Source organism: Bradyrhizobium sp. Kon56 (assembly GCF_055807635.1).
In genome coordinates, this window is the sequence record NZ_JBVVOU010000036.1 from 1 (window position 1) to 55,263 (window position 55,263).

General features: G+C 58.4%; 40 protein-coding genes, 5 pseudogenes and 2 riboswitches. Of the genes and pseudogenes, 13 read left to right on the forward strand and 32 right to left on the reverse strand.

The genetic code is table 11. The features are described 5' to 3' along the window. Positions 1 to 686: 686 nt before the first annotated feature. The 6 genes and pseudogenes from AC0L3B_RS33645 to bioB form a co-directional block, all read right to left on the reverse strand. Entirely contained in the window at positions 687 to 1,655 is a 969-nt protein-coding gene (locus AC0L3B_RS33645; protein ID WP_473381814.1) for a TauD/TfdA dioxygenase family protein, read from the reverse strand. A gap of 1,075 nt (positions 1,656 to 2,730) precedes the next feature. Continuing rightward, positions 2,731 to 3,993: pseudogene (locus AC0L3B_RS33650) on the reverse strand (adenosylmethionine--8-amino-7-oxononanoate transaminase). Then, positions 3,993 to 4,628 (reverse strand): dethiobiotin synthase, encoded by a 636-nt coding sequence (bioD, locus tag AC0L3B_RS33655; RefSeq protein WP_473381779.1) that lies wholly within the window; start codon positions 4,626 to 4,628, stop codon positions 3,993 to 3,995. Before bioD ends, AC0L3B_RS33650 begins: the two are co-directional and overlap by 1 nt. Beyond that, on the reverse strand, positions 4,625 to 5,791 hold the full coding sequence (locus tag AC0L3B_RS33660) for an 8-amino-7-oxononanoate synthase (protein WP_473381780.1): 1,167 nt from the start codon (positions 5,789 to 5,791) through the stop codon (positions 4,625 to 4,627). The genes bioD and AC0L3B_RS33660 overlap by 4 nt, the downstream gene beginning before the upstream one ends. A 65-nt stretch (positions 5,792 to 5,856) precedes the next feature. Then, positions 5,857 to 6,225, reverse strand: coding sequence for an aspartate 1-decarboxylase (panD, locus tag AC0L3B_RS33665; protein ID WP_473381781.1), 369 nt, complete (start codon positions 6,223 to 6,225; stop codon positions 5,857 to 5,859). A gap of 52 nt (positions 6,226 to 6,277) precedes the next feature. Continuing rightward, positions 6,278 to 7,260, reverse strand: a pseudogene (gene bioB, locus AC0L3B_RS33670) (biotin synthase BioB). Positions 7,261 to 7,551: 291 nt separating this feature from the next. On the opposite strand from bioB, the gene AC0L3B_RS33675 reads away from it, so the two are divergent. Together AC0L3B_RS33675 and AC0L3B_RS33680 are read left to right on the forward strand one after the other, a co-directional pair. Next, positions 7,552 to 7,857: a Dabb family protein gene (locus AC0L3B_RS33675; RefSeq protein ID WP_473381782.1), complete on the forward strand. Its 306-nt coding sequence runs from the start codon at positions 7,552 to 7,554 to the stop codon at positions 7,855 to 7,857. Positions 7,858 to 8,162: 305 nt separating this feature from the next. After that, positions 8,163 to 8,597: pseudogene (locus AC0L3B_RS33680) on the forward strand (hypothetical protein). Between the two features lie 23 nt (positions 8,598 to 8,620). Here the strand turns inward: AC0L3B_RS33680 and AC0L3B_RS33685 are convergent. Next, positions 8,621 to 8,992, reverse strand: a complete 372-nt coding sequence (locus AC0L3B_RS33685; RefSeq protein WP_473381783.1) for a penicillin acylase family protein — start codon at positions 8,990 to 8,992, stop codon at positions 8,621 to 8,623. Between AC0L3B_RS33685 and AC0L3B_RS33690 the strand changes: the two genes are divergently transcribed. Further along, positions 8,991 to 9,215: a hypothetical protein gene (locus tag AC0L3B_RS33690; protein WP_473381784.1), complete on the forward strand. Its 225-nt coding sequence runs from the start codon at positions 8,991 to 8,993 to the stop codon at positions 9,213 to 9,215. The two genes, AC0L3B_RS33685 and AC0L3B_RS33690, sit on opposite strands and share 2 nt — an antisense overlap. Positions 9,216 to 9,608: 393 nt before the next feature. On the opposite strand, the gene AC0L3B_RS33695 is transcribed toward AC0L3B_RS33690, so the two are convergent. From AC0L3B_RS33695 to AC0L3B_RS33705, 3 genes are all read right to left on the reverse strand, one after another. Further along, entirely contained in the window at positions 9,609 to 10,382 is a 774-nt protein-coding gene (locus AC0L3B_RS33695) for a GntR family transcriptional regulator (protein WP_473381785.1), read from the reverse strand. A gap of 1,207 nt (positions 10,383 to 11,589) precedes the next feature. Next, on the reverse strand, positions 11,590 to 12,900 hold the full coding sequence (locus AC0L3B_RS33700) for an amidohydrolase family protein (protein WP_473381786.1): 1,311 nt from the start codon (positions 12,898 to 12,900) through the stop codon (positions 11,590 to 11,592). Positions 12,901 to 13,467: 567 nt separating this feature from the next. After that, positions 13,468 to 14,778, reverse strand: a complete 1,311-nt coding sequence (locus tag AC0L3B_RS33705) for an aspartate aminotransferase family protein (protein WP_473381787.1) — start codon at positions 14,776 to 14,778, stop codon at positions 13,468 to 13,470. 543 nt (positions 14,779 to 15,321) lie between these two features. Between AC0L3B_RS33705 and AC0L3B_RS33710 the strand changes: the two genes are divergently transcribed. From AC0L3B_RS33710 to AC0L3B_RS33720, 3 genes are all read left to right on the forward strand, one after another. Then, positions 15,322 to 15,576: a hypothetical protein gene (locus AC0L3B_RS33710; protein ID WP_473381788.1), complete on the forward strand. Its 255-nt coding sequence runs from the start codon at positions 15,322 to 15,324 to the stop codon at positions 15,574 to 15,576. Between the two features lie 186 nt (positions 15,577 to 15,762). Further along, positions 15,763 to 16,710: an aminotransferase class IV gene (locus AC0L3B_RS33715; protein ID WP_473381789.1), complete on the forward strand. Its 948-nt coding sequence runs from the start codon at positions 15,763 to 15,765 to the stop codon at positions 16,708 to 16,710. 13 nt (positions 16,711 to 16,723) lie between these two features. Next, positions 16,724 to 17,917 (forward strand): glycine C-acetyltransferase, encoded by a 1,194-nt coding sequence (locus tag AC0L3B_RS33720; protein WP_473381790.1) that lies wholly within the window; start codon positions 16,724 to 16,726, stop codon positions 17,915 to 17,917. A 1,125-nt stretch (positions 17,918 to 19,042) separates the two neighbouring features. Here AC0L3B_RS33720 and AC0L3B_RS33725 read toward each other — a convergent pair. The 4 genes and pseudogenes from AC0L3B_RS33725 to AC0L3B_RS33740 all read right to left on the reverse strand — a co-directional run bounded on the left by AC0L3B_RS33725 (position 19,043) and on the right by AC0L3B_RS33740 (position 25,426). Further along, positions 19,043 to 21,114 (reverse strand): annotated as a pseudogene (locus AC0L3B_RS33725) (acetate--CoA ligase family protein). Between the two features lie 515 nt (positions 21,115 to 21,629). Beyond that, positions 21,630 to 22,799 (reverse strand): M20 aminoacylase family protein, encoded by a 1,170-nt coding sequence (locus AC0L3B_RS33730; RefSeq protein ID WP_473381791.1) that lies wholly within the window; start codon positions 22,797 to 22,799, stop codon positions 21,630 to 21,632. 382 nt (positions 22,800 to 23,181) lie between these two features. Then, on the reverse strand, positions 23,182 to 24,405 hold the full coding sequence (locus AC0L3B_RS33735; protein WP_473381792.1) for a M24 family metallopeptidase: 1,224 nt from the start codon (positions 24,403 to 24,405) through the stop codon (positions 23,182 to 23,184). 85 nt (positions 24,406 to 24,490) lie between these two features. Further along, positions 24,491 to 25,426, reverse strand: coding sequence for a D-aminoacyl-tRNA deacylase (locus tag AC0L3B_RS33740; protein WP_473381793.1), 936 nt, complete (start codon positions 25,424 to 25,426; stop codon positions 24,491 to 24,493). Positions 25,427 to 26,186: 760 nt separating this feature from the next. Then, positions 26,187 to 26,284, forward strand: a riboswitch (glycine riboswitch). A 3-nt stretch (positions 26,285 to 26,287) separates the two neighbouring features. Then, positions 26,288 to 26,375, forward strand: a riboswitch (glycine riboswitch). Positions 26,376 to 26,438: 63 nt separating this feature from the next. Between AC0L3B_RS33740 and AC0L3B_RS33745 the strand changes: the two genes are divergently transcribed. The 3 genes from AC0L3B_RS33745 (at position 26,439) to AC0L3B_RS33755 (ending at position 31,291) form a co-directional block, all read left to right on the forward strand. Beyond that, positions 26,439 to 27,689, forward strand: coding sequence for a D-amino acid dehydrogenase (locus tag AC0L3B_RS33745; RefSeq protein WP_473381794.1), 1,251 nt, complete (start codon positions 26,439 to 26,441; stop codon positions 27,687 to 27,689). Positions 27,690 to 28,314: 625 nt separating this feature from the next. Then, entirely contained in the window at positions 28,315 to 28,791 is a 477-nt protein-coding gene (locus AC0L3B_RS33750) for an Lrp/AsnC family transcriptional regulator (protein ID WP_279691997.1), read from the forward strand. Positions 28,792 to 29,608: 817 nt separating this feature from the next. Continuing rightward, a complete protein-coding gene (locus tag AC0L3B_RS33755) occupies positions 29,609 to 31,291 on the forward strand; it encodes an MFS transporter (protein WP_473381795.1) in 1,683 nt (560 codons plus the stop codon). 353 nt (positions 31,292 to 31,644) lie between these two features. Here AC0L3B_RS33755 and ald read toward each other — a convergent pair whose 3' ends face one another. Beyond that, positions 31,645 to 32,757, reverse strand: a complete 1,113-nt coding sequence (gene ald, locus AC0L3B_RS33760; RefSeq protein ID WP_473381796.1) for an alanine dehydrogenase — start codon at positions 32,755 to 32,757, stop codon at positions 31,645 to 31,647. 316 nt (positions 32,758 to 33,073) lie between these two features. Between ald and AC0L3B_RS33765 the strand changes: the two genes are divergently transcribed. The 3 genes from AC0L3B_RS33765 to AC0L3B_RS33775 all read left to right on the forward strand — a co-directional run bounded on the left by AC0L3B_RS33765 (position 33,074) and on the right by AC0L3B_RS33775 (position 35,547). Then, on the forward strand, positions 33,074 to 33,796 hold the full coding sequence (locus AC0L3B_RS33765) for a helix-turn-helix transcriptional regulator (RefSeq protein ID WP_473381815.1): 723 nt from the start codon (positions 33,074 to 33,076) through the stop codon (positions 33,794 to 33,796). 93 nt (positions 33,797 to 33,889) lie between these two features. Then, complete coding sequence (locus AC0L3B_RS33770; protein WP_473367891.1) at positions 33,890 to 34,522, forward strand: acyl-homoserine-lactone synthase; 633 nt, start codon at positions 33,890 to 33,892, stop codon at positions 34,520 to 34,522. A 71-nt stretch (positions 34,523 to 34,593) separates the two neighbouring features. Then, positions 34,594 to 35,547, forward strand: coding sequence for a LysR family transcriptional regulator (locus tag AC0L3B_RS33775; RefSeq protein WP_473381797.1), 954 nt, complete (start codon positions 34,594 to 34,596; stop codon positions 35,545 to 35,547). Here the strand turns inward: AC0L3B_RS33775 and AC0L3B_RS33780 are convergent. From AC0L3B_RS33780 to AC0L3B_RS33850, 15 genes are all read right to left on the reverse strand, one after another. Next, on the reverse strand, positions 35,520 to 35,762 hold the full coding sequence (locus AC0L3B_RS33780) for a DUF2274 domain-containing protein (protein WP_085348649.1): 243 nt from the start codon (positions 35,760 to 35,762) through the stop codon (positions 35,520 to 35,522). The two genes, AC0L3B_RS33775 and AC0L3B_RS33780, sit on opposite strands and share 28 nt — an antisense overlap. 5 nt (positions 35,763 to 35,767) lie before the next feature. Beyond that, positions 35,768 to 36,973: a TraB/TrbI/VirB10 family type IV secretion system protein gene (locus tag AC0L3B_RS33785; RefSeq protein ID WP_473381798.1), complete on the reverse strand. Its 1,206-nt coding sequence runs from the start codon at positions 36,971 to 36,973 to the stop codon at positions 35,768 to 35,770. Then, positions 36,970 to 37,944 carry a P-type conjugative transfer protein TrbG gene (gene trbG, locus AC0L3B_RS33790; protein WP_473381799.1) on the reverse strand — a complete coding sequence of 325 codons (975 nt, stop codon included), beginning with the start codon at positions 37,942 to 37,944 and terminating at the stop codon, positions 36,970 to 36,972. Before trbG ends, AC0L3B_RS33785 begins: the two co-directional genes overlap by 4 nt. Positions 37,945 to 37,946: 2 nt before the next feature. Next, positions 37,947 to 38,627, reverse strand: a complete 681-nt coding sequence (gene trbF / locus AC0L3B_RS33795) for a conjugal transfer protein TrbF (protein ID WP_473381800.1) — start codon at positions 38,625 to 38,627, stop codon at positions 37,947 to 37,949. 51 nt (positions 38,628 to 38,678) lie between these two features. Then, positions 38,679 to 39,914: a P-type conjugative transfer protein TrbL gene (gene trbL / locus AC0L3B_RS33800; protein WP_473381801.1), complete on the reverse strand. Its 1,236-nt coding sequence runs from the start codon at positions 39,912 to 39,914 to the stop codon at positions 38,679 to 38,681. Positions 39,915 to 39,917: 3 nt separating this feature from the next. Next, positions 39,918 to 40,292 (reverse strand): putative entry exclusion protein TrbK-alt, encoded by a 375-nt coding sequence (trbK-alt, locus tag AC0L3B_RS33805; RefSeq protein ID WP_473381802.1) that lies wholly within the window; start codon positions 40,290 to 40,292, stop codon positions 39,918 to 39,920. Continuing rightward, on the reverse strand, positions 40,292 to 41,026 hold the full coding sequence (trbJ, locus tag AC0L3B_RS33810; protein ID WP_473381803.1) for a P-type conjugative transfer protein TrbJ: 735 nt from the start codon (positions 41,024 to 41,026) through the stop codon (positions 40,292 to 40,294). The genes trbK-alt and trbJ overlap by 1 nt, the downstream gene beginning before the upstream one ends. Continuing rightward, positions 41,023 to 43,464 (reverse strand): conjugal transfer protein TrbE, encoded by a 2,442-nt coding sequence (trbE, locus tag AC0L3B_RS33815; RefSeq protein WP_473381804.1) that lies wholly within the window; start codon positions 43,462 to 43,464, stop codon positions 41,023 to 41,025. Before trbE ends, trbJ begins: the two co-directional genes overlap by 4 nt. Positions 43,465 to 43,474: 10 nt before the next feature. Beyond that, positions 43,475 to 43,738, reverse strand: coding sequence for a VirB3 family type IV secretion system protein (locus tag AC0L3B_RS33820; protein ID WP_473381805.1), 264 nt, complete (start codon positions 43,736 to 43,738; stop codon positions 43,475 to 43,477). Further along, positions 43,738 to 44,064, reverse strand: coding sequence for a TrbC/VirB2 family type IV secretion system protein (locus AC0L3B_RS33825; protein WP_473381806.1), 327 nt, complete (start codon positions 44,062 to 44,064; stop codon positions 43,738 to 43,740). The genes AC0L3B_RS33820 and AC0L3B_RS33825 overlap by 1 nt, the downstream gene beginning before the upstream one ends. After that, entirely contained in the window at positions 44,061 to 45,026 is a 966-nt protein-coding gene (trbB, locus tag AC0L3B_RS33830) for a P-type conjugative transfer ATPase TrbB (RefSeq protein ID WP_473381807.1), read from the reverse strand. The genes AC0L3B_RS33825 and trbB overlap by 4 nt, the downstream gene beginning before the upstream one ends. Before the next feature lie 198 nt (positions 45,027 to 45,224). Continuing rightward, positions 45,225 to 46,589, reverse strand: a complete 1,365-nt coding sequence (locus AC0L3B_RS33835; protein WP_473381808.1) for an MFS transporter — start codon at positions 46,587 to 46,589, stop codon at positions 45,225 to 45,227. A gap of 37 nt (positions 46,590 to 46,626) precedes the next feature. Continuing rightward, the gene (locus AC0L3B_RS33840; protein ID WP_473381809.1) at positions 46,627 to 47,289 is read right to left on the reverse strand and encodes a ribbon-helix-helix domain-containing protein; all 663 of its coding nucleotides are present in this window, start codon (positions 47,287 to 47,289) and stop codon (positions 46,627 to 46,629) included. Between the two features lie 395 nt (positions 47,290 to 47,684). After that, positions 47,685 to 48,107, reverse strand: coding sequence for a CopG family transcriptional regulator (locus AC0L3B_RS33845; RefSeq protein ID WP_473381810.1), 423 nt, complete (start codon positions 48,105 to 48,107; stop codon positions 47,685 to 47,687). 10 nt (positions 48,108 to 48,117) lie between these two features. Next, complete coding sequence (locus tag AC0L3B_RS33850; protein WP_473381811.1) at positions 48,118 to 50,094, reverse strand: conjugal transfer protein TraG; 1,977 nt, start codon at positions 50,092 to 50,094, stop codon at positions 48,118 to 48,120. Between the two features lie 549 nt (positions 50,095 to 50,643). On the opposite strand from AC0L3B_RS33850, the pseudogene AC0L3B_RS33855 reads away from it, so the two are divergent. Further along, positions 50,644 to 51,454, forward strand: a pseudogene (locus tag AC0L3B_RS33855) (polysaccharide deacetylase family protein). 498 nt (positions 51,455 to 51,952) lie between these two features. Here the strand turns inward: AC0L3B_RS33855 and AC0L3B_RS33860 are convergent. Continuing rightward, positions 51,953 to 53,137, reverse strand: a complete 1,185-nt coding sequence (locus AC0L3B_RS33860; protein WP_473381812.1) for a KamA family radical SAM protein — start codon at positions 53,135 to 53,137, stop codon at positions 51,953 to 51,955. 141 nt (positions 53,138 to 53,278) lie between these two features. Beyond that, positions 53,279 to 54,307, reverse strand: a complete 1,029-nt coding sequence (locus AC0L3B_RS33865) for a D-alanine--D-alanine ligase family protein (RefSeq protein ID WP_473381813.1) — start codon at positions 54,305 to 54,307, stop codon at positions 53,279 to 53,281. Positions 54,308 to 55,263: the final 956 nt, after the last annotated feature.

Sequence of the window (55,263 nt, forward strand, 5' to 3'; positions counted from 1 at the left end):
CCTTCACGCAACGCCATCGTAGAACTCGCCGCGCTCGCGCGCATGTGTCAATCAGGCGGCCTTCGTCGTATGCGTACAGATTGAGGAGGAAGTCGGCCAGCTGTTGGGCTCTGGTGCGGCGCATTTTCTTCTTTAGTGCAGGAGTTCATCAGGGGACCTCAAGGCGCGCGAATTGACACGCTATCTAATCGCCAGCCGGCGGCGCAGTGAGGCGACGTCGCATTTAGCTGCGCGCACGCCTTCCATATTTTCCGCGCCAGGCAGATTGACAACGTTGAGCAGGGTCGTGATGACGATCTCGTCCAGACTCCGATGAAGGCGGGCGCGCTGCCGACGATAATATCTAATCGACTAGCGGCAACCTCAGTTAACAAGCCTGCAGGTCACAGGCCCGTACTGCTTGTACTTCGGTGGTCACGCGAGAATTCACCGCAGTCGCCGAGGCTCTCCTCCTTGGACTTGTTTCCAGTCATCGAACTAGCCGCGGTGCCCCGCTTGGTGCATCTAAGACGCGACGGCTAGATGCGTCGGGGCACAAACACTGCTGCCGTTACAAACGACGCTATTCTTCCGAGAGAGCGTGCAATTTGCCGCGATCCGGCGGAAACCGGTTAAAGAGCATGATTGAATGCCGTGCATTCGCGTGCCAGTGCAGCCATAAGCAGCTTGGCAAAGAAGGTTCCATATCACCGAGGCGAGCTGCGACTTCGGATGTCGCCGTAAGCTTCATGAGCCTTGCGTACCCGCGGCTTTGACGTGTTGACGCGTTTGGCACGGCGACGCGCGTCGATGCTGAGCGACACATCGCAATTGGTAGTACCGCGGCCTTGCAAGTGATGGTCATCGCCATGGTCCTTCATCTCGTGACACTGCGTCGCGCGACGATCCCAGATCGCAACGTCACCCGGCATCCAACTCCATCGCACCGTGTTTTCCGGCGCGGTGATGTACGATTGGAAGAGACCGAAGAGTTTTTGCCCGGTATCTTTCTGCAAGCCAACAAAGCGGTGCACGAAGCCTCCGACCGAGAGCATGCGCTCACCTGTCTCGGGGTGCACTAGAATGACTGGATACTCTGTCTCTGAGTTCGTTCCGGCAAACACCTCATCCAACTCTTGTTTCTCTGCCCCGGTGGCTTGCGCTTTGATGGCATAGTCGTCGTCATTGCTGTGAACCGCCCAGAGCTGATCGGCGAGCATGCGCAATGATAGGGGAAGCGCTTGATATGCACCCGCCATATCCGACCAAACGGTATCGCCGCGATAGGGCGGACTTATCACGCTGCCCAGGAGGGACATCTTCGGATACCCCTCAACAATGATCAGCGTATGCTGCCGCTGGTCGGCGCGACCACCGCTCAGGCCGGAATCTGGCTTCAGAATCGACAGCATCGCCTTAGCGATACCGATTTGATGATCCGGAACCAGATCGCCTAGCCGGTGAACAAAGCGCTCATGCTGGGGGTCGTTAAGGGGCTGCTGGTCGCGGAAGAAGATGACCTTATGCTCGAGCATCAACTGGTTGATCGCGTGGATAACCTCGTCTGGCAGATCATCCGACAGCCTGAGGTTCCTAATCTCGGCACCAAGTCGAACTCCGAGCTTGTTGATGTCCGCTCTCGGAATAAGCTCGTGAATGGTTGTTGCGTTGCTCATGATCACCTTCATTGTCGCGATCCCCTGAACAAATGCTCCGCTATGCGCTGATCGCGGACGCGACAGCGGAGATATTCGAGATCGTCTCGGACACCGGCGACTTACCCGGCTTCAAACGCACAATAGACGGTCTCGCCTTGTCGCTCTAAATCCTAGGAGCGTTTGATGTATAGTCAATGAAACGAAACCAACTTTGTTTTTGGTAGCGAGCAACGATCACTTCGCGGAAGGTGCAAGCGATGAAATACGCGCGTTGACTCTGCCGGATCGAACAATTCGCGTGCCACCGCAGACACACTCCTGAGATCAACGCACGAGACGTCTTTGAATCGTCGTATTCTTTGATCGAGGCGAGCGCGTAGTTTTGGCGGGCGATTATTGTGTAAGGTCAAGCGAACTTTCCGCTCGGCAGTCTCGTTTCATACTATTGTCACCAACGTCGGCGGGAGACATCTGCAGACGTTGGCGCCCAATGCCGTTGGCCGTGAAAGGAAGTGAGGGACGCGCGTCTGTCATTGTGGACGCTGGAAGGTTGTCGATCAAGCCTGGCGCGGGCACGGATCCTCGAGTCTTCGATTGGGAACGAAAAGCTCAAGTGACCAAGGCGTGATCTCCGGAAATAGTCAGCTGTCCTCGTCGGCACTGCAAACCTTCGATCGTATGTGACCAAGTCGACGCTCGCGCGTTGCTCAATAACTAGAAAGTCGCGTTGATTTGATTTCGGAGTGTCCAAGGCCCGGCAATATGGCCTGGGCAAGCCAATTCTGAGCTGCACCGCGAGTTGAGAGCTCATCAAGCCGAACCGGTACTCGCATTTGGGCTCGGACGGCCTGTCGCAAATCCGCCGAAGCGAACAACGTTTTCCGCTCCTCCATCAATTCAACGTTATGCCGCAGTTTGAACAGCGACAGCACATTTCCAATTATTGCGGGAGACGTAAGCGTTTAGCCCGGCAACTATCGGCTCGGAACTATTCCACTGCATCAATCATCACGAACCGATCGACTTCCCCCGATTAGAGGTGCCGGGTGGGATCACACTGGTCTTTGCGGCCTGCGCGAAAGAAAGCGCCTCTTCAGGTCAGCGCATCGGCAGCATCTGTGATTCCGGTATAGACCGCATCCAAGTCTGCCGCCGTGACGCAATAGGGCGGCATGACGTCGATTGTGTTACCGAGGGGTCTGAGCAGCAGATGTCGGTCCTTAAAGAACGCTTGAAGCTTCGGACCAATGTCTGCGAGATAGCCTGGATTTCTCGTCTTCAAATCGAGTGCCGTGACGGTCCCGGTCCGACGAACGTTTGCAAAGCACGGATCGGCGCGAAATGGTTCGATTGCCTGCTCTTGCATCTTGGCGATAGAGGCGACCTTCTTGGGAGTTTTCGGATCTTGCCAGAGCTCCAGATTGGCCTTCGCGGCGGCGCAGGCAATTGGATTGGCTGTATATGAACTCGAATGAAAGAACGTTCGCGTCCGGTCTGCCGAATAATGCGCGTCAAAAATTCTCGCACCACAGAGTGTAACCGCGAGCGGGACCGCCCCTCCCGTGAGGCCCTTTGAGTAACATGCAATATCTGGGATAACTTCGGCCTGCTCGCAGGCGAACAATGTACCGGTGCGCCCCCAGCCCGTCATCACCTCATCCGCAATGAACAGAACGTCCGAAACCTCGCAGATCCGCGTTATCTCTCTCAATACCCAGGATGGATACATCAGCATCCCACCCGCTCCGAGTACGAGAGGCTCCACGATAAAGGCGGCTGGCGCTTCGGTTCTACATACCGATGCGAGCGCATTAAGTGTTTCCCGTTCACGACCTTTGGCGGGGAATGGGATTGAAGTGACATCGAACAGCAGGGGACGGTAGGCTGCGTTGAACACGCCTCGAGCACCGACCGACATCGCTCCAACGGTATCGCCGTGATAGGAATGTTGCATTACCACAATGCGCGTGCGTGGCTTGCCTATGTTTTTCCAGTAGCCGAGGGCCATTTTTAGCGCAACTTCCACACTGGTCGACCCGCTATCGGAGAAGAATACGTGATCGAGACCGCGCGGTGTGATTTTCAAGAGCAGCGCTGGAAGCTCCTCAGCCGGTTCATGCGTATGTCAGGCAAAGATAATCTGGTTGAGCTTGCCTGCTTGCTCCCGGATCGCGCCCACAATATGTGGATGACAATGACCATGGGTCACGATCCACCACGATGAGATTGCATCGATGACCCGACGACCATCATCCGTGTGGAGATAAGCACCGTCAGCACGCACAATCTTGGTCATCTCGCCTTGAAGCGCGTGCTGCGTGAACGGATGCCAAATCGGCGACTTCTCCTTTGGCATTATGGATTCAAGAAATCATTACGCACAAACGAGTTTTTGAATACGGCCTGTAGCGACTCTGTCGAAAGAGGTGAAATCCATGGCAGTCGCCCCAGCCAACGCACCCGCCCCATATCGCAAATTGCGCTCTCAGTTTCCGGGTTCCTTTTCCCAATGAATGCGATCCCAAGAATATGCATATGCCGCCTCCGCAAAGCCTCAATCGAGAGCAGGGCGTGGTTGATCGTACCGAGCTCCGTACTTGCGCAAAGCACCACCGGAAGGCGCCATCGCTCGAATACGTCAATGTAGAGAGTGCCGCGATCCAGGGGCACCATCAGACCGCCCGCGCCCTCGATGACGAGTCGTCGCTCTCCCGTTTCCGGCACATGGAGCGAATCGACGTCAATACGAACTTCGTCAATCTCCGCGGAATGATGGGGTGATGCAGGTGTTCGCAGGCGGTAGAGCTCAGGCACGATGCGATCGGCCGAGAGACAGCCAAGACGTGCAACGGTCTCAGTATCGGTCTCGCTTTCCAGCCCGGCCTGGATCGGTTTCCAGTAATTGGCTTCGAGTAGATGGGCGAGGCCCGCGGAAAATACAGTTTTTCCGACCCCGGTATCTGTACCGGCCACCACGATCCGCGGACTCATCGAGACCAGCCCCTCTTCTCCAACTCCCTCGTTTCCTCAGACAGCGCATCGAGCATTGCGCAGATGTCATCTCTCCCGATGTTGAGCGTCAGTGAGATGCGCAAACGGGCCGTGCCGGGTGGCACGGTCGGTGGCCGGATACCTCTGACATCGAAGCCGCGGGTCTGCAGTGAGGAGGCGAGCAGCATTGCGCGAGCATTTTCGCCAACGATATAGGGCACGATCTGCGAGCTCGAATCGCTGCGAACACCACGCGTTCGAATCTCGCCATGCGTAAACGCGACCAGCTCAGTCAAGCGTCGCTGTAGATCGGGTTCCTGTTGCAGGATCAGGAGTGCCTCCCGCACGGCGACGGCCATCAGTGGTGACGGCGCGGTGGCGAAGATAAACGGGCGGCACCGATTGACCATAAAATCGCGGAGGACGCGGGGACTGGTGACGAGCGCGCCTGCTGCACCTAGCGCTTTACCGCAGGTATGCATAACCAAAAGGTTTTCGCGTCGCTCATAGGGCGCCGTGAGTCCCCGGCCCTGCTGGCCGTAGACACCAGTGGCATGGGCCTCGTCTACCATCAAGAATGACTCATGCCGATCCGAAATCGCGATCAGTTCTTCAAGCGGGGCGAAGTCTCCATCCATGCTGTAGAGACTCTCCACCACGATCCAGATCCGGCCCACTCCACCATTGGCCCGCCACTCACGAATTGTACTTTCGACCGACTGAGGATCGTTATGGGCGGATATCCGAAAGTCGGCCCGCCCAGCTCGCGCACCTTCGTGAATACTTGCATGAACGAGAGAATCGAGAATCAGCAAATCGCCGCGCTGCGGTAGCGTTGTCAGGACGGCAAAATTCGCCACATAACCGCCGCCGAAAAAAAGTGCGGTCTCTGCGCCGAAGAACTTGGCAGCTTCTTCTTCGAGTCGTTCATGCTCCTCGCAGTTACCGCGCAGAAGCCGCGAGCCGCCCGCTCCGATCGCTGTGCCGGACTCAAGAGCCGCCAAGACAGCCTTTTTCATCCGCGGAGCGCTCGCGAGCGCCAGATAATCATTCGATACGAAGTCGATTCCCGTGCTCCGCTTGAGAAAGCGCAACCGGTCGTCTTTCTTCAAGCCACGCAAGGCCGCGACATACTCGGAATCGGCTGGACGGCTCAAATCCATTTTTCGTCCCCGGCTCTCTACGTAGAAACAATTGAATCGCCTGCAAGGACAACAGCTCCCAGCTGTCAGTCGCTCGGATTTGAACGTGGCAAGATGCGATTCTGCTTGTCGACCAGCACAACGCGTGGCTTGAATATCTTTGCCTCCGACTCCTCGAACGAGGCGTATGCGACGATAATCACTTTGTCCCCGGGCATTGCCAGCCGCGCGGCCGCACCATTCAATCCTATAATGGCTGAATCTCGGGGCGCCTCGATTAGATAGGTGGCGAAGCGTGCTCCAGTCTCAATGTTGTAGATTTCTACGCGTTCGTTGATCACGAACCCGGCTGCCTCCAATAGCGTACGATCAATTGAAATCGAGCCCTCGTAGTGCAGCTCGGCGTCGGTCACCGACGCGCGGTGAATTTTGCCTTTCATCAAGGTAATTTGCATTTTTCTAGCCTAAACTGAGATTGTACACAGCCTGCTCGTCGAGCTGCTTGACTCAGGCAAGCCCGGACGTGATACCGAGCCGGCCCAACAAATTTGCGTCCCGATCGCGCTGTAGGTTTTTGGTCGTCAACAGGACGTCACCGATAAAGATCGAATTTGCGCCGGCCAAGAGCATAGAGCCTGCAGCTCGTCCGTCATGTACTGCCGTCCGGCGGACAGCCGCACCACACTGATTGGCATCATGATCCGGGCTGTTGCCACGACTCGCACCACAGCAATGGGATCTGGACGCTCGGCGGTTTCGCTGACCGGCACGCCCTTGACCTCGTTCCAAAGGTTAATGGGCACGCTTTCCGGTTGGCTGGGAAGATTGGCGAGCAGCACGAGCATGGCGAGCCGGTCATCGACGCTCTCACCCATCCCGACAATGCCTCCGGAGCAGACCTTGATGCCCGCATCGCGCACATGTGCGAGTGTGTCGATGCGATCCTGGATGGTATGTGTGGTGATGATTTTTCCGTAGAACTCCGGCGCGGTGTCCACATTGTGATTGTAGAAGTCGAGCCCGGCGTCGAACAGCCGAGCGGCTTGTTTCGGCGTCAACATGCCGAGAGTGACGCACGTTTCCATGCCGAGACCTTTGACCGCGCCGATCATATGACAGACCTGATCGAGATCGCGATCTTTTGGACTGCGCCAGGCCGCGGCCCTGCAGAAGCGGGTCGCGCCGGCGTCTTTGGCGTGCTGAGCGGCGGCAACCACATTGGCGCGATCCATCACGCGGGTCGCCTTCAGTCCGATGTCGTAATGCGCACTCTGCGAACAGTAGCCGCAGTCTTCCGGGCAGCCGCCGGTCTTAATGCTGAGCAGGCTCGCGGTTTCGACATGGTTCGGATCGAAGTTCTCGCGATGAACGCTCTGGGCCTGAAAAATCAGGTCAGCAAAGGGCAGTCGATAGAGTGCCTCGGCTTCGGCGCGCTCCCAGTCACCGCGAACTGGCGCATTGTTGTGACTGGCATTTCTGTCCACTGCCACGGCGGCCCTTTCCCAGCGTCGAACGATTTTAGCCCAGAGGCAGCATCTTACCGTCGTCTTCAAGTAGAAAAGCGGCGGCTTTCGAAAGAATTTGCACCCATCAAGCGAGCTCTCCCCGATTCGCGCAGATTTCCATCGGCGAAGTGGAGGATTTATGCACGCCGACGCGTGCTCTTATCGAGAGCTGTGCTTATGTTGCCGCGATGGAGGCTCAGCAATCGTTACACCCGTTGCGGTACGCTCAAGCTCAAGTTAGTTGGGCCAGGTCACGTCATCGCGTTAAGGCCAGCCATGATCCGCCACATTGTCTTGTTCACCGCAAAGGATACGGCTTGTATCGAGCAAATGATCGAGGGCCTGTCGGTTCTTACCACAATCCCACATGCACGCCGGCTCGAGGTCGCTCGCAATTGCAAGTCCGACCAGCTCGGCAACGATATCGACGTCATCGTTTATGGAGAGTTCGACAACGAAATGGAACTTGCAGCTTACAAGGCGCATGATCTTTACCAGGAATCGATCAGGCGAGTGCGCCCACTTCGGGACCTCCGGTTCGCTGCTGACTACAATGTATCGCCGGATGCGGGCTTCGCATAAAGACAATGTAGACCTTGTTTTTGGCGCACAATTTTGAGCGGCGGTGCATCGCTAGGATCTCAAGCGCTTTCGACGTTCAGCGAGCATCGCTTTCATTGAAGTGAACCACCATACAGGCCCTTTTCGAAAGACAAATCGACGGTGATTGATAGCCCGACTCACCTCCGCGAACTGCAGTGGATTGAGCCTGTCACAGCGGCCCGCTGTCTCACGCATCGAGGGCAGCTTACATTTCTCGATAGCGCCATGAGTTACTTGGGCGCTACTCATATCTTGCCTGCGATCCGTTTAGTACCTACACGATCGTGGGCGGACGGGCGAGTTGCAATGGCGTAGCTCTTCAGGGGGATCCATGGGACGTTCTTCGCACTCTTCTCGCCGCGTATCGGCAAGAACATCGCCCGGATCTTCCTCCCTTCTAGGGAGGCGCCGCGGGCTTTTTGTCTTACGATCTCAACAGAACGTTGGAGAAGTTGCACGTGCCGGCGCTTTCCTGCCTGGGTCTGCCCCAGTCCATCTTACATTTCTATGACGTGGTCGTCAGCTTCGATCACCGTGACGGTAGATGCTGGATCGTGTCCACTGGATGGCCGGAGCAGCATCCTGCGCGTCGGAGCGAGCGTGCACACGCAGAGCCGATGACTTCACAGCGCCGCTTGACGGCCCAAGGTCGACGCCGAATTGTTCGGTCGGCATCGCCGGCGCATGGCGTTCTAACTTCAGCCGCGCGGGTTACATAGCGGCGGTACAGCGAGTCATTGGGTTAATTTTGTCTGGAGACGTCTTCGATCCAGGCATTGATACCTGCCGTGAAGGCGTTGCAGATTTCCTCCATATCTTCGGCGTATGAATCGTACTCCGCCTGCATATCGCCCCTGTAGAGGACAGAACGCGCGGCGATATCCTGCTCCAGAAATCCGGGGCCAAAGGAGGCGGAAAGCCGACCGAGACCCCGTTTGCGCCACAAGTCCATCTGCCACAACCTATCGCGCGCAGCATTAAAGCCTTGGAGGTAAAAGCCATCCATGGCGGATTGTGCGCGCAGGTGCGGAATGCCCCACCTGTCAATCAAGATTTCGGCATCAGCTTGGAGGCCGCGGACGCGTAGCGTTTCGTGAGTTGGAGCATCATTCATGGTGTCGATCCTGGCGAGCTTGCGCGAAACCGCTCCAGGCGATTCCAAGTCGGCAGTTCTTGGTTGGAGCCTGCATGCGACTTCTCCCCGCTCACTTCCTCGCCAGCTTGCTGAAGTCAGCTCTCCTGCGCTGACCATCAAGATGAAGATATACTTTGTATATTTAGGTGGTCAACGATCTGGGACGCGTCAAAGCAACCACGTCCTGGTGCACTTCGAGTAGATTGGCGCTGGGGCTATTTGTCAGCTTTGTGCAGATGAAGATTTCGGCGCGATGAACAGATGAACTGGTCACGCACATGGGCGCCCATTCCACCGCGTGCAAAATGAGGCCATCTACGCATGTGCGTGAGGATGCTCCTAAAGCCAGGATCGCGCTTAAGCGCGATCTGCAAGGCGATCGTGGAGCGGCCTTATTGTGCCGACGTTGAACTCGGAGATGGCTGCGGCTAGAGCACGATCCGGAAAAGTGTGGAGTTGGTTTTCGAAAAGACCATGCTCAATCAAGCACGATCGCGATTCACCCGATCCTATCGCTCTTTGGCGCGCAGCGATTGGTCTAGTTAGACCGGACCGACAAAGGAGCGCCGTGTCCTTGACCGCTCATTGCTCGGGATCACTTCTTTCTCTTACGTGAGCTTGGTCGCGATGAGCCCTTGGCCGCGTGGCGAAATTGATAGACGAAGTGATCGGCCCGCGAAATGGCGCGCCCTACAAACAGCGCCTCACCGCCCCGTCCAACGGCGGTATATTGCATGGCGAGGACCGGGAAACCCGGCACCACCTTGAGAAGCCCGGCTTGCTCCTCGGTGGTCGTCGAACCTTCGACCTGGTAGTCCATGTGCTCGAACGCGGCGTGAGCTTCGATCAGCGGCGTTATCAGGCGGGCTCGTCTTTTTGGTATTAGAATGTCTGCGAACTTGTTGGGAAACCAAGTCGTGTCCAGGACCACGGGCTCGTCATCTGCGAGAATGATCTTGTCAAGCCGATATCCCATGCCTGACTTCTCAAGCTCGATTGGACCATCATCAATCACATCGACCAGCGTCAATTGAAGCACTTGGATGCTGAGTTTCAAGCCCGCCTTGCGAAAAGTATCTTCGTAGTCCATTCCGATAACGCGCACGATCCTGCGCTTACTTGCGACGAAAACACCAAGGCCCTGTCGGCCAACGAGACGGCCCTCGAGCGAAAGGTCGCGGATCGCGCGCCTGATAGTGATCGTGCTGACGCCAAAATCCCTCGCGAGTTCTACGGCGCTAGGCAGTTGCGCACCGGGCTTATATGTGCCGCCATCGATTAGATTTCTCAGTTTTCGAGAGACCGATCGATAAAGGAAGCCATCATTCTCTGGCAGTCGTTCCGATTCAGATGTCTGCCGCTTAGCCATCATGAAATCCTACGTCGCATAAGAAGAAAAGCAGAATGGTCACCACCACGGCATCTGATCCTCTGGCCCGCCACACTCTGCACAATCTCATACCGGCGCTTGGACCGGTCAGTCGCAAGCGCAGTAACCGTTTTTCGGGAACCGATTGACAACACGCCCGAACGTAAAGGCTCGCCCTTGTCGTCTGCTGGTAGGCCAACTTGGGGAAACTCGCAACTGCGATGGGGGACATAGATTGCATTATGATGTGCGCTGGCTTGTCGCCATTCGAGGTTAGGCAGTGGCGGTCGTGGCCGAGCACTCGGCCAGCTCTCATAAGCCGCCACTGTTATCATCGGAGCTTCGTCCCGTATGTCGCCAGGGTAAACCCGCTGCTAAACCAATACGTCTGCCCTCGAGTAGAAGAATTTTCGGGCGGCTCGTCATTCATGCTCGCCTTCCAATGTACGACAAGCAGTGGGTCAGTTAACCTAAGCCAAACAGCGGCGCGCGCGCCTGCGCGACCGAGTAGATGATCGGCCGTCGTGTCATGCCAAGATGCCGGCGCTAGTCGCCTCCGAGGTCGAGATCGGCGCGCCCCGAGCGCAATATTTCCGACAAGATGAACTCGTCACCGTCCTCATGCCGTCACGAGAAGGAAGCTGTTCCCCATCGGCTATCGTGAATCGCCGAACAGTGCCCAGTGCCCCACATCAGCGTGTCTGCACCAGGACTGCTTCAGCGAGATCCCTCGATCAATAGCTGGCAGCAGCTGAAGCAGCGGTGATAGCGTGATGCGGCCGCACACTACGCCCTCCCTAGGCAAGACGAACAAGACAGCGCAAGATTTAGGCAAGCTCGCCCCGAGCTGCAGCTGCACGATGCTGCACGATGCTGCACGAGGATAGCGAAAAAACTCACGCCACGAGCAAGCTTCGCTTGTGCGAGCAGCACTTCCTGAGCCTACGACCCAACATTCCGCGATGCCGCGGTCGACGGCTCGCCCTGTTTGCAGGGCACAAATCTCGCGAGCCATCACTTTGTCGACCGACTTCGCCAAGCAGCCAAGAGCTATGAGGCCGGAGAAAGACCTTGGCGGTTAACGTCCATGAGGCGCGAACCGGACCTTGACTAGTCCGGTCCTATTCGCCTGGGGAGTCGCCTTCAGACCTTGGTGTTAGCTGCCAGGCACGGCCTACTATCCGAGACACCGGCGCCACGGGGCTTTTCAGCCCCCCATAAAGTCCCAGTCCATATCTCCCGCTACGATGGGCCAGTCCAGGTCTCCCTTTAGCCCAGTCTTCGCCATGAGCCTGCGAGCAGAGGCGCAGGCCGATAGGTAGATGACCCGCTCGTCCAACCGGGTGGAATGGCCGTCCTTGACGATGATTTGGCCGTCGCAGATCACGGTATCCACCGATCTGGAGCGCGCGACCAGAACGGTCTCGAAGACCGGGTCGGTGCCGGGACAGGCTTCGGGCAAGTCATTGCGTCGGATTGCCAGGTCTGCGCGCTTGCCGGGTTCAAGGGAGCCGATGCGATCTTGCCAGCCCTTGGCCCTGGCGCCCCCCAGGGTCGCGATCTCCAACGCGCCGCCCGGCGAGATGTAACCCCCTTGGCTGCGGCTCGCGAGATAAGCGATGTAAGGCAACTCGCCAAATGTCCATAACTTGCAAAGGTCGCTGCCGAAACCGAGATTGGTGCCCCGCGCGCGCAACTCCAGCATCCGTTGCCGCGCTGACTCGCCGATGCCGTAGAACAGGAAATTGCCGGGATGCCAGATCACGGACATTCCCGAGCGTACAATGGCGTCCACCTCGTCCTCGCGCAGAACATTCATGTGTACGAAGCTGACATTTGGCCCGAGGACACCGATCTCCTCGAAATGGACAAGGGCGTGTTTGCCAAGGCGCTTGTCTTCTGTCTCGACCGCCTGGGGCAGGAAGGATTGGTGCTGGGTGTAGATCGCGCCGTTGTCGTCGGCACATTTCTTTGCTGCAAGCATCAAGGTATCCGATGCTGATCCGGAGCCATAGACCGCGATATGTCCACCGATCAGGGCGTTGGGGTCCTTGTTGCGACGGAGCTCTTTTCCCATCAGCTTGAGGCTGCGTTCAAGGGATGGCGGCGTGCGGTCAAGCGCTGCCAAGTGTGTCCCTCCCAAGGAGTCTGAAAGATAGGGGTCAGCGAGCGAGCCCCGAATACCCACCGCCTCGGCCGCCTTGGCCGCCGTATCGGGCTCGAGCACCGTGCCCGGGTCGTCCATGAAACAAGTGTAGCCGTTGCGCGCCATCTCGAGGCACGCCAGCAAAGCCGAGGCGTGCTCGTCCTCGTCGCTCATGGCGTCGACCCATTCTGCGTAGATCGGCTTCGCGGCCTTCCCGGCCGTGCCCGATCTTCCCACTGCGGGACGCTTGGGGTCGTCGGTGATCGAGGCGCGGGTGAGATGCATGGTCGTGTGGTAGTGCGCCTCGACAAAGCCCGGGTGCACCACCGCGCCGCCGGCATCGATCACGCGGATCGGCACAACTGACGGCACAATGTCGCGCTCCGTCCCCTCCCCACCATCAGGATATTCCGGCCGGCAATTGCCACCGCACCAGGGCGATAGATCGTGCGTTTCGCGTCCATGCTAAGTACGCACGCGTTCTTGATCAGGATGTCGCAAGTAATCGGTGCCATGACCCACCCTCGTGGTGCTTTCCTAAGTGACCTTGACATACTCAATATACCTAGCAGCGACAAGTAGTGATAAGCGCTCTTCGCGAGGACTCCAACCGAACAAGTTATTCATACGCATGCCGTCAGACCGCGATGTAGAGGAGCGCGTCATTTTTTGGGGGCCGACGGCCGATTTGGTCATCGCCTGCACTTGGGATTTCGCGCGGTTTGTCCGGGAGCATCCTCTCGAGGAATGGTATCATCGAAAAAATCGCGCCGCTGGCCGAACCAACACTTGGGGTGAACGGCTAGGCTCAATTGGCTCAGTCATCGCGCGGCGGAGCAATGGTTGCCTGGCGTAAAACGGGGCGGTCACCGGCTTCAGAACTGGCGACTTCACTGCGCACATTTGTCCCTGGCGGCCTTTTCTCTCGAGGCAAGCAGGTCAATGTGTGTAGGAGGCTGCGATCAACCTTCCATTCAACTCGAGAAAATCTTCGACTGCGCTTGCAAAGCCGTCGAGTTCGTTTGCGGTCATCGGCAGAGACAAGGTCAGCATGCCCCTGCGGGCCAGATATTGGCCACGCGCTAACATCTCCAGATGAAAGAAGGGCTTGGCATTCGGATCTTCGGTCTCCGTGTCCGCGATGGTGCGGATGTCGCCCTCACGGAAATGGATGTTCATCATCGAGCCGCCTCCAGTGAACTGTATGGGCAGCGCACGAGCATGCGCGATCCCGTTAAGCCTCGCCCGCAGCGCGTCGCCCATGGCGTTTAGATGCATGAGACGCTCGCTAGTCAGCACTTTTGCCGCAGCCATTGAAATGGCATTGTTGTTAAACGTGTCGGCATGGGCAAGGGCGTCTGGCCGATTTGGATCGTAGAGCGACATGATGTCCTCGCGCCCTCCAAAGGCGCCGAAGGAAGCTCCTCCGCCGAGGTACTTGCCGAGGGTTGTGAGGTCTGGCGTAATTTCGAGGGCGCCTTGGAGCCCACCGGGCGCAAGGCGAGAGCACATAACTTCGTCAAAGATGAGAATGACGCCATGCCGCTCGCAAGCGGCGCGAATTGCTGACAGGAATTCCCGGCTGGCCGGAATGCATCCCGCCGACCCCTGCAGCGGCTCGACGATCACCGCCGCGAGATCGCGCGCCTCCCGGTCAATCGCAGCCACGGTCTGCTCTATGTTGTTGTAAGTGCAGAGCACAAGCGGAAGAGGCGCGTTTTGAACTGAATCGCCAGATTTATAAAGCAATACTCCCCCGTGATAGCCTCCTCGAAATGCCATAATTCGCGAACGTTTGGTGAAGGCTCTGGCTGTCACCAACGCCATAAGATTCGCCTCAGTGCCCGAATTCGTGAACCGGATGCTTTCGACAGATGGGAAGCGCGAACACAGGGAAGCCGCCAAGTGCGCCTCGTTCTCGATGTGCCCGCCATGCACCCAGCCCGTTTCAATAGCCTGCTGAAGAGCTGCTTTGATCGTCGGCTCTGAGTGGCCGAACAGCCCCGCGCTGTATTCACCCAGAAAATCAACATAGTCATTGCCATCGAAATCCTGAACTCGACAGCCCGAGCTCGCCTTTACGACCAAGGGAAACGGCTTAAAGTACAGAACGGATCTTGTATTTCCCCCGGGCATGAATCGAGATGCGCGCTCCATATGAGCGCGGCTCAGGGGGTGTTGACTGGAATAGCGCTCTTCTGCGTCGGTCAGCGCGAGAGCGAGATCTAGGTTGTGCTTGATGTCGTCCATAGCGAGTGTTCCTTGTTCAGTTCAAGCCGCGAATATCTAATAGGTCGGTTAGTCTGCTATTGGGATCGCCCGCCTTGGGCGCCAACGAATGACGATCACGCGCGTCTTAGGGCGGGCACCCATCGCCAGAATGATTTTTTTAGTTCAGCCCGCTTCAGAAGACGATTGCGCCCAGCAGGCGAGGGCCGGTGCCAAGCCCGTTCTAGGTTCACGGCCTCCGCGTGCCCACCGAGAAGCCGGTCGTTATCGGCAACTTGCTCCTGGCGATGCCGTCGTTGCAATCGCGCGAGCGCCTTCAGGGCCCTGCAAACTCTGAGGGTGTGGAATCGGCAGGACTCCAGATGATCGACATCGGGCCTCATGCGTCACATACCCCTTTCCATTTCGTGAGCAGTGGAAAGCACGTGGCCCTCACATCATAGATATACTTTGTATATCTACCCTCTCTGTCACTTGTTTAGAGAAACCCGGCTTCGCCGCAGGCTGGCTATTTCGAACTAAAATCCTCCAGAGCCCCTTCGTGCCGCTTGAGGATCAACGGCCATGAAATTTGTGCTTCGCGCGCTGTCGTCGACCCTCGAAGCTCGTTCCGAGCCGCCCATCGATCTGGCTCGCATTGTGCGAAGCACCATCTTCAATGATTGGTCATTAGCTTCGACCGATACACACATTCCGTGTCATGAAATTCTCCAGATCTTGATCGTGCGACAGCAGGCGATCATCGGCATGGACGGGGTACTCAAGTCGCGTCTCGATCGTGTGAAAGCTTCACCTATTCCGTTCAGACGCAGAATTTAGGCCAGACGAGGTGCCACATCGGAGGAATGCGGCTCGTGGGGCTGCTAACGTCTAAACCTGACTAGGTTCAGTGGGCCGGCCGTGCCGAGCCTCGGCATCTTGATGGAGCACCATGTCCGAAATCCTTGTTTTCCCGAAGCAAGAATTCGTCGCTTGTCTCAACCCGCCCTATTGCAAATGACTCCGATGACAAACCCCTCAACTGTGCTTTCAGCAATCGATCAGCATCACATCGACCAACGCCGCTACCCTCATGGGGTCGCTTTCATGGATGGGCAGTACCTGCCGATGTCCGAGGCCAAGATCTCTGTGCTCGATTGGGGTCTGTTGCACTCAGACGCAACCTACGACACGGTGCACGTCTGGAACGGTCGGTTTTTCCGGTTGGATTTGCATCTTGACCGCTTTTTGGCAGGTGTCGAACGTCTTCGAATGAAGCTGCCTTACGACCGCGAGAAGATCGCGTCGATCCTCGAGCAGTGTGTTGCTTTGTCGGGCCACAAATCGGCTTACGTGGAGATGATCTGCACGCGCGGATCATCGCCGACATTCAGCCGTGATCCCCGTCAAGCAGAGAACCGCTTTATCGCATTTGCTGTGCCTTACGGCTCGGTTGCCAACAAGGAACAATTGGAAAGAGGCTTGCACGTCGCGATCAGCGAGACCGTCCGTATTCCGCCTAACTCAGTCGATCCCACGATCAAGAACTATCATTGGCTGGATCTCGTCAAGGGCCTTTTCGACGCCTACGACAAAGGCGCCGAGACGGCGCTTATCCTAGATACGAACGGGTATGTCGCGGAAGGGCCAGGCTTCAATGTGTTCCTTGTGAAGGATGGATCGTTGAGGACGCCGACTTTTGGGGTGTTGCCGGGTATCACGCGTCGGACCGTCCTCGATCTCTGTGCTGAGATCGGGCTAGCCGCCACTGCTGCCGATATCAGTCGTGACGACATCAAGAAGGCTGACGAGGTGTTTATCACCTCCACTGCCGGCGGCATTATGCCAGTGACGCGCATCGATGACACCACGATCTCTAAAGGGCAGGTGGGATCCATTACCCGCCGGCTCACGGATCTCTACTGGCAAAAGCACGCTGATCCCGCGTGGTCGACTGCTATAGTTTATGCTTGAATGGAAATGGAACATGCGCTCGCAACTTGGCCAGCGACTTCGCGACAATCTCGATGAGCTATCATCGCGAAAACTCCTGAAAGTCGAGCAAGAGATCGCCTCGCCCCAGTCGACGCATATACACCTGCGTGCACTTGGCGAGCGCGACCTCCTGAACATGTGCGCCAACAACTATCTTGGTCTCGCCAATCACCCAACCCTGGTGCGAGCCGCGCACGCGGGTCTCGAACGGCATGGTTTTGGAATGTCGTCGGTGCGATTCATTTGTGGGACACACTCAGTTCATCGAGCGCTTGAAAACAGGCTTTCGAGCTACGTTCGGACGGAAGACACGATCCTATTCGGTTCGTGCTTCGATGCGAACGCCGGACTGTTTGAGGCCCTGCTGGACGCTGATGATGCGGTAATCAGCGATAGCCTGAATCATGCGAGCATTATAGATGGGATTCGGCTCTGCAAAGCGAAGCGCTTTCGCTATGCGAATAATGATATGAGCGAACTAGAGCAGGCTCTTCAAGAGGCAAGTGCCTGCCGAACAGTGCTCGTCGTGACCGATGGCGTGTTTTCCATGGATGGCGCTGCGGCGAATCTGCCTGGGATCTGCAATCTTGCAAAACGTTATGGCGCCTTGGTCATGGTCGATGACTCCCACGCCGTGGGGTTTATCGGCCCAGAGGGGCGTGGAACGCCAGCGCGGTACGGTCTGGAAGATCAGATTGATATTCTTACCGGCACGCTCGGCAAAGCGCTTGGCGGCGCATCGGGAGGGTACGTCTCAGGCCGGGGTGAGATCATTTCCTGGTTGCGACAGCGTGCGCGCCCATACCTTTTTTCAAACTCACTGATGCCGGCGATCTGTGAGGCATCATTGGCTGCAATTGATTTGGCAGAAAAAGCAGACGATCTGAGGCACAATCTTTCTGCTCGCACCCGTCAGCTACGTCAAGGATTGAGCGATCTGGGATTTCAAGTCTTGGGCAGCGATCACCCAATTGTGCCCGTGATGACCGGGGATGCGGCAATCGCGGTCCAGATTGCTGAGTTTGTGCGTGCGCATGACGTTCTCGTCGTTCCGTTCTCCTACCCTGTTGTGCCGGAAGGTGCTGCGCGGATTCGCATGCAAGTAAGTGCCACGCATTCTGCAGACGACATGGAAAAAGTGATCAAGGCATTCCAATTAGCCAGGGCGCATGTTGTGAGGAGTTAGGCACGACAGGTTCAACAAACTGTCATTGGTTCGCGCCGCAGATCCCATCGAGGCAGGCGGCGCTGTGTTGGCCCATGCGGCATAGGCGCGGGTCGCTCCGAACCATTTCCGCTTGGCCAACTCGTGCATTTGACGTTCATCTACAAGGTCGTCGGGTGATAAGATTGGGATTGTGAGGTTATTCACTGAATTCACATCCGAATGGATCTCACCATCTCGCGAAACAGCACTTGATCACGCAAACCGGTGTGGTTTTGGCGGCACGCAGGTGGCTGTGGATCCCGGTTGCCCCACCCGAGCTTCCTCGATCGCAGATCAGCAATCTGCTCCCGGATTACAGGCACAAGCCGGCCATCCTGCGATCTGAGCCCGGCGCCTGTGACATCGACGAAGAACGCTGAAATCTGCACCTCTCTTCTGTTGCGCTCCCCCTCCACGGCCTCTCTCGTGTGTGAAGCGTTCTCGGCAATGCTACTGCGCCCCTTCCATGCCGATCTGCGAAGGCGCGGAGACTCTCAAGACGGTCTTCCTGAGCCATAGAGTACGTCGCCGTTGCAAGCTGTCGACGCTTCTCCCGGTTCAAGGTGTCTTGGGAGCTCAGGGACCCCGCCACACGCGCTATCTCCTTAATGGTAGCAAGCACAAGCGGTGGCCGGCTGGCGACCAGCCTCGCGACCTCCCACACGCGTTGCTCAAGCTTTTCCTTCGGAAGCGCCTGGCCAGTGGTGTGCCTCCCCCGGGTCCATCCAGCGACACGCGATCAGAAGCTCCAACGCAAGTGATTGGAATGCTGCTCTAGCGGTCTGGCCGAATCGAGATCAGCGAGTGGCAGCGCGAAATTCCGATGGCGAAGGAGGACGCATAGATCAAGCCCCACGAGAGCGCTCGTCGAATCGGCCGTCGACTGTCCTGCTGTTGACACAGGCGATCACCGGATTGTTCAGGTCGCGAAATTACCGCAGCGCATCGAAGCCCTCGAAGCCATAGACTCGCTGACGCGAATTGCCGCTGGAGCCTTGAGGTCTCGGCCGGCGAAGAAAGACTTGTCCCGACGGTCTTTACGATGGCGCGCCTCGGTCGAATATGACCTCAACGACAGCGGCTTTGGAGCAGGCGGTGACGACGTCAGCTCTTCTTCAGGCTGAGCAACGCATCAGCGATCCAGGCGCCCTTGCCTTGCTCACAGACGATCAGCGGATTGATGTCGAGCTCGTCGATCTCCCAGGCATTCTTCTGTACGAAGTCAGCAATGCCCGCGATGACATCAATCGCTACCGTGAGATCGGCTTTAGGCTTGCCGCGATAGCCTTCGAGCAATGGGTAGAATTTCAGGCCGCGCAGCGCGGCCTCGATATCGTCGTGTGTCACCGGGAGCATCAGTGTGACTGTATCCCGCATCAGCCCGACTAGCACTCCACCGCTGCCAAGCGTCATGACCGCGCCAAACATCGGATCCCGGGTGAAACCGACGATCAGTTCAGCAACACCGTCTCGTACCATGCGTTCGACATACAGGCCGGTGCCGAGCGGCAACAAATCATGTGCCGCCGCACCGACGGAATCGGCGTCCTTGAGATTCAGCCGTACCGCTCCGACTTCTGATTTATGGGGCACACCCAGCGCCTTCAGCGCTACCGGAAAGCCGAGTGATATGGATGAAGACACCGCTTCCGCCGCGGTACTGGCGCGCTCCCCTTTTGGGACCGGAAGACCGGCCTTGATCAGCCGCTCTTTGGCCTCGGCTTCGTTCGACGTCACTCGTTCGCTCCCATGGACCCCGGCAGAGATGGTGTCGATAGACTGAGGCAGTGGCGAACGCCAAGCCGAACCGATGAAGGCAGCTGCCTGGGCTGCGTCCATAGCTTCCGCAATTCCGAGGAGTGGTACTATGCCTCGCGTCATCAGACCGGCCGCGTACTCCTCAGGCAGGTTCTCAGGAAGTGAAGACACTATGGCGCCTTGCGCCTTGTTCGTCTTCAGCGCCGCCTCGAAGGCGCGTGAGATCGTCCAATAGGCGCTGGCGTCCGGGCACCGGTCCGGACGCGGAAAGTCGACCACGGCGATATTGAGATCGAAGCCACCCGACACCATCGCTGAGGAGGTAGCCGTCAACGCGGGCTCGTTGTTCCAGGTGAAGGTATTATAATCGAGCGGGTTGGCTACCGCCACCAATGGCCCGAGGTCGATTTCACATGCGCGCGGTGCTGGTCGGTCAGGCTGGGGAAATGCACAAGATGCCCTACAGTGCTGTCGGCCATGATCGAGGCGTCGCCACCCGAGTAGCTCATCGAGGACAAGCGGTAGCCAGACAGAGGTCCGGTGACGTGCAGAAGTTTTAGCGCCTCGATGAAGGTGGAAATAGAATTGATGCGGGCGATGCCGAGTCGCTTCAGGAAGGCGCCGGATGCGGCGTCGGCACCGGCAAGCGAAGCTGTATGCGACACCGTCGCCTGCCGCGCCTGCTCGGAACGGCCAACTTTCATCGCGATGATCGGCTTCTTCAACTCCCGCGCGCGCGTCGCCAGTCTTTCGAAGCCGATCACAGAATCGAAGCCTTTGATGTGCAGGCCAAGCGCGGTGACGCGATCGTCCTCGATCAGGCCAAGTGCTATTTCGGAAAGAGCGGTCTGGGCCTGGTTGCCCGCGGTCATCAGAAAAGCGATCGGCAAGCCACGCTTCAGCATTGACATGCTGAGGGCGATGGCGGACGACTGTGTGATGATGGCAACGCCACGGCCGCCCTCGCCGAGCCTATTACCGCCATGCTGGTCGGGCCACAAGAGCGCGCCGTCGGCATAGTTGATCAGGCCATAGCAGTTGGGGCCGATGATCGGCATCTTGCCGGCGGCGGCGACGAGCTCGACCTGCAACCGCTCGCCATACTCATCATAGGCTTCCGTTTCGCGAAAGCCGGAAGCATAGCAGATCGCGCTGCCGGCACCGCGTTCGGCCACCTGCTTGATCACCTCAATGGTGAGATGGCGGTTGACGCCGACCCAGGCAGCGTCAGGAGCATCGGGCAGTTCAGCCACCGAGCGGTAGGTCTTGCAGCCGGCAACCTCGTCCTTACTGGGATGCACGGGCCAGATCTCGCCGGTAAAGCCCATCTTGATCGATTGTGCGACGACGGCTGCCGCCTGCCGACCTCCAAATACGGCAATTGTTTTCGGACACAGAATTCGTTTCAGCCTACGCATTGATCGAGCTCCAAGCGGACACAGGACTGCGCCCCAAATAATCTCGTCCAGGATTTCCGCCGTGCTTGCGTGGGCACTTGACGGCGACGTCGCGCCAAATGCGCACCTTTGGCCGGTGGCCCACCGGGCGTAGCCGCATGGACTGGATCCAGGGAGAGCCCGCACGAGCTGACACGACGTCACCATGGGTCTTGCCATTGGGTAGACCTCCGGGCTGACATTCGACTCCCGAACCGACGCCCCCTTCTTGAGTTGAATGCTCATAACTGAGCCCCCAAACTGGACCAGGGGATGATCGTCGGAATCGCGAGCAATGTTTCTAACATGGTCAGAGTCAGCCTTCGCGCTGGTGCCGCCCTCTGTCTTACAAGCGCGAGCAGATTGCATCGGTTCTCTCCGGCCATAAATCGGCCTACGTGCGGATGATTTGCATCCTCGGCATTCAGCAGCGATCCCCAGCAAGCAGAGAATCGCTTCAACGCGCTCAAGCCGCCTTGCGGGCCTCAGATGGGTCGTCAGGCAGCCAGCAATGTCTCAACCAAATTCACCCAATAGCCGATGCCATAAGGCAAAGCTTCATCGTTGAAATCATATGCCGGGTTGTGCACACCAGCGGTCGGTCCATTTCCAATGAAAATCATAGCGCCTGGCCGGGCCTCGAGCATGTAGGCAAAGTCCTCGGCCCCCAGACGCGGCTTGATGTTCTCGTCCACGGAAGCGGATCCGACGAGACTGCGTGCCGCCCTGATCGCCAGATTGGTCTCCTGGGTATGGTTGAAGGTCACCGGGACGGACCGACGGTATTTAAAGTCGATATCCGCGCCAAATCCGCGCGCTATGCCTTGGGCTGCTGCCATGATCTGGCGCTCGGCGAAGTCTCGCAGGTTAGGAACATGAGTTCTGACAGTCCCAGCCATTTCGACGTGATCAGCAATGATGTTGTAGGCGTTAGCGGCATTCAACTTGGTCACGGAGATTACGAGGGAATCGATTGGATTCGTGTTGCGCGAGACCAAAATCTGTAGGCCGACGATGATCTGTGCCGCAATTACGACTGGATCGATGGTCTCATGCGGCTTGGCCGCATGACCGCCACGCCCCTTCACGACAATGTCAAAATCGTCCTGCGAGGCCATGATCGGCCCATCGCAAATGCTGAACGTGCCGACCTCGGTGCCCGGCGCGTTGTGCATCCCAAAGACTTTAGAGATGCTGAAACGGTCCATGATTCCTTCCCGGACCATTTTTAGGCCGCCAGAGGGAAGTTCGACTTCTTCCGCCGGTTGAAAAATCAGGGCGACGCAGCCCTTGAAATTGCGCGTCTTGGCGAGGTATTTGGCGGCACCCAGCAACATAGCGGTATGACCATCGTGCCCGCACGCGTGCATTTTGCCCGGTACTCTCGAGGACCACGGTTTGTTTGAGGCCTCAAGGATTGGCAGCGCATCCATGTCGGCTCTCAACCCGATTGTGGGACCGTCTCCCCCCTCCCCTTGAATCAATGCAACGATACCGGTTTCAGCTATGCCCGTTTCGATGTGATTGATGCCGAAGGAAGCCAGCTTCTCGGTCACGAACCTCGCCGTGTTATGTACCTGAAAGTCGAGCTCGGGATTCTCGTGAAGATAGCGTCGCCAGGCGGTTACCTCACGCTGCAGATCGCGGAACTGTTCAACGCTATGCATGTCAGACCTTAACTTACGAATCCATTACGATACGGCACCAGTCGTATGCGGCGGTGTCCCCGTGCACCACTCATCAAGCGGCCGCGAGCACTCTCTGCTGCAGGCGCTTGCGTCCTGACTTTTTGGAATGGAGAACGCGGCAAGTGACAATGTAGAAGTGTCATGGCTGGACGTCGCATCTATTGGGCGGGAGCCGTGTCGGCTTCTGCACCCTCGTCGTGAATCACAAATACTCAGCATTCACCGCCGGATTGCTGATATTCGACGCTCTCATGTGGCCATTGGGGTACAGGCGTAACACGCGAATAGGACGTCATGGCCGCTTGAGGCTTACGGCGAGAGCTCTGCATGCTCTTCCTTCCGCCGCGGGCTTTCTGTCTCTTTATTTGGCGACCACCGGTATGGTTCGAGAAGCACGAGAGGTGAGCAATTGCGAGCCAGCTTCGGTCACGACAACGACCTCTTCATGCAGCATCAGCTTCGGTGATCCGTCGAAATACGAAGGATAGGAGGTGCTTGGCTCAATATTAATGATCATGCCTGGCTTCAGTATCGTCTTATCGTCCGGTTGAACGGAAGGTAGCTCCGGCATCCATAAACCCATGGAGTGCCCCATTCGCCCGATGTTCGTGGCTTTACCGCGATTATTTGAGCCATTTAGCACGGCTGACATTGCGCTCCAGACATTACAGATCGGAATGCCAGGTTTAGCGGCGGCAATTCCCGCTTCTGTGGCATCCCAAACGACTTGATAGGCATCCTGGGTGTGCGGATCAGGTGCACCGAACGCAAAGTGTCGGTCGAAGTCGCTCCAATAAAAGTCGAATAGACAGCCCGCATCAATAAACAGCAGGTCTCCATCCGACAGAACTTTGTCGCTCGGGACACCGTAGGGCCGCGTATAGCCCCCGCGGCCAGAGACACCAACGATCTTGCTTGTCTTCTCGACACCGCGACTGAAGCATTCGGTCTCGAACAAGCGACACACCTCTCGTTCCGTCATACCCAGACGGAGCTTTGGTGTCAGATTCTCAAATGCCTCTGAAACAAGCCCGCATACAGTTCGAATTCGGTCGACCTCTAATGGAGACTTGATCATTCGCAATGGAGTGAAAATTGGATCCGCTGCATCGACAAACGTCCGAGGTTTGATCGCATCCGCAACGCGCAAGAAATCTCCCGCAGGGAAGCCAAGTCTACTCTCCGCGCCAAGCTCTATGCCGATTCTGGCGTGCTCTGGCAATAGTTCACGCAACGCTCCGGCAAGTGCTGACACACCCTCATCCTTCGGATTCGGACTAGGCCAGCTCCGGCATTTTTTTACCCAGGTTGTCTCTCTATAAAACTGGTCGATTCCCTCGGGAACGATCGCAACAGCTTCACCAGACGAAAGAATAAGAAGAAATCGCGGCCGAGTCGTCTGCTGCGGCGTCGTGCTAGGCTCACCAACGAGATATCGCAAGTTGTGTTCGGCCGTCACCAGAAGCGCGTCTATAGTATGCTCTTTCATCAAACGCCGCGCCCGCTCGACCCAGCCTTCGTATTCGATCCGGGGAAACGGATCGTACGGAATTGTCTTAATCGAACCAAAACCAATAGCGTTCATCGCTTTTCTCCAGAGAAATACGTCAAGCGCTGGGCGACCGATAGTTTACATGCTGGTCCGACAGCACATGACAGCTTTCGCGGGCTCATTCGATATCCTTTGAAAGAGCCGCCCGCAGTTTCTTGTGAGAGAGCATCGGGACACCGAGTTCCTCTGCAAGCAGGCGAGCAACACCTTTGAAAGGAGCTTTCAGCTTATCGTGGTACACGATGCCTTGAATCCCACCCACGATCGAATGCACGCAAGCTCTTAGATCGACCAAGCGACTTTCCTGGTCATAGCCGCCCGACACTAGCCAATGGTTTGGTAGGACATGACTTGCTGCTATCGGGGGTTCGTCTTGTGCCTGCAATATGGCGCTCGTAAAGCTTGGTTCGAAGTGAACGCCACCGATGCAAAGGACGGAGGTTACCGCTTCGTCCATGCGATCGAACGTTCGCAATAGCGAACGCGCCAGCACCCGAGCGGCACGAGAATTAGTCCAATCTGCTGGCGAGCTTCCGATCTCGATATCGATTGCAGAAGGCCGCAAGTCAGCGAGACGGGTACCAGCATCACCCGCCTTGACGCCCGACCAATGAGTCGCTTCCAGGTAAGTGCGAAAGTCGGCAAGACCCGACGTGACGCGCTCGGCTTCGATGGCTAGAAGAAGGCCCCGAGTAATCCGGGGGTCGACTGCGCTGAAAGTCCCCGTCGCCAGGTCGCCGGTCGTTTGAACCGAGAAGATTGCGTTTTGTGCATTGGCCCCCTCGTGCCAATTCACGATTCCAATAACGTTGGCGTCACCGAAGCGTTCATTCAAGATTGGCGCGTAGCGCCCATAGTCGTTACTTACGACCTCGTTAGTGGGCACGATCGAAATCCTGGCGCCATGCAAGCCAGGAACCTCGAGTACGGAGTGCCCATCGAGCTCTAAACCCGTTCGAACAAGGGTGCATTCGGCCTTGAGGGCATCCAGAACGTGACCCGCAACCGGATCCCTTTCGTGATCGACGCAGAAGACGAAGACGGCATGTCTCACCGCGATTCTCCATCGAGTTCAACGCAGATCGAAAGCGTACGACATCTATCCTCAACTCGGCGCCCGCATCTTTTGGGCTTCATATGAAAACAGCATGCTATTTGAGCTGAGATCGTAGTTCGCAAGGCGCGACCAGGCGCTTGAGAGCCGATCAACCCCGGCCCGAACAGCCTCAGAATGGCGCCACGCGCGAGCTGAGTCTTGTGATCGGCTGGCGTCTTTGGCGAAGCAGCGCCGTGAAATCGCACAACTTGGAGATCGCGGGAGTTGATCGCCGAACTAGCAGAGAACCTCAGTTCGTCGCGCGCCAAGCCAGACTCAATTCTATCGCCAGACGCGAGAAACGTCGACGCCAGAACGCTGCAGAACCCTCGGTCGAGCAGAGCAAGCGAGTCAGGGGTGCAGCCGTCCATTTTGACTCGACGTTGAAAGAGATGCATGCCGCGCACAGCTTTTGGAGAGTCCTACATCACCATGTATTTATTAGAGCTGCCCCACGCTCACATTGTGCGTTTTTTTGTTAAGATCGCAGTTTTGCTGCGTTCTGCAGCAACAGCTTGTTCAAAACCGGTGAGACATCCAGCGGATACGATCGTACATGCTAGGCCACCACAGCGATCTTAGCGGCAAACCAGCTGGTGATCGGACGGTTGGAAGAGCAACATTATCGAGCATCGCCTACGCCGCCGAATCTCGAGCTTCAACGATGCGTCATGGCTTGACATGTAGTGAGTACGTCTGAGACTGTTATCGTGTCTGACGATGGTGTGCGGGAGAGTGCGATGAGCCGACAGGCACATCGCCGCCGACGGAGCAACCCCCCAAGGAAACTCTCAGGCCCAGGACCGCACACCGAGGACGATCTGGAGAGAGGTGCCAGTCGGCACCCACCGAAGGGGACCGTTATCCACTAGGATTGCGGAGAAAGCTCTCAGGTGCACGGACAGATTTGGGGACGGAGTGATGGCGAAAGCCATTTCACCGTTCATTCATCCCTGTCTTGGAGCATACGATGAGCACGATCATCATTATCGGATCCGGTATCACCGGAGTTACAACGGCCTATGCCTTGGCCTGCCGCGGCTATTCGGTCAGTGTCTTTGACCGCCAGCGTTATCCCGCGATGGACACTTCGTTTGCCAATGGCGGTCAATTATCGGCAAGCAATGCCGAAGTCTGGAATAACGCCGCAACGATCGTAAAAGGCTTGAGGTGGATGCTGCGCAAGGACGCACCATTGCTGCTGAACCCAAGTCCCAGTTTTCACAAATATACTTGGCTCGCGGAGTTCGTAGGCCAGATTCGGCATTACCGTCGCAATACGATCGAAACGACAAAGCTGGCGATAGCGGCGCGGCAACATCTGTTTGAGCTTGCCGATCGGGAGAGCATCGCTTTCGACTTGGAGCGGCGAGGAATATTACACGTTTATTCGAGTAAGGCCGACTTCGATACGGCTTCTCGCGTGAATCAGTTGCTGCTCCAGGGCGGATTGGATCGTCGCCCCGTGACGCCCTCCGAAATGCTCGCGATAGAGCCAGCGCTGCGTGATCAGTATTACGGTGGTTTCTTTACCCCATCTGACTCAACGGGCGACATTCACAAGTTCACGCGTGGTCTCGCTGCGGCTTGCGAGCGAAGGGGCGTACGCTTCGTCTTTGGTGCAGAGATCTGCGGCATGCAAGCTGATCGAGACGGTGTGGTCGTACGATGGGAAGGAGGCCCTCTGAAGGAGGAACTTAAAGCTGAAAGAGCGGTGGTCTGCGCTGGGGTCGGCAGCCGACGCATTGCTTCAATGCTGGGGGACAAGATAAACATTTATCCCGTCAAGGGATACTCCATCACGGTCGAGCTCGGGGATGAAACGAGCCAAAAGGCTGCGCCCCGTGTCAGCCTGCTCGACGAGGCCACCAAGATCGTGACCAGCCGGTTAGGAGAAGATCGCTTCCGTGTCGCTGGGACCGCGGAGTTCAACGGCGAGAACCGCGACATCCGCTGGGACCGAATTAAGCCTCTGGTGCGCTGGGTAGAGCGGTCTTTTCCGGATGTGTCCACCGCGCAGGTGGTGCCATGGGCAGGCTTGCGTCCTATGACACCTAGCATGATGCCGAGGGTCGGCCGAGGTAAAAGGCCGAATATCTTCTACAACACCGGTCATGGTCACCTCGGCTGGACATTATCCGCTGTCACAGCTGAGATGGTCGCGGACGTCATTGCAACAGATGATAGTAAAACTCGGCTGAGCCGATCCGTGGCCTCATAGGCGTTTAGCCTTATCCAGCTCGCAAAACTATGCTCCTGGCGGCATCAAAGCCGGGGGCATATCGCTTGACAGCGCCACAGCAGGATCTTGCAGTATTATCCTACGAACACGTTACCCTCACCGGCTTACGACCCGAGAGCTTAATTGCTCAGACGAAGACCTCGATGAGCCACTTGGCGCCGTCGCCTTCAACAGCCTCCATGTGACGCAATCATCATCCGTATAACTGCTTACGGATTAATGCCAGGCAAGAGAGTAGCGGATCTCTGCATGACCGAGCAGAAAAATATCCCCAGCCAACGACCTTGTTGTTATCGACAAAGGGGCCCATCACACTCGAGGGCCGACGTCATACCGGCACCGAACGCCAGCGGATCGACGGCAACTCTTATTTCTATTTCGCCGCTCCCAAGCTGTGATCTTCGCGGTGCGTCGGAGTAGCAGGACCGCGGCCTTTCAAAGATCATTTTGCAAGTCACGCAGCGCATATTTGTTGAAATTGCCGACGGATCGACGATACTGGTGTCGTAATGATGTTTTTCGAAGAGATTTCCCAACTTCGAGACGTTTTTCTGCGCTAGGCACCGACTCGTTGCAGAATTTCCTCTCAAGCCCGGAGCCGGTTATGCAATACGACCGAATCGACGCTCACATCCTCGAGATTGTGCAAAAGAATAACCGTTTGACATCCGAGGCGATTGGCGAACTGGCCGGGCTTTCTGCTACCGCGTGTCAACGCAGACTAAAGAGGCTTCGCTCGGACGGCATCATCGAGGCCGACGTTTCCATCGTCTCGGCGAAGGCGGTAGGGCGACCTATTCAGATGCTTGTGCTGGTGACCTTGGAGCGCGAGCGCTCGGACATAATTGACAGATTCAAAAAGGCTATCAAATCGTCAGTTGAAGTCGTCAATGGGTTTTACGTTACAGGCGATGCTGACTTTGTCTTGTACATTACCGCACGCACCATGGACGACTATGAGCAGTTCACCCGGCGATTCTTCCGTGAGAACCCTGATATCAAAGGCTTCAAGACGATGGTGGTAATGGACCGGGTAAAAGCCGGCTTTGCTATTCCAATCGAGGCTCCATCCGAGGATTGAAGCGTATCTCGCCAAGCGAATCTGCTTGTCCTCGTTTGTCCATCGCCAGATCAGGTAAGCGCACTGCCGCCGGGTACGCTACGAAGCGAGCGCAGACATTTGCGCAAGAGGTGCAATTCCCAACTCCAGCAGCTTCTCACCCAGATTCGCGGCGCTGGTTGTCTATCGCTTGAGCCTTGTGGCGCGAGCGAGCTGACTAACTCGATCGCGGAGGACCTGGCAACCGTTTACCGAACAGAGGGACCTCGCATAGCGCGCTTTTTCATCGCTCAATGCGCGGAAAATGCTGCAAACTGCCATATCGATCTTGTAGTGTATCGGCTAGTGAACCTTTTGCAGATCGGTTTAGCGGGTAGGACGTCCGCCTGCATGCGTTCAATTGTTGCTGCCTTTCCACTCTGACGAGACCATGCGAATCTCAAGAAATCGGCGGCGGTTCATCCGCGGCCCGGCTAACGCAGCAGCTCGCTTCCCACAGCCGGCCACGATAAAATCCACTATTCGGGATCAATACCTATCCCAGAGAATGCAGCCTCTGGCGCCATTAAGTGCGTGCCACATCTGGCCGAAGCCGCTGGCATGTCGCACGGAGTGACTAGGCAAGGGGCGGTGTCGTTGACGCTCACGCTTGCAGGGCAAGAATCAGATTCGCTCGCACCAAGCTGGACAACACCACAGCGAAATCTCGGAGCAAGGTTGGCTCTCTTAAGGCTTTTCGCACACAGATGCGGCACACATCAGACAGGGCCGCTCACCCGTTCAGCAGCCGATTCTCGGAGTCTCTCTTCAATTCATCGGAGGCAACGCAGCAAGCGAGATGACTTATTCTCCCAAGTCTCGGACGTTCAGCGCTGAAGGCATCACTGCGCCGTTCCGCCACATCACTTTCCGGCGTATCTGGCTCGCAAGTCTGCTTACGAATCTGGGCGCCCTGATTCGGAGCGTCGGCGCGGCGTGGGCGATGACTCAGATGACATCGTCCGCCGACAAAGTTGCGCTAGTCCAGACCGCGTTGTTGCTGCCCGTTATGCTGATCTCGATGCCAGCCGGCGCCATTGCTGACATGTATGACCGGCGCATCGTGATGCTCGTCTCTCTCGGCATCTTGCTCGCTGGTGCGACCGCGCTGACGACACTTGCCTGGCGCGGCCTGGTCACGCCGGACCTGTTACTGATACTGTGTTTCGTAATCGGCAGCGGCGTGGCCCTGATGGATCCTGCTTGGCAGTCCTCCGTTAGCGAGCAGGTGCCAGCGGAAGCACTTCCAGCGGCGGTCGCGCTGAACAGCATCAGCTACAATATCGCGCGCAGCCTGGGACCAGCGATCGGCGGCATTGTGGTTGCGACAGCGGGCGCAGTAGCTTCCTTCGCGTTGAACGCGTTGCTATATCTGCCGCTGCTTATTGCGCTATTCTTGTGGAAGCGAATTTCCGAGCCCTCGTATCTTCCCCCCGAAAAGCTAAATCGTGCCATCGTTTCGGGGGTCCGCTATATCGCTAATTCGCCCCCGATCAAAATTGTTCTGATCCGCTCCATGATCACGGGCGTGATCGGCGGCGCAATCATCGCGCTAATGCCGTTAGTCGCGCGCGATCTCCTCCGAGGCGATGCCCAGACGTATGGGATTACGCTCAGCGCGTTTGGCCTTGGCGCGGTGATCGGAGCACTAAACGTACCCGAAGTGCGGAAGCGCATGAGCGGTGAGGCAGCAATCCGCGCCTGCGCACTGTCGATGGGGGGCGCGCTTGCCGCGGTGGCGTTGAGCCGCGAGCTGGTTCTAACATCGGTCGCGCTTGTCCTTGCAGGGGCTGTGTGGATGATGGCGTGGGCCCTTTTCAACATTGGCGTGCAACTGTCGGCACCGCGCTGGGTCGCGGGACGCTCGCTCGCGGCCTACCAGGCAGCAAGCTCGGGCGGGATTGCCGTCGGTAGCTGGGGCTGGGGTCGCCTGACCGATGCCGCCGGCGTCGAAACGGCACTTTTGTTATCCGCCGTCCTGATGTTGATTTCTCCGCTATTGGGGTTCTGGCTTCGCATGCCTCGCATAAACCCACGAAGCGAGGACGCCGAGGCGCTCGCGCATCCTGAGGTTAGGCTTGCGCTAACCGATCGTAGTGGACCGCTTGTGATAGAAATCGAATATCGCGTGGCACAAGAGAATGCGCGGGCCTTTCACAATGTGATGCAAGACGTGCAGCTGTTCCGGAAACGGAATGGCGCGTATGGCTGGTCGATCGCACGTGATATTGCCGATCCCGAACTGTGGACCGAGCGCTACCATTGCCCGACGTGGCTTGATTATCTACGTCAACGCAACCGATCGACCCACTCCGAACGCGCGCTAGACCGTCAAGCGGCGGCCTTCCACACCGGTCCCGAGCCCGTGCGTATTCGTCGCATGCTAGAACGCCCGTTCGGATCCGTGCGGTGGAAGGACGATGTACCGGACCATTCCGCCAACGAAGCTTTGCTTGGCGACTACAGGCGGAGTCGTACGTAGGAATATCATTTCTAAGGCCGCGCAGCCGTGATGATCAGTATGCTCCTGGTGGCGAGCTCGCCTCAGGGGATCTGGGAGCAGTCTGCGGGCGCACCGGTTCGACGCCATGAGCGCTGCGTCAGGTCTGGAAATATGCAGATCGGACGGAGATACTGGAACAGTGCTCTTTTTTGCAGACTACCAGAGCCGCAAGGTCGTCCTTACTCAACTCGTATTGCAAGTTGGTTTCTTGCTTCCGCCGCAGCTCGAGTGTCTCTGAACGAATTCATAGACGGTCTAAAAAACGGGGCCACTCCCGAAGGAGTGGCCCGCCAAGTCAGGGAGGAAAACGCCTCCTAGGGAGGCCTCTGGGATCAGGCCGCGGCCTGATCGATCGGTGAAAACGGCAAGCCGAGACTTTCAGCCACAGCCTTATAAGTCAGCCGGCCTCGGTAGACATTGAGACCTGCGCGCAGATGCGGATCTTCGAGCACGGCTGCAAATCCCTTGTTGGCGAGAGCCAACCCAAATGGAAGAGTCGCGTTATTCAGTGCCTGGCTCGAGGTGAGCGGAACAGCTCCCGGCATATTGGCGACGCAATAATGGATGACGCCATCAACTTCGTAGGTTGGATCAGCGTGCGTAGTCGGACGCGATGTCTCGAAACATCCGCCCTGATCGATTGCGACATCCACGATCACCGAGCCTCTGCGCATCGAGCTCAACATGCCCCGGCTGACAAGTTTCGGCGCGCTCGCGCCGGGGACAAGCACGGCGCCAATGACAGCATCCGCCGCAAATACCTCCTGCTCGAGGGCTTCTATTGTCGAGAACGTGGTACGAACGCGGCCTTCGAACAGTTCATCCAGTTTACGGAATCGAGAAATTGAGCGGTCAAGAATCGTGACCTCCGCACCCAAACCCACCGCCATCCGTGCCGCATGCGTACCGACCACGCCACCGCCTATCACCACGATGCGGGCCGGGGGGACACCTGGTACGCCACCAATCAACAATCCCCGTCCGCCGGCGTGGCGCCTGAGGGCGCTACCTGCCGCTTCGATGGCAAGCCTACCTGCAACCTCGCTCATCGGTGCAAGCAGAGGAAGTCCGCCGCGCGCATCAGTCACGGTTTCGTAGGCGATTGCCGTGCACCCCGACTTGAGGAGACCCTTCGCCTGCTCGGGATCCGGTGCCAAATGCAGGTATGTGAATAGAATTTGGTTCTCTCGTAGCTGGGTCCATTCGGAAGGCTGAGGTTCCTTGACCTTCACGATCATCTCGCTAGATGAGAACACCTCCCGAGCGGAGCCCACGATCGTTGCGCCCGCCTTGCGATAGTTCTCATCCGTTGCGCCAATGCCAACGCCAGCATTCGTTTCGATGAGCACGCTGTGACCGGCGGCCACGTATTCGCGGACGGCTCCCGGCGTAAGGCCCACGCGGTATTCGTGGGTCTTGATTTCCTTGGGAACACCGATCTTCATTTGCGATCTCCTTGAGACTGCTTTTAATCGAAAGAGCAGGACAAGCTGCGACGTAAATGGCCAAACCTTGCGGAAATTCACCATCGTTTCCCGCAATCATGCAGGATTCCAAACGGATCAAAGTTTGAGATCTAGAAGAAGCCTCGAGCCCCACAAATTCGCAAAGACCGCAGAATGGAATCCGCCCAGCCCCGGCTTGTCGAGGTTGCAGCTGACCTGGGCCCAGCATACTTGGACGCAAGTTTCCCGAGCAGCCCGCTCAGAACACTTTCGATTCGCCTTATCAATCACCGAGGACACCGTGTGGTCACCCGCGCTGCATCGAGCCTTTCAAAAACTCGCCGACCGGCTCGCCGAAAGCACAGATCGTGACTCTGCCCGGCAGGGGATGGCAGATATCGCCGAGGCGCTGAATCTATCTTGCTTCGCCTATCTTGCGCTCTCCCATAAACCGGGTGGGCGCCCGAACCTAATCTCGACATACCCACAATCGTGGACAGCACACTACCTTCGACACAAGTACGAATCTGTTGATCCCGTGGTGCGTCGGGCGATTCGAGATAGTCAGCCTTTTCAATGGGGGCTGGAATTTGGCCCGCCCATCCGATCGGAACGGGAGCGCGACTTATTTGAAGAGGCTGCTAAATTCGGCATCCGTTATGGATTCACACTTCCAATCCACGATGACAACGGTCCGCTCGCCGCGCTGAGCTTTGCGACCGACGACCGTCGCACCAATTTTGAGCGCTCGGTACTCAAACATGCCCAGAACCTGCGACTAATCGCGACGTTCTTCCATGCACATGCAAGGCGTTTCTGGACCGCCGATCGCATGGTCGGCGGTGTGGTGCTGTCTCCCCGAGAGCTCGAATGCCTGGAATGGTCTTCGCGCGGCAAATCTGCTGGCGACATCGGGATTATTCTCGGCATGTCCGAGCGTACCGCGTGCTTTCACCTGGATAACGCCCGAGCGAAGCTCGGCGTTGGCTCGCTTCGTCAAGCCGTCGTCCTATTGACCGAGGCAAAGTTTCGAAGATAGAGCGCCGCCTCGCCATAGACACCTGTGTGACTGCACAGGTGCACCAGCCTCGACTTCTCTGCTTTGTTTGACGAGCAAAGCAGGGAGGCAAGAATGATGCAGCTCATCACCCCAGATTATTACGGCGAGTTCCTCGATGATCTCGCCGAGATGCATCGACTGAGGTATCGTGTTTTCAAACAGCGCCTGGATTGGGACGTCGGGGTCAGCGGCGACATGGAGGTCGACGAGTTTGATGTCCTTCGGCCGGTGCATCTACTGAACCGCTCAAGCAATGCATGTCTTCAGGGTTGCGTCCGGCTTCTGCCTTCAACCGGCCCAACCATGTTGAGAGACACCTTCCCAATCCTTCTGGACGGGCAGCCGGCGCCACGAGGCGATCGGATCTGGGAGAGCAGCCGATTTGCGCTCGATGTTCCGTCGGATGCACCGAAGGCTAAGGGCGGACTTGCTGCTGCCACTTACGAGCTGTTTGCGGGCATGATTGAGTTCAGCCTTTCCATCGAGTTGACCGAAATCGTCACTGTCACCGACGCCCGGATGGAGCGCATTCTTCGGCGCGCAGGCTGGCCCCTCCGCCCGATCGGAAAAGCTCGTCCTCTCGGAAACACCACGGCCATTGCTGGATACCTCGAGGTCTCGCCCGATGCGTTGCATCGCATCCGCAAAGCGGGACACATCTCAGGTCCGGTGCTCTGGGCGCCAGTCATCCGAGCGGCCGCCTAGGATCTGGAAGCAAGTACAATCGGGACATCGCTGCACATTGGAGCGGAAAACCCATCTGCTTAAGACTTACGATGCACAGACCACGTCGATCAAGACCCTCCCTTCAAGCCAGCAAGGCAATCGAGCTGAAACACCTGAGATCGGCTGTTGCTGCGGCCGATTGCGGCAGCTTCCGCGGAGCCGCGGAGTTGTTGAAGTCGCAACAATCGAGTCTCAGCCGAAGAATCGATGAAATCGAGCACCACTTGGGCATCGTAATCTTCGAGCGCTATAGCGGAGGCGTGCGACCGACGCAGGCCGGCCGCGACGTGCTTCGCCTGGCAAGGAGCATTCTGGAAGAATTCGACGCGCTCCTCGCCACCGCGATATCTGTCCATAACAGCGAAACCGGCCGTCTGACAGTCGGCTTCTGCACCTCACTTTCGGCAGGCAATCTGCAAACGTCGCTACTCGCGTTCAAAGAGCGATTCCCGCAGATCGAACTTGTGACGGTCGAACGATCACGGACGCGTTTGGCCGCGGCTCTTCGAAACGGCGCGCTGGATGTGCTGATCGTGACAGGGAGGCTCCCATTGTTAAACACCGAAGAAATGCCGCTTTGGAGCGAGCGTGTTCTGGTGGCCTTGCCCCATGATCATCCGCTCGCCATGCGAGAGACTGTGTGCTGGGCTGACCTGCGGGACGAGACAGTGCTACTCAGCCATTATGACCCGGGAAAGGAGCTCGAAGATCTTCTGATTTCCAAGCTCCTCTCGCCCGAGGAGCGCCCTAAGATCAAGCGCCACGACGTCAGTCCTGGCATCATCAAGAGCCTAATCAGCATGAACACGGGAATAAGCCTGGTGCTCGAGTCGGATATGGGGGCAAATATTGCGGGCCTTGTGTACCGAGAGCTACGCGATGGCACGGCGCCCAGCCGCTTCGACTTTTCGGCCTCTTGGCGCCCCGACAATGAAAACCCGGCCCTGCGGGAATTCCTGAAGCTGCTCACAGCGCGCTACCGTTCGCCTCCGATTGGAGGCTGACGAGCTCGGCGAGCTTTCCGAAAGCTCCTGTCGGCAGCCATGAACCGCGCCAGCATCGGTGCAATGAGTTTCGATGGATCCTGGATTGGCTGGCCAGTCTCTTGGGCGAGGATTTCAGCGTATGACACGAGATCGCGGTGCACGCTCGCAGGTAGTTCGTGTGTCACCTTGATGGGCTTATCGTCTTCTAAGGCTCCGAGTTTGAGTTTTGACATCGTCCTCATCCTCTGTACGGTTCGAGCACCAGGTCACGGTTGACGATCACCCGCAGGGGAAATCCCGGACGAATCGTCAAGGTCGGCTGGATGTTGAGATTGCGGCGGACCACCTGCTGGCCCGTCTGGTTCATCGAGTCCCCCGCCCCGCGGCGGAGCGCAGCGATGAGGTCGCTGTTGGTACTACCCGTATCCGATCCGGAATTCACCTCGGTGCCGACGGCGAGCAGCGTCGACAGCGCAGCTGCCCCCAACAGCTCTTTCCAATGGTTGTCGACCTCATCCTCAAGCCCAGAGTAGCCCGCGACGTCTGCGCCCGGCTGCCGCTCCAGGACGATCGACCGTCCATTTGGCATGATGAGGCGCGTCCACACCAGGAGCACGCGCGATTGGCCAAATGCGACTTGGCTATCATACGTCCCGATCAGCCGGGCTCCTTGAGGAATAAGGCGAGCTCGCCCGGTAGGGGAATCGTATACCGCTTCTGTGACTTGGGCCGTGATCTGCCCAGGCAGGTCGGACCGAATCCCCGTGATAAGAGCGGCCGGAATGAGCGATCCGGCCTGGACCACAAAGGGAGAGACCGGTCTTGCCAGGCGATCGGGGCTGGTAGTTCGACGGTCAACGGAAGCACCGACGAACGCAAGTTTTCGATCCTGACCATTCTGGGAAAATGCTTCGTCAGATGATGGCGCTGCATTTGCTGGGGCTTCACTTGGCGATGCGACAGGGGCCTGTGCGCGGATGTTCGTGCTGGCAAACACCTTGCTGGTGCGTGCCGCCTCGCTCTCTTGATTGACTCGCTGCTGTTCAGCGTCAACACCGAGCGGGCTGGGCGTCGAAGGGCCCTGTGCTGCAACGATCGGCCGACCAAGATCGCCGGGTAAAGGTGGTCCAAGACGCGGCACCTCCTTCGGGATCTCAGTGTAATCCTTCGGCAAGGTTGCAAGCTGATCGGCGACATTGTGGTGGTCGGTCGCGTAAAGCTCGTCGGCGGCCGGCGCACGTGATCGCTTCTCCTGCAGAGCCCAGAACACCGCACCAGAGATGAGCACCAGAAAAAGGGCGCTGCCACCCGCAAGCACCTTGCGCGATAGGCGGGTCACTTGCGGCCGATCTGGCCGGAGCCGAAGAGCTTCGGCGATATCTTCCTGCGGCTTAACCCGAGGAGCGTCGTTGGGTATGTCATTCGGCTGGCCAGTCTCTGTCACAGCGACCTCCCGTCGGTTCGGACGATCCTGACCTTCTGCTGGTGCTCCTCGCCCAGCCTCAGTTCCGCGGCCGCGAACAGCCGGTCGACGATCAGCACATTGCCGTAAGCGCGATAGTTGACGAGCTCGGTCTTGCCATCAGGCCCGATCACGAAGAGCGGCGGCATCTCGCCCTGGCCGATGCCGGGCGAAAACTCGATGTAGACCTTGCGCCCATCGTCATAGGCATTGACAGGACGCCAAGGCGGGCTGTCTCCCTCGATGGCGTAGCGGTAGCGGCGCTGCGCCTTGTCCGGGATGACGGGTGTGGGCGGCAGAGCTCGACCACGCGCGGTCCGATCCTCCGGATAGAACCACTCGACCTGTGGCATGTAGGGCTTTTCGCGGGAGCGCAGTTCCATCAGGTAAGTGCGGCGATCGGTGTTGATGACGAGATTGGTGTCAATCGAGGAGCGCGTCGGCTTCACCATGATGTGCACACGTCGCGTGTCGCCGCTGCCGCTTTCGGTGTCGCCGACCACCCAACGCACGGTATCACCCGCGGCAACTGGTCCCGAGCCGATCAGCTGCTCGCCGGGCTCCAGCGAAATGTCCGTGATCTGCCCCGGCGCGGCATAGATTTGATAAAGAGCGCCCGGACTATACGAAAACACCTGCACCGCATTGAAGTAGCCAGCTTTCCGCGGCTGCACGCGTGCCGCGTCATTCGCGGTCTCAATCCGCTCGACTGGCTCTTTGGCTTCCGCGTTCTTGCCGCCGCGGGCCGCCTTCCAGGCCGGTGGGACATGCAGCGGGCGCGGCCGATCGTCGGCAAGCGCCGGCAGATCTGGGGACGGCGGGACATCGCTATCATAGCTAATTTGCGGCGGCTTGAACGTGGTGCAACCGCCAAGGGTGGACACACCAATAACAAGAGCCAGAGCCAGGCTCGGGCGGCCCCTCTGTGACGCAATAACGAGACCTGACGGCATGACTAGCCCAGCTCCTTCGACCAGTTGATGGCGTTGACGTAGATGCCAAGGGGATTTTTGCGTAGGCGATCGAGATCGCGAGGCATCTCCAAGATGACGCTGACAATCGCGCTCCACCGCTCGGTTGCGGCAAGCTGACCGTTGTCGTAGCGGCGTTCGACCCAGGCAAGGCGAAAGCTCTCAGGGGATGCCCGAATGACGCTCGAGACCTCGATCGCCACTTGCGTCTTGCCGAGTTTGGCGAATGGATCGTTGTTGTGGGCGTAGTCATTCAGTGTGGCCGCACCGCGATCGGTTGTAAAGTCGTAGGCACGGAGCCAGTTTTCGCGCAGGACAATGGCGTCCATCGGCAGGCCACGCACATGCTCGATGAAGCGCGCCAGGTGAAAGGCTACTTGCGGATCGGTCGGTTGATAGCTGGCATTTGCCGGAGCAACGGCTTTGGCTTCGCCCAATTGATCGACCTCGACCACCCAGGGCGTGATCGTCCCGTGAGCGGATTGCCAGACCAGGGCGCCGGCAAAGCCGGCTGATAAGAAGAGGCAGCCAAAGGCCATCAGGCGCCAGTTCTTGGCCTGCACGCGCGCAGACCCAATGCGGTCATCCCAGACCTGGGCTGCGCGTTGATAGGGAGTGACGGCTTCTGGCGTGCGGCCATAGTGAACGGCCGATCGTTTGAACATTGCTTGAACCTCGAGAGATGACAGGGAACCGAATTCGAAAGAAAGGAGGCGTCAGTGATCCTCTTGCGAGAGGTCGACAGATCCGCCGCCCCCGCCGTGATCACCCGAACGGATCGCGTGGGTTGCCGCTGATGCGCCATGACTGATCGTCTGTGCTCTCTTCATGCGCCGAACCCAGGCGGGCGCACTGTCGGAAGCTCTCGAGGAAACCCCTTCCCCCTTACCGGCATCGCTCGCCGATCCACCAAGACCAGCTGCGACCGAACGCAAGGGACTTGCAGCACCGGACGCGCTCGCCTCGGAGCCGGACTGACTCCCCGCCCGAAACACGCTCATGGTGCCGCTTGCAATCGCGCTTCCACCGCGTGCGGCACCTGCAATCGCTCCGCCGGCAAGGCCGGCAGCGCCGGCCGCAAGGCCAGCGCCAGCCGCAACGACTCCACCGGCGGCAAGTCCCGTCCCGACGGCGCTACCTGCGCCGAGCTGCGGACCTCCGGAGACGATGCCATTGGCAATCCCAGGTCCGAAAATGCCGAGGCCCAACAAGGCGAGAGCGCCGAGCACCAACGCCATCGCGTTCTCGATGGTCGGCTGATTGCCGCCGAAACCTGCCGTGAACTGCGAGAATAAGGTCGATCCGATGCCGACGATGACGGCGAGGACCAAAACCTTGATGCCGGAGGACATGACGTTGCCCAGCACCCGTTCGGCCGCAAAGGCGGTCTTGCCGAACAGACCGAAGGGGATTAGGACGAAACCTGCAAGCGTCGTCAGCTTGAACTCGATCAGGGTGACGAAGAGCTGGATCGCGAGAATAAAGAAGGCGAGCAACACCACGATCCAGGCGAACAGCAGGACCGCGATCTGGACGAAATTTTCGAAAAAGCTGACATACCCCATCAGCCCCGAGATGGAGTCAAGGATCGGACGGCCGGCATCGAGCCCCACTTGCGCGATTCGACCTGGCCGCAAGAAATCTGCCGATGACAGGCTCGTGCCCGAGGCCTTGAGGCCAAGACCAGAAAAGCTCTCGAAAACGATGCGGGCAAGGCTATTCCAGTTGCCAATCAGGTAGGCAAAGACACCGACAAACAAGATTTTTTTGACGAACCGGGCAAGAAGCTCCTCATCAGTTCCGAGGGACCAGAACAGGCCCGCAAGCGTGAGGTCGATTGCAGCTAACGTCGTCGCGAGATAGCCGACTTCGCCCCCGACCAGGCCGAATCCGGAATCGATATAACGGGTGAAGGTTTCCAGGAACTGGTCGATGACGGAGGTGCCGCCCATTGCTCACTCGCTTTGGCTTGGAATGGAAGGTGAGAGGGACGGGAGGCGGCTTTCGTCCTTACGCGGCCGCGGAGAGGAAAATGGCGCCGTACCCGCATTGCTATCCGAACCGTTTACCGATCCGGTTTTCCCCAAGAACTGCCTGCGCCGTTCCGCCCAGATCCTCTCGCATTCAAGCAGAGCCTCTCTCTGCTCGGAGGTGACGGTGCGGCATTGCTCGAGCTTTGCCGCCGCCGGATCGGGCTTTGCCGCGAGCGAGGCGGAAGGTTGAGTCGCGCCGTCGTCGCCGCGCAGGCGAATGGCGCAGGCGGCGACGACCAGGACTGTGAGGCTAACAGCCACCGCCATCGGCAGCCGTTCAAATCTGTTCTTCATCATCAGTGGAACATCTGCACTGTTGTGGGTTGATAGCCCTGACCTTGGGTCAGAAAGCGACGCAGCTGCTCCGTGCCCTGATCCTGAGCGACGGCCCGCTGCGCGGATTCGAGCGATTGCGCACGCCCTTGCGCGGCAACGGTGGCCGTGAGGTCCGCAAGCTGCTGAGCTTGTAGTGCAAGGAGCTGGTTGCCAGCCTGACTTGCCTGCAGAGCACCTGACGCGCCCTGGCTCGCCGAGACCAGGGCCGACGTCTGGGTGCGGTTGGTATCGAGATTGCCGACGACGGTTGCCTGCACCCGCATGGCGTCCTGCAGGCTGGCAACCGCATTCTGCCAGCGTGTCTGGGCGTTAGCGACGAGCAGCCCATTGGACATGCTCGGCGATGCCGGCGCATAAGTTGTCGAGAACGCGTGATCGATCTGCTGGACATCGTAGGCAATGCGCTGCGCTTGGCTGAGCAGCTGCTGGGTGCGCTGAATCGATTGCTCGAGCTGCTGCAAGGACGAGTACGGCAGGCTCGCCAGGTTCTTCGCCTGATTGATCAACATCTGCGCTTCGTTTTGCAGCGAGGTGATCTGGTTGTTGATCTGCTGCAGCTCGCGCGCGGCCGTTAGCACATTCTGCACATAGTTGTTGGGATCGAACACGATCCACTGTGCCTTCCCTTCCCGGGCCATTTGCGCCACGGCAATGGCGATGACACTCGCTACGAGCAGCGGACGGAGACGTTTCATGACAAGCCTCCTTCCCTCGCAAGCTGCGGAATGAGATTGCAGGCCCAGCCGAGGTCGCGCGCCTTGAGCCAGCCGGCGACGAAATCGTCTCGTCCGTGCTCCTCAAGAACCCGCTCGATGAGAGCCTGGTCGCTCTTGGAAGACGCGGCCGCAAAAGCCAGCGCGATCTCACCAAGGCCGAGCTCGAACAGCCGGTTGCCCCGGCGCGACTGGCAGTAGTAGTCGCGCTTTGGTGTCGCGCGGGCGAGGATCTCGATCTGCCGATCATTCAGTCCAAAGCGCCGGTAGATGCCTAAGATCTGCGGCTCGATGGCGCGGTCATTGGGAAGAAGGATCCGGGTCGGACAGCTCTCGATGATGGCGGACGCAATTGCGGAACCGTCGATATCGGCCAGCGACTGGGTCGCAAACACGACGGAGGCGTTCTTCTTGCGCAGCGTCTTCAGCCATTCGCGGAGCTTGCCGGCAAAATCGGGATCGTCCAGCGCAAGCCAGCCCTCATCGATGATGAGCAGGGTCGGACGGCCGTCAAACCGATCCTCAATCCGGTGGAACAAATAGGAAAGAACCGCCGGCGCGACACCGGTCCCGATCAACCCGTCGGTCTCAAACACCTGGACGGAGCCTTCTCCCAGCCGCTCACCTTCCGCATCCAGCAGCCGCTCAAACGGACCGCCGAGGCAATAGGGTTGCAGCGCCCGCTTCAAGGCATTGGATTGCAGAAGAACGGACAAGCCCGTCAGCGTCCGCTCCCCATCTGGCGCCGAGGCGAGCGAGGTCAAGGCCGACCAGACATGATCCTTGGTCTCGGGCGTGACCTCGATGCGCTCGCGCGCAAGAATCGAAGCAATCCAATCGGCTGCCCAACCGCGCTCCACGACATCATCGATGCGCGCAAGCGGCTGGAGCGCCACGAATTCTGCCGAGTCTCCACCAACGGCGCCGCCGAGATCATGCCAGTCGCCACCCATGGCGATCGCCGCCGCACGGATCGACCCACCGAAATCGAAGGCAAAGATCTGAGCGATCGGATATCGCCGGAACTGCAGCGCCATCAGCGCGAGCAGCACCGATTTCCCGGCGCCGGTCGGCCCAACGATCAGAGTGTGTCCGACATCGCCGACATGCAGCGAGAACCGGAAAGGGGTCGATCCTTCCGTCTTGCCGAAGAACAGCGGAGGCGCCTTGAAATGGTGATCCCTCGCCTCTCCCGCCCAGACCGCGGAGAGCGGGATCATGTGGGCGAGGTTCAACGTCGAGACCGGAGGCTGGCGAACATTAGCGTAGGTTTGTCCCGGCAGGCTGCCGAGCCAGGCTTCGACGGCATTCACCGTCTCGGCCATGCAGGTGAAGTCCCGGCCCTGGATTACCTTTTCGACGAGGCGGAGCTTTTCGTCGGCCGCGTGCGGATCCCTGTCCCAGACCGTGACGGTTGCCGTCACAAAGGCTTCACCGACCTGATCCGAGCCGAGCTCCTGGAGCGCGTGATCTGCATCCATCGCCTTGTTGTGGGCGTCGGTATCCAGAAGCGTGGACGCCTCGCTGGTCATCACCTCCTTCAGGATCGCGGCAATCGACTTGCGCTTGGCAAACCATTGCCGCCTGATCCTGGTCAGGAGCTTTAGAGCATCCGTCTTGTCGAGCATGATCGCGCGGGTCGACCAGCGGTACGGGAATGCGAGGCGGTTGAGATCATCGAGGATCCCGGGCGTCGTCGCCGTGGGAAACCCCACAACCGTCAGGACACGCACATGCGCGTCACCCAGCATCGGCTCAAGCCCGCCTGTCAGCGGCTGATCGGCAAGCAGCGCATCGAGATACATCGGGATTTCCGGCACCCGAACACGATGCCGCTTGGTCGACACCGTCGAGTGCAGGTAGGTGAGCGTTGCCTCGTCATTGAGCCAGCCGCATTCCGGCATAAAGCCCTCAACGAGCTGGAGCACGCGGTTGCTCCGGTCGACGAAGCCACTCAGCACCTCGCGCGCATCCGCTCCCGCGCGGCGATGGCTGCCCTCGTACAGGAGACGCTCGGCCACAGCTGCACTTTCTACCGGCGGCAGGTAGAGGAAGGTCAGGTAGTAGCTCGATTCATAATGGCTGCCAGCCTCCTCAAATTGCGCTTTTCGCTCGGCATCCACCAGGGCGGATGCGACATCCGGGAATGAGTCGGGCGGATAGCGCCCTACCGAATGCCGTTGCGCCTCCACGAAAACCGCCCAGCCCGATCCGAGACGCCGGAGCGCATTGTTCAGGCGGCTTGCGACCGCAACAAGCTCAGCCGGCACGGAACTGTCGAGATCCGGCCCCCTGAACCGCGCCGTCCGCTGAAGCGAGCCGTCCTTGTTCAATACAATTCCCTCGTCGACCAGAGCAGCCCAGGGCAGGAAATCAGCAAGGCGCGTGTTTGAATCGCGGTATTCGGCAAGATTCATCATGGGACTATTCTCAAGCGCTGAGGTGACCGGGAACACGAACGTGCCGGCGCACGACTTCTACGAATTCCGGATCGCGTTTTGCGGCCCAGACCGCGGCCATGTGGCCGATGAACGCCAGCAGAAGGCCGGCCAGCCACAGGCGCAGACCGAGGCCGAGTGCTGCAGCCAATGTGCCGTTGAGAATGGCAACCGATCGCGGTGCCCCGCCTACAAGGATCGGCTCGGTCAGCGCACGGTGGACAGGGGCGACAAAGCCCGGAACTGGCTCATCCATCAGATCACCACCCCGCCGCCGAACGAGAAGAACGACAGGAAGAAGCTCGAGGCGGCAAATGCGATCGACAGACCAAACACGATCTGGATCAGCCGCCGGAAGCCCCCCGACGTGTCGCCGAATGCGAGCGAAAGACCGGTCACGATGATGATGATGACCGCGATGATCTTGGCGACGGGTCCTTCGACCGATTGCAAGATCTGGTTGAGGGGCTGCTCCCAGGGCATGTTCGAGCCGGCGGCCCAGGCCGACACGCTGGCCAGGTACAGACAAGCGAATGCCGCAACTGATGTGAAACCTCGCCCGAGAGAGGATGGTGCGTTCATGATTGATCTCCGATTTTCGAAAGGCTGTAGTCGCCTGATGGTCCAAGCTCGACAGAAGCGAGTTCGCTCAAACGCCGTTCGGCACCACGGCCAGAGAGCACGGCGATGACGTTGATGGTCTCGGCGATCAGCGCGCGCGGGACCGTGACGACGGCCTCCTGGATGAGCTGCTCGAGCCGGCGGAGCGCGCCTAGCGCGGTGCCGGCGTGGATCGTGCCGATTCCGCCCGGATGTCCGGTCCCCCAGGCCTTGAGTAGGTCGAGCGCCTCGGCCCCGCGCACCTCGCCAATCGGGATACGATCAGGGCGCAGACGAAGCGATGAGCGCACCAGATCGGATAGCGAGACCACGCCATCCTTTGTGCGCAGCGCCACAAGGTTCGGCGCCGTGCACTGAAGCTCTCGCGTATCTTCAATGAGGACGACCCGATCCGAACCCTTGGCCACTTCCGCCAGAAGCGCATTCGTCAGCGTCGTCTTGCCGGTTGAGGTGCCGCCCGCGATCACGATGTTCTTGCGTGTGGCGACCGCATCACGAAGCGCGTTCGCCTGCTCCAAATTCAGGATGCCCGCGGCGACATAGTCATCCAGGCCGAACACGGCGACCGCGGGTTTACGGATTGCGAAGGCCGGCGCGGCGACGACGGGCGGCAGCAAACCTTCGAATCGTTCTCCCGTTTCCGGCAGCTCAGCCGAGATTCGGGGCGAGCCGGCGTGAACCTCAGCGCCCACATAGTGCGCGACCAGCCGGACAATTCGCTCGCCGTCGGCAGCGGACAGACTCTCGCCGGTATCGGTAAGGCCGCTCGACAGCCGATCGATCCAGAGCCGGCCATCAGGGTTCAGCATCACCTCAACGACGGACGGATCTTCCAGAAAGCCTGCGATTGCCGAGCCCAGCGCCGTGCGGAGCATGCGCGCTCCGCGCAGCTCGGCTTCCGAATGAAAAGAATGGATCGCCACGACCGCCCCCCAGTTGAGTGAGGCAGCTAGCGTCTAGCCACCTTACATGAGGACAACTAGAAAAAGCAGAACCTGCGCGACAGCAAGAATGGGACCATGTCAATCGTAGTCTGGCGTAGAAGAAGAAAGATTCGGGACGATCGCTTTTGACACGCCGAAAATCATGAGCCGCGACATCAGCCCGGCCACATGCTGGCTTCACCAATCCGCATGATCGTCCGCCTCCAGGATGGCGAGCTCGGCTGGTGCAATAACGACCTCAACCGAGTTCCAGCCTCCCGCCGGTTGACGAGTGACCGAAGCGCCAGCCTTCCGTTTCCGGCGCTCGAACCACGGGATGGCGAACCAGACGAGCGCTGCCATCTGCAGCAAAACGTTCACACCGAAGGCGGTCTGATAGGCCGTTAAAGGATAATGCCCCGCCTCTAGAGGCCATTGCTCCAGAATCAGTCCCGTCCCGTACTGCACGACGAAAGCCCAGCCAAACTGCAGGACATTCAGACCACCATTGGCGCGCGCAACCAGCTCGGCCGGGAAATAATCCGCTATGATGGCGTAGGTCAGCGCAGTGGCTGATCCGGCCACCGACACAACGCACCACGGCAGGAGTGATGGCCAGGGCGGATGCAGGATCAGCACAAGCTCCGCCACAATCAACATCGCCGCGACCAAACCAAACAGAGCCTCGGTCTTCTTAGCCCGGCGGCGCACCGAGTTGGCAAGGACGCCCACGACCAGAGCGCCGAGACTCAGAGCGACCGCCATCACGAACAGTTCGTTGATGAGTCTCGTTCGATCCAGCCGCTCCACATCGGAAAGCCAGGGCGCCGCCCATAAGGATTGCAGTGCCCAAGCGGACCCCACGCAGGTCGCCGATAAGGGCGCCATTCTCCAGAACCGAACATCGGAATAGACTGTTTTCAGAGTGGCGGGCGTCCTTTTGCTATCCTGTGGCCCAGTGGTTCGTTCGGGAACCACGAGATAGATCAAAATGGCAGCAAGCGCGCTTGCGGCGCCCAGCACGCCGAATAGGCCCCGCCATCCGATCCAGTCCAGCAGCACCTCGGCAGGAGCCGTTGCGGTAACGGCCCCCAATGAGCCCAGCATGATCATATAGCCATTGATGAGCGCCATTCGTTCTCTTGGAAACCAGAGGACGATGATTTTCAGCCCGGACATCAGGGCTGCTGCGCTCCCAAGTCCGACCATCGCGCGAGCAAAAAGAAGGGAAAGGAATCCCGTTGATAGTCCAAAGAGCGCGGCACCCCCTGCAGCAACAGCCAAGAGCACGCTCTGGACCCGGCGCGGCCCGAAGCGATCAAGTAACATGCCGATCGGAATCTGGGCCGCCATAACGACCAGAAAATAGATTGACGTGAGCAGCCCGACATCGGCAGCGCCAAGCCCGAGATCAGAGGCGAGGCGCCCAGCAATGAGCGTATTGATGGTCCGGAACAGGTACGAAAGGTAGTACCCGGCCGCGAAGGGAAGAAACACGCACGCGATGAGCCGCCAAAAGGGACAAGGCTCAACGCGTTTTGCGGGCGATGTTTGCGCCCTCATTTGCTTCGGCGCGCTTCTGTCCGTCCGCTCGGTCCCCTCAACGAAAGGAGTTCGGCAGGTTTCGAAAGTTCGGATTGCTGCCGCCCTCCTCGGCGGCAGCGCTCGGCTCGGAGTTTCCGTCCACCGCAGCTGCGGACAAACCTTCCTGACTTGGCTGTTCTTCTGCCGCGCGTTGTGGCGCGCCAGCATGAGCTTCACTGGCAGGTCGCCTGCGCCTGCCCAGCCAATCGATCGTCTCCTGGATTAATGGCTGACCGAGCCGTACCCGCCGTTCGACCTGCTCCGCCAACACCTTGAAACGCTGCTGCCCGAGCATGCACGCCTCTCGCTGGCCGGATGGCAGCATGGGCGGCGTCACGGTGAGGTGATAGCGCGCATGCAGGGCTACGGTCTCGGCGATGATCGCGATCTCGCGCTCGAGCCTGGCCATCTGGCCACTGATCCGGTCCAGAGCCTCATGAACGAGCCCCTCGGTGGGCGGCGCAGGACTCAAGAATTGTTCAAGCGCCGTCTCGACGACCATGCTCTTGCCGAGTCCTGGGCGTTCGGTCGCAACTTCAAGCCGCTGAAATATGCTCTCGGAGAGCTGAACGGTGACCTTCTTGGTTCGCGCTCCTTCGTTCGAGCTCGGCTGCGCATCGCTGTCGGCTTGATTCACAATCGAGCTGGGCTGACCTCCAAGCTCTTCATCGACTTGCACTGCTCGTTCACTCCCAATTTGCGGCCGCGACCTGCCCGCGCACCGCGGCACGCGCGGCGTCGATTTCGGAATCGAAACGGCTGTATCGCCCCCAGCGATGATGGACTTGACACAAGGGCCAATCCGAACGTCACTTCAACCGGATCGACATCTGCGTCGTAGTCTGGCGTAGCCAAAGAAAGACAAGGCGGTCTCAAGAAGAGCTGGATTTGGAAGCCTGTGTCATTTCGCGGGCAGCCAATGGCCTGTTGCAGCGGGCCCGGGCGCCTTGAGTGACGCGCCGGTCCCTTGCGCGTGATTCGTGGCGTGTTGCCGACCTGCTGGTCGGCCTATCTGACCCAGCGCCGTATCTATTGCCAAAAGCTACCAGCGCGCATTTGGAGCGCGCGTACTGATTACTCGGGCTTCTCAGAGGCGTGCATGTCGATGCTCACCTCTTTCAGGACGGTGGATCCGCTTGCAAGCCGCCGTCCGAGCGCCTCAACAAACCGATCGTAACGTTCCGCGCCCTTGGCGCGTGCGGCGGGAGTCGAATGTTCGGGGAGCGCCGGCGTTGAGGTCAGCCAGAAACGGATGAAGAGCGCGATGGTCTCAAGCGTGATGCTATCATTGCGCTCCAGACGTTCGAGCACGCGCGCGATCCGGTCCAGACGCTTGGCGATCGCCGCCTCGCGCCGATCGGAATCATCAGGGGAAAGGAAGGAGCCGATCGCGGCCTCGGCGACCAGGGACTTGGGCTGACCCCGGCGTTGTGCGAAGGCCTCGAGCGTTTTGAAGGTTTCCGGATCGAGATAGATGCTGAGCTGGATCTTTTTCACGCTGCCCCGCTCACAGATCCATCCCATCGTCCTGGTCGAGGCTGACGGTCCGCGCAACGCCCTGCATCGAGCGGCTCAGAGCTTGTGCCTGGACGGCATCGGCATCACCCTCATCGAGGTCGGTGTCGAACTCGTGTTCGCCGAGCGGCACCTTGACCTCGATCTCCTCATGTTCCGGCAATTCCGGCTCGCGACGCAAACCACCGTTCACCTCATCACTCCTGCACTTGCGTCCGGTCAGTAGCTCGACTGATGGCGGAATTGGGGCGCCGGCCGACCAGTCATCCGGTCCTGCGGACAAGGTACGCGGATCGAAGCGGGCTGGCTTCAGCACACGTCGCTGGAACTGCGGATCCTCATAGTAGCGGGCTTTGGTGGCGCGGACCGGGTGCACCCCGGAAATCATCACGATTGCCTCTTTAGGCGAGAGTTGCATGACCTCGCCTGGCGTCAGCAGCGGCCGCGAGGTCTCCTGACGGCTCACCATGAGGTGTCCAAGCCAGGGGCTCAATCGGTGTCCGGCATAGTTCTTCATGGCGCGCAACTCGGTCGCAGTTCCGAGTGCGTCGGATACGCGCTTGGCGGTACGCTCATCATTGGTCGAGAAGGCGATCCGGACGTGGCAATTGTCGAGGATGGCATGGTTCGGCCCATAGGCGCGTTCGAGCTGATTGAGGCTCTGAGTGATCAGAAAGCTGCGGATGCCGTAGCCTGCCATGAAGGCGAGCTGACTCTCGAAAAAGTCGAGCCGGCCGAGCGCTGCAAACTCATCCAGCATCAGAAGGAGTTTTTGCCGGCGCCGGTCTGGATCCAGGCTTTCGGTCAACCGCCGCCCGATCTGGTTGAGGATGAGTCGCATCAAGGGTTTGGTGCGGACGATGTCGGATGGAGGCACCACGAGATAGAGTGAGACGGGCTCCGCGCCGTCCACGAGATCGCGGATGCGCCAATCGCTTCGTGCGGTGATCTTGGCAACCACCGGATCGCGATAGAGCCCCAGGAAGCTCATCGCGGTTGAGAGCACGCCGGAGCGCTCGTTCTCGCTCTTGTTGAGAAGCTCGCGCGCGGCCGAAGCGACAACGGGGTGAACGCTACCTCCAAGATGCGGGGTTGCGAGCATTGCGGTGAGCGTAGCGTCGATGGGGCGGGAGGGATCGGACAGGAAATTGGCGACGCCTGCGAGCGTCTTGTCGGCTTCGGCATAGAGGACATGCAGGATTGCACCGACAAGGAGAGAGTGGCTGGTCTTTTCCCAGTGGTTGCGGCGTTCGAGTGCCCCTTCCGGGTCGACAAGGATATCGGCAATGTTTTGGGCATCTCGCACCTCGCAATCACCACGCCGGATCTCGAGAAGCGGGTTGTAGGCGGCGCTGGTTGGATTGGTCGGGTCGAACAAGAGCACTGGCCCAAATCGCGCGCGCCAGCCGGAAGTCAACTGGAAGTTCTCGCCCTTGATGTCATGAACAATCGTGGAAGCCGGCCAGGTCAAAAGAGTCGGTATGACGAGGCCAACACCCTTGCCAGAGCGCGTGGGAGCAAAGCAGAGCACGTGCTCAGGCCCGTCATGCCGCAGATAATGGCCCTCAAGCCGGCCGAGCACGACGCCGTCAGATCCCAAGAGACCCGCCCGCCTGACCTCGCGCGCATCCGCCCAGCGTGCCGAGCCATAGGTGGTGACGTCCCTCGCCTCTTGCGCCCGCAAGACGGAGAGCATCACCGCTAGCGCAATCGCTGCGATGCCACCGCCCGCGGCAATGGCGCCGCCCTCCAGAAAGATCAACGGTGCGTAAGCGTCGAATTTGAACCACCAAGCGAAGAAGGCTGCCGGCTGGTAAATCGGCCAATGCCCAATCCTGAACCAGGCCGGTCCAAGCTGCGGTTGGAAGGCAAGCCGCCATGCCGTCCATTCGGTAGCCGCCCAAAGGAAGGCGAGTACGACGAGACAAACCAGGATGACCTGATGCCATATGATCTTTGTTGCGGACATGGATTGGAGATGTGGAGGCATTCATGAGGTGCGCACAAGCGGTGCCGCCCGTGCATCGTACTCGCGCGCGTCAAGGCGCAGCAATCGGCGGGTCAGGCGAACGGTCGCATTCGTGAATGAAGATCCCTAACGGCCCTGTACGTACCGGTGATGCTAGCCACAACGACTGGGAAGATCCGGCGATTATCCTATCGTTGCGTGACCGTCGCGGCTACGGCGGCAGACGTTACCCAATTTGCTCGATATGGCGGATTCGCCCTTGATCTGATCAAGCGGCGTTGGTGGCGTTCTCATTCGCAAGTTGTTGTGCTTGACACGAGCGACTTGGCGACTTGTCGACTATGCTCAAGGTCGGGCCAGGATGCTTCCCAGGAGAGAGGGCACAGAAATAAGTTCAATCATTAAGAACGCCGCGTTCATCGCATCAGCCCGGGCCTAACGACGCTTTTTGGCCCGATATGCCATTGATGCGCAGAAATCCTGCTAGTGACATCGAATATCGTATGGCGCGCACGGGTTTGCGCAGCAAGCAAGGTCGCGCCGGGGGCGATGGCAAACAGGCGTTTGAACAGATTGGCATCGTGGCTTGCCGGCGCTGCGGCCTTGGTGTTTGCCTGCAATGGCATCGCTAGCGCGACCGACTGCCCGCGGCAGGACGCATTGGGAACGTCGCGCGTACTCGCTGTCGATCCGAAGGGCTATCCGCGCGTCGGATCGAATGAGTTTCCGAAGACCCTTCCTCTGGCAGATCACGAGGTCGTCCTCACCTTCGATGACGGTCCGAGGCCGCCGAACACACAAAAGGTGCTGGAAGCGCTCGCGCAGGAATGCGTGCGGGCCACCTTCTTCCTTGTCGGCAGATCCTCGGCAGAATTTCCCGAGCTCGTCCGCCGCATCGCGTCACAGGGCCACAGCATTGCGCACCATAGCTGGTCGCACCAGATGATGTCCAATATGCCATTCGAGCAGGCAATGGACGATATCGATCGCGGCATTGCGGCTGATGAGCTCGCACTCGAGGGCGTGTCAACCAATGTCCCTTCGACGCCATTCTTCCGCTTTCCCCATTTCGACTCGTCGCCTGCAATGCTGGACGCGTTGCAGTCGCGCGGGATCGTCGTGTTCGGAACCGAACCTTTGGGCGAGCGATTGGGAAGACATAAGCTCAGACCAAGAGCTTATGAACCTGATCGTGCAGCTAGAGAGCGCGAGAAAGGGCATCATCCTCCTGCACGATGCCCAAGCCCGCACTGCCGCGATGATACCGGCGTTGCTGCGGTATCTGCACAAGAACGGTTATCGAGTCGTGCATTTGGTATCGGCTGCCCAGGCCGAGAAGAAGGCTGAGACGCGCCATTAGCATGCGCCTTTTTGACATCCCGGTGGCAGCTTCCCGATGATGTCCCTTTTGAGTTTGCTGCAGGCTGGTGATGGCCGAGAGTAGCAGCTGTTCGATTTCCTATCCTGAAAGGAGGATTCAACTCAATTGGTGCGATTAACGGTGAGTTGACGGCTAAATCCTGCGCCATGCAATTATGTCTGGGTCCGCCAGGGGCCGGGCGCTACCAATGCCGTACTCCATCGGCTAACACTTCCGACGCCTCATCCGCTTGCTCAGGGTTTTGCGTGGCAAATCCTCAGCGCCCCCCTCGCGGAGTCGGCGATCAATCCAGCCCGAAATTAGGCTTCGTCACGGACGACTATTTAGGTACAGACCCTAGCGCGAAATTTCGCGTCTGAAGTCCGAACTCACAGCAATGCAATTTAATCCGGCGATTGCACTTACATAATAGGAAGCGCTGCATCTCAAGGACTTGCGCTGACTCGCCTTTCCATTTGCGCCAAGACCGGAACCACTTCACCAATCAACTGTCCTTGCTTCCAGATTAATGATGCGGTGAACCTTACCTTCGAAATTGGTCGCCCAGATCTCGCCGTTGTCAACCTCACGCACGTACTCGGGGATTATCGGCATCTTACCCAGGCCACCCGTACCATCGACCACGAAAGTAGGCACAGCAGGACCACTAATGAAGCCTCGCAAGCCATGATACAGCTCTAAGATGCCGTCAAGCGTAAGTTGATATGCATGGTTTCCCTCTGCAATATCACATGAATAGCAATAGTATGGACGAATGCCGCAAGAGACAAGGCCCATACACAGAGCACGCAAAGTAGCAACGTCATCGTTTACTCCCTTCAAGAGTACCGATTGATTGCCGATCATCGTGCCAGTCTTGCGGAGCATCTTAATGCGTTCGGCAAAGAGCGGGGTTATTTCTCTTGGATGATTGACCTGAACGTTGACCATTTGCACGTCATATCGCTCGATAATACCACAGAGTTCGGGAGTAATTCGGGTTGGTAGCTGCACAGGCAGGCGACTTCCGATGCGCAGAAGTTTAACGTGCGGTGCTCTGGCCCTAATCTGGCTAAGAACATGTTCCAGTTGTCGGTCGTTGAGGAACAGTGGGTCTCCGCCCGATACGAGACAATCGTCGATCTCTGGATGAGATTCTAAGTACCGAAATCCGCGCTCAAGCTGTTGCTTGTTGACAGCTCTTTCACTGCGGGAAACAAACCTTTTACGAGTGCAGTACCGACAATAGCTCCCACAGTTCGTTGTAACCAGAAAGAGTACGCGGTTAGGATACCGATGCACAACAGTGCTACTGTCCTGCATATCATGGTCCTCCGCCAGACTGTCGGCGACTTCGTACGGCCGAACATTTAGTTCTCCTTGGAACGGCATATACTGCTTGCGAATCGGACAGTTCGGATCGTCGCGATCCATTAACTGTGCCAGATATGGTGTCACGCGCATCTGGAAATGGTCATAGATCGACATATCGACTTCCTCAACGTGATTGAGAATGCCTTTCATGTCTTGGTGGGTCCTGTAGCGACGCTGCAAGGCCTGTTGCCAGCTTTCGGAAGTCACGTCATAGGCGTCGACTTCTTCCCGCGTGCGGAGAATCTTGCTCAGCCGATTGAGGTCGGCTACCCTTGTACGGGGATTGGTAGCTTCGATTGCAAACACCATATTGTTCTCTCAAGGTGTGACAGCTTTGCCCTCTCACTCTTTACATTCGTAGGCGATAGTATCGCCTGCGCTTTCCACCGCGCCATAGCGAAACGGTGGGTCGTATGATGTTAGGTTTACAGAATGCGAGGGCTTAACGGTTCACGGTTGCGGCCCCCCTCGATTAGACGCCTGTTCGGCCCTGGGGATACCAATTCCGAAATGCCGCGCGTGGGCGAGATCGAGGATTCGGTTGACCAATTTCGAGAACGTGTATCCACCGGCCGTCGCAGCCCGGGCGTAGGAGTGAGTATCGTTGAGTGACGGGCAGAAGTTGATCTCGAGGACAAAGGGCTGGCCGGAGCGGTCGATCCGGAAGTCGACGCGCGCGTAGTCCCTGCCGCGGCAGGCACGGAAGGTCGCAATCGAAAGATCCCGCAACATCCCCGCTAGCTCACTCCCGATTTGCGCCGGACAAATCTTCTGCGGCTCCGCCACCCCTATATGGAACTTATCTTCCCAGGTCATAAGACGTGTTTCGCGATCGCCGAAGTCGTGCTCCACCGGAGGCAACACCTCGAGCTCTTCGTTTCCCAGCAGTGCCACGCAGATCTCTCGTCCTTCGATGTATTCTTCCACGAGTGCATCCTCCGCATACTGCGTGACGATCATTTCTACGGCTTGCCTTAGCCGGGAAGGCTCTTGCACGAATTGCAATCCTAGGCTGCTGGACTCGTAACGCGGCTTCACTACCAATGGAAATCGCAGGTCGCCGGTGCTCTCCGTGCCGTGACGCATCACTCGAAAGTTCGGCGTCGGCACGCCGTCATCGCGGATGAGCTTCTTTGTGATGACCTTGTCGAGCTCTAGCGCAGCCCCAAGCGGACCGGGTCCGGTGTATGGAATGCCGGCCATCTCAAGCATAGTCGGAACCTCGCTGACACGCCACTCGCCCTTGCTCCCGTACGCCCTGTTGAAGACGATTCCGGAGGGACGGGCTTGCGCGTCGGATGGCATGAACCGCTCGAGTGTAGCAAGCAATCCTTTGTCGCCCTCACAAAGTATCGTCTCGTGGCCGCTCTCTTGCAGAGCCGTCTCCACCCTTTTGATTGCTGTGCGATAATACCCCGGATCATGCTGTCCGGATGCGTTGATCTCGATCGGCTCGTTCCACACGACTGCTACCCGCATGAGTTACTCCCTGGATGTTGGCCCACTGCTAGCTTGGCTCGGATCTGGTTGACTGAGGCCTCCACCGGAGACTGCGACCACTATGGTCGTAAGATCATTTACCAGGTCTCCTGCAATCGGCGTACCAACAGAGGAGGCGCGAGCAACACGCGAAAGCCATGTGTTTCGCGCCGCGCCGGCGAAATACCTGCACCTCGATAGTCGCGTTGCGAACGTAGATGTCTTCGACCGGAGATAGCTGGACAGAGAACGTCCGTTGACGGCAAGTAGACGAACTCGCATCTCCGTAGCGACACGAGGCCTCTCGATGAACTTCGTGACCATGGTGTGAGAGCGCGAGACGGTGCCTGCAGCGACTATTACATTAATCTGGAACGTTCGAGCATGCGTCATGTGAACACCTCGTCCGCGGGGGACCACTATGGCCAATAGGTATGCTTCGCCATCTCCAAGCAATCGCCGTGCCACCAAAGACGCGATCGAGCGCCGCTTGAAGCGGTGCAAAAGAGATTTGCGCGCAGCGTGGCGAAATAGCTGCGTTTCAGTGTGTCGCGTTCACGACATAGTAGTGGGGTAAACCGAACACGAGCGGCGAGAACCGGAAAGGTCGAACAATGGCAACGCCTCACGTGCCAAATACGAAGATCCGATATCGCGGATACCATACCGAACTCATTATCGACGCGCCCGGCCACCGAGCATCATCTACTAGCTCTGCACAGTGATTTCGAACGGTGCCTCTGGCGGTCATTGGGCTGGGTCAGGTGTTTCCGATAAACTAGGACTTCGATTCTATACGGAATCCTTTGGCTGCCTTTGATGTGGCCGGCTCGTTCCAGTGTCAGCACCAGCGGGTGAACCGAACGCGGGCTGAAGTGGAAATAGTCGTCCGTGAACAAGGCTCTAAGCGATTGAGCAGGAGTCAGTTTTCCGGTTGCGGCGGCATTTGAGATTGC

Excerpts from the sequence above, each read along its gene's own strand:
- AC0L3B_RS33825 (WP_473381806.1), bottom strand. The coding sequence starts at position 44,064 with ATGAACGCACCATCCTCTCTCGGGCGAGGTTTCACATCAGTTGCGGCA.
- trbK-alt (WP_473381802.1), bottom strand. The coding sequence starts at position 40,292 with ATGATGAAGAACAGATTTGAACGGCTGCCGATGGCGGTGGCTGTTAGC.
- trbG (WP_473381799.1), bottom strand. The coding sequence starts at position 37,944 with ATGCCGTCAGGTCTCGTTATTGCGTCACAGAGGGGCCGCCCGAGCCTG.
- AC0L3B_RS33710 (WP_473381788.1), top strand. The coding sequence starts at position 15,322 with ATGAAATTTGTGCTTCGCGCGCTGTCGTCGACCCTCGAAGCTCGTTCC.
- AC0L3B_RS33675 (WP_473381782.1), top strand. The coding sequence starts at position 7,552 with ATGATCCGCCACATTGTCTTGTTCACCGCAAAGGATACGGCTTGTATC.
- AC0L3B_RS33690 (WP_473381784.1), top strand. The coding sequence starts at position 8,991 with ATGGTGTCGATCCTGGCGAGCTTGCGCGAAACCGCTCCAGGCGATTCC.
- trbF (WP_473381800.1), bottom strand. The coding sequence starts at position 38,627 with ATGTTCAAACGATCGGCCGTTCACTATGGCCGCACGCCAGAAGCCGTC.
- AC0L3B_RS33755 (WP_473381795.1), top strand. The coding sequence starts at position 29,609 with ATGACTTATTCTCCCAAGTCTCGGACGTTCAGCGCTGAAGGCATCACT.
- panD (WP_473381781.1), bottom strand. The coding sequence starts at position 6,225 with ATGCAAATTACCTTGATGAAAGGCAAAATTCACCGCGCGTCGGTGACC.
- bioD (WP_473381779.1), bottom strand. The coding sequence starts at position 4,628 with ATGAGTCCGCGGATCGTGGTGGCCGGTACAGATACCGGGGTCGGAAAA.
- AC0L3B_RS33645 (WP_473381814.1), bottom strand. The coding sequence starts at position 1,655 with ATGAGCAACGCAACAACCATTCACGAGCTTATTCCGAGAGCGGACATC.
- AC0L3B_RS33715 (WP_473381789.1), top strand. The coding sequence starts at position 15,763 with ATGACAAACCCCTCAACTGTGCTTTCAGCAATCGATCAGCATCACATC.
- AC0L3B_RS33705 (WP_473381787.1), bottom strand. The coding sequence starts at position 14,778 with ATGGACGACATCAAGCACAACCTAGATCTCGCTCTCGCGCTGACCGAC.
- AC0L3B_RS33850 (WP_473381811.1), bottom strand. The coding sequence starts at position 50,094 with ATGTCCGCAACAAAGATCATATGGCATCAGGTCATCCTGGTTTGTCTC.
- AC0L3B_RS33865 (WP_473381813.1), bottom strand. The coding sequence starts at position 54,307 with ATGCGGGTAGCAGTCGTGTGGAACGAGCCGATCGAGATCAACGCATCC.
- AC0L3B_RS33835 (WP_473381808.1), bottom strand. The coding sequence starts at position 46,589 with ATGAGGGCGCAAACATCGCCCGCAAAACGCGTTGAGCCTTGTCCCTTT.
- AC0L3B_RS33770 (WP_473367891.1), top strand. The coding sequence starts at position 33,890 with ATGATGCAGCTCATCACCCCAGATTATTACGGCGAGTTCCTCGATGAT.
- trbE (WP_473381804.1), bottom strand. The coding sequence starts at position 43,464 with ATGATGAATCTTGCCGAATACCGCGATTCAAACACGCGCCTTGCTGAT.
- AC0L3B_RS33775 (WP_473381797.1), top strand. The coding sequence starts at position 34,594 with ATGCACAGACCACGTCGATCAAGACCCTCCCTTCAAGCCAGCAAGGCA.
- AC0L3B_RS33730 (WP_473381791.1), bottom strand. The coding sequence starts at position 22,799 with ATGCATAGCGTTGAACAGTTCCGCGATCTGCAGCGTGAGGTAACCGCC.
- AC0L3B_RS33735 (WP_473381792.1), bottom strand. The coding sequence starts at position 24,405 with ATGAACGCTATTGGTTTTGGTTCGATTAAGACAATTCCGTACGATCCG.
- AC0L3B_RS33695 (WP_473381785.1), bottom strand. The coding sequence starts at position 10,382 with ATGGCTAAGCGGCAGACATCTGAATCGGAACGACTGCCAGAGAATGAT.
- AC0L3B_RS33745 (WP_473381794.1), top strand. The coding sequence starts at position 26,439 with ATGAGCACGATCATCATTATCGGATCCGGTATCACCGGAGTTACAACG.
- trbL (WP_473381801.1), bottom strand. The coding sequence starts at position 39,914 with ATGGGCGGCACCTCCGTCATCGACCAGTTCCTGGAAACCTTCACCCGT.
- AC0L3B_RS33780 (WP_085348649.1), bottom strand. The coding sequence starts at position 35,762 with ATGTCAAAACTCAAACTCGGAGCCTTAGAAGACGATAAGCCCATCAAG.
- AC0L3B_RS33720 (WP_473381790.1), top strand. The coding sequence starts at position 16,724 with ATGCGCTCGCAACTTGGCCAGCGACTTCGCGACAATCTCGATGAGCTA.
- ald (WP_473381796.1), bottom strand. The coding sequence starts at position 32,757 with ATGAAGATCGGTGTTCCCAAGGAAATCAAGACCCACGAATACCGCGTG.
- AC0L3B_RS33820 (WP_473381805.1), bottom strand. The coding sequence starts at position 43,738 with ATGGATGAGCCAGTTCCGGGCTTTGTCGCCCCTGTCCACCGTGCGCTG.
- AC0L3B_RS33660 (WP_473381780.1), bottom strand. The coding sequence starts at position 5,791 with ATGGATTTGAGCCGTCCAGCCGATTCCGAGTATGTCGCGGCCTTGCGT.
- AC0L3B_RS33750 (WP_279691997.1), top strand. The coding sequence starts at position 28,315 with ATGCAATACGACCGAATCGACGCTCACATCCTCGAGATTGTGCAAAAG.
- AC0L3B_RS33860 (WP_473381812.1), bottom strand. The coding sequence starts at position 53,137 with ATGGTGTTTGCAATCGAAGCTACCAATCCCCGTACAAGGGTAGCCGAC.
- AC0L3B_RS33685 (WP_473381783.1), bottom strand. The coding sequence starts at position 8,992 with ATGAATGATGCTCCAACTCACGAAACGCTACGCGTCCGCGGCCTCCAA.
- trbJ (WP_473381803.1), bottom strand. The coding sequence starts at position 41,026 with ATGAAACGTCTCCGTCCGCTGCTCGTAGCGAGTGTCATCGCCATTGCC.